We start from the raw sequence: 57,022 nt of genomic DNA on the forward strand, positions 1-57,022 counted from the left end.
ACCGTCGTTGCCCATGCCCGTGAGGATTGCCGCCACCGCATTGCGGCCGGCAGCCTGGGCCACCGATCGGAACAACACGTCGACACTGGGCTTGTGGCGGCTGACCGGGGCGTCGTCGCCAATGCGGCACAGCCAGCGCGCGCCGCTGCGCTCGATGCGCAGGTGGTAGCCGCCGGGCGCGATATAGGCATAGCCGGGCACGACCTGCTGGCCGTCCTCGGCTTCGCACACTGCCATCGGCGAGCAGCGGTTCATCCGCTGCGCGAACGCCCGGCTGAACTCGGCGGGGATGTGCTGGGTGATGACGATGCCAGGAGCATCCGGCGGCATCATCTCCAGCACCACGCGGATGGCTTCTGTGCCGCCGGCTGAAGCGCCGATTGCGATCAGCCGGTCGGTGGTGCGGAAGCCGGCGGCGCCGCGCGGTTTGGGGCGCTGGTCGCCGCGCGCCGGCGCGCTGCGCGCCTGCACCTTGGCGCGGGCGGCAAACTTGACCTTCGCAGCCAGCTCGCCCGCGTACTCCGTCAAACCCTTGACGACTTCGAGTTTCGGTTTCGTCACGAAGTCGACGGCACCGAGGCTCAATGCGTCCAGTGTGACTTCGGCGCCCGCCTCGGTCAGCGAGGACACCATCACCACCGGCATGGGCCGCAGCCGCATCAGGTTTTCGAGGAAGGTCAGCCCGTCCATGCGCGGCATCTCGACGTCGAGCGTGAGCACGTCGGGATTGAGCTGCTTGATCATGTCGCGCGCAACGAAGGGATCCTGCGCGGTACCCACGACTTCGATGTCCGGGTCTTCGCCCAACACCTGGGTCAGTACCTGGCGCACCAGGGCCGAGTCGTCGACGATCAGTACGCGGATAGCCATATCAGTCGAATAGCTCCACGCCACCCGCACTCGGCTGCTGTTTGAGCTGGTTGCGGTAGGCGATTTCTTCAGAGGCGATGGCGGTGTCGTGCGCATGCGGCAGGCGACGCACCAGAACCTTGCCGGTGGCGGGGATGTACCAGACCTTGCGTGGATGGATGCTGCCCAGATCCTGGGCCACCACCGGAATGCGTTCGGCCTTCAGATACGCGATGACGAACTCGGCGTTGCGGGTGCCGACCGGGTTGGTCGTGAAACTCTTCAGCACGTTGCCACCGCCGAAGACCTTGGCTTCCAGACGCTCGCGTCGCGCGCCAGCCTTCAGCAGCTCGTTGATCAGGAGTTCCATGGCATAGCTGCCATAGCGCGCCGAGGTGTCGTCGACATCGCCTCCATCGGGCAGCATGAAATGGTTCATGCCGCCGATGCGCAGCACCGGATCGCGCATGCAGGCGGCCACGCAGCTGCCGAGCACGGTCGAAAGCGCGATATCGCGGTCGGTGACGACGTAGTCCGCCGGCATCAGCTTCAGTGCGTCCATCTGCAGCTGGACGTCGTAGTAGGGCATCGGGCCCTTCAGGCTGCGCGCAGGCGTGCTCATCCTCCGCTCCCGCTGGCAACCGGCACGTACACGGTTCGACCAAGATTCTTGAACAGGTCTGCGGCGTGGAAGAAGCTCTCGCTGTGGCCGGCATACAGGAAGCCATCCGCTTCGAGCAGAGGCTTCATCCGCGCCAGGATCGCGCGCTGCGTGGGCTTGTCGAAATAGATCATCACGTTGCGGCAGAAGATCGCAGCAAACGGGCCGTTGACCGGGTAGCGCGCATCCAGCAGGTTCAGTGGCGAGAAGCTCAGCAGCCGCTGCAGCGCGGGATTGACGCGCACCTTGCCGGCGTTGGCGCCGGTGCCGCGCTGGAAGAAAGCTTTCTTGCGTGCCTCAGGCATGCGCTCCAACCGCTCCAGCGGATACACCCCGCGCTCGGCGGTCAGCAGCACCTGGGTATCGATGTCGGTGGCGACAATCTCGACCGGCGGCGACAGCGTGCCGAAGGCCTCGCAGGCGGTGATTGCAATCGAATAGGGCTCTTCGCCGGTGGAGGCGGCCGAGCACCAGATCCGCACCTTGCCGTTCACACGCTTCATCTTCGGCAGCTGCTCGCGCAAATGCTCGAAATGGTGATCCTCGCGGAAGAAGCTGGTGAGGTTGGTGGTGAGCGCGTTGACGAAGTTCTGCCACTCGTCCTCGCCTTCGCGCTCAAGCCAGTCGAGGTAGTCGACGAAGTTGTCCATGCCGAGCGCGCGCAAGCGGCGCGACAGGCGGCTGTAGACCATGTCGCGCTTGCTGTCGGCCAGCGCGATGCCGGCGCGCGCGTGGATCAGGGCGCAGACGCGGCGGAAGTCGCGATCGGCGAACTCGAATTCGCGCTGGCCCTGGGGGGTTTCGCTGCTCATCGGCCCTCGTCTGATGCTGATTCCGCGGCGAGATGCCGCGGGGCGAACCGGCTGCAGCAAGCCCCGTGCCGCGCTGCCCCGCCGGGATTACGCCAGCGGCGCGGCGTGAATCTCCGCAAAGCAGAACGGGCGCGTCGGCGCCCGTTCTGCTTTGCGGCTTGCCCTTTGGGGGGGCTCAGAACTCCGTCCACTCCATGTCGTCGCTGGCCGATGGCGAGGCAGGTGCGTTGCGCATCGGCACGATCCTGGGCGCGGGGCGTGCTGATTGCGCGCTGCGGGAGGTCGCGGTCGCGGGCTTGCCTGGCTTGGCTGAAGCCGCCTTGGCGACGATCGGGCGCGTCGCCGGCTTGGCGGATTCGGCCGCGTTCTCCGTTGCAGAGTCGCTGCCCCCGGGCTTGCTCATCGGCGGCGCGTAGCGCGTCGCGGGCCGCGATGCGCCCAGTGCCGCCGGCTTGGCCGCTGACTGCGCGCTCAGGCGGAAGCGCGAGACCGCGCCAGACAGCGCCGAGGCCTGGTCTTCCAGGGCGCGCGCCGAGGCCGAGGCCTCTTCCACCAGTGCGGCGTTCTGCTGGGTCACCTCGTCCATCTGGGTGATGGTGGCATTGACCTGCTCGATGCCACTCGACTGCTCGGCCGAGGCGGCGCTGATCTCGCCCATGATGTCGGTGACGCGCTTCACCGAGGTCACGATCTCGGCCATGGTCTTGCCGGCCGAATCGACCAGGGCGCTGCCGGTGGCGATCTTGTCCACGGTGTCGCCGATCAGGGTCTTGATCTCCTTCGCCGCGCCTGCCGAACGCTGGGCCAGCGAGCGCACCTCGGAGGCCACCACCGCGAAGCCGCGGCCCTGCTCGCCGGCGCGCGCGGCTTCGACCGCCGCGTTCAGCGCCAGGATGTTGGTCTGGAAGGCAATGCCGTCGATCACGCTGATGATGTCGACGATCTTGCGCGAGGCAGCATCGATATCGCCCATGGTGGTGACCACCTCGCCGACCACGCTGCCGCCGCGTTCCGCGACTTCGCCGGCGCCGATCGCCAGCTGGTTGGCCGATCTGGCGTTCTCGGCGTTCTGCCGCACGGTCGAGGTCAGCTCTTCCATGCTGCTGGCGGTCTCCTCCAGCGAGGCTGCCTGCTGTTCGGTGCGACCGGACAGATCGCTGTTGCCCGCAGAGATCTCGCGCGCGGCGGTGTTGATGCTGTCGGTGGCTTCCTTGACCTGGCCGATGAGATCGCCCAGCGATTTCACCGTGGTATTGGCCGCCTGCTTCAGCGCGTCGAACTGGCCGCGATACTCGGCCGTGATGCTCTCGGTCAGGTCGCCCTTGGCCAGTGCGTCGAGCACGCGGCCGACGTCGCGCAGGCCCGAGTCGCTGACGGCCATCAGGCTGTTCAGGCCTTCGATCATGCGGCGGAATTCGTGCTGGAACTGGCTGGCATCGCCGCGCGCGCTGAAGTCGCCGGCGTTGGCAGCCGACACCAGGCGCTGGATCTCGGCGCTGATCGCGCCCAGGTTGCTCTTGGTGGTGCGCATGGCGTCGGTGATGCGCCGCTTCTCGCCGGGCAGCTCGGGCATGTCGGCCGACAGATCGCCGATGCCGTAGCGGCCGGTCAGTTCGATGGCCTGGGCATTGACCTGGATGTGGCCATCCACCAGCTCGTTGGTGCCTTCGGCGAGCTTGCGGTACTCGCCCTCGAACACGCCGGCGTCGATGCGGTGGCTGATCAGGCCGGCCGCGTGCTGATCCGCCATTTCCGTCTGCGCGGACGCGAAGCGGCGCACGACGGTACTGACCGATTCCAGCGCATTGGCAATCTGGCGCATCTCGTCGTTCGAGCGAACGTTGACGCGCTCCCGGAAAATGCCGTTGGCCAGGTCATTCGCCGAGGCCGCAATTTCGCGCACCGCGCGCCCGACGCTCTGGGTGAAGCCGAGGAACAGGTAGCCCGCCAGCAGGAGGGCGATCAGGATCGCGCTGATCACCAGCAGCCGTTCTCGCGTCAGGGCGTCGAGGCGCGAGTCGATCCGAGCCTTCAGCAGCGGCTCCACGATCTCGAGCATGGCGTAGACGGAGGCGTCGGCCGCCTGGCCCAGGCTGAGCAGTTGGCCCGTTTCCATTTTGATTTCTTCGGCATCGAGCAGGCCCTCCTTCATGCCCTTGCTCAAGGCCTCAAACGCCGTGGTGACGCCTTCCAGGCTGGTGGCGACCTGGCTGTAGTCGCTGCCGAGATTGCTCACTGCAACGGCGAGCGTGTCCAGCGCCGACTTGATCTCGCGGTCCGAGCTGGTGAGGTCGATGCGGTCTTCCACCCACACCGCGCCGCCGTCGATCACCAGATTGCCCAAGGCGCGGATGCGCAGCGAGCGGTCCAACAGGGCCGGGCCGTGTTCCGCGACGATCTCCCCCATCAGCAGCGTGGCCTCGTCGCTGTCGATGAACAGGTCGCTGGCGACGTAGAGCGCACCGAAGGTCGCGCGCACCTTCTCGATCAAGGCCATGTCGCGCTGGACGATGGTGTTGATGTCGTCGGATTCCTGGGTGGCCTCTGCGGCAGCCTCCTGCATCGCCTTGAGCGCGGCGGTGAGGCGGGGCTCTTCGGGCAGCACCGCCGAGTCGCGCACCAGTGCCTCCACCTCGTCGGCCATCACCTGCCGCAGTCGATTCGCCTCGGCCAACGCCTGCGAGTCGCCCGCCAGACCCTTGCGCGCCGAGGCCGCATGCGCCGAGACATTGCGGATCAGGCTGATCGCCTGAGGGAACAGCGCCTCGCCGCTCTGCACCTGCTGCAGGTGGCTCACCTCTTTGTTGATGCCTCGCACCAGGAGAATCGCCAGCACGATCGCCACGGCGACAAAGACCGCGGCGATCAGCATCAGCTTCGAGTTCAGGCGCAGCCGGTCCATGAAGCGGGCCGAGGGCGCAGTGGCGGCTTGCAGCAGTTCAAGTGGCGTCATGGGCGTAGCTCGGTCAGGCGTAGAGCCCCGGATGGGGCGGGCATGCGTCGGCCCGCCGTGCTGCAAGCGATGTGCCGATGGCAGCGACGGCCGGCCGGCAGCCGCAGACCCGGGGCGCGCCGGCAATCCGTCGGTGATCCGCCGGTATAGGCATTGCACTCACGACGGTGTTCGCAGTTTCTGCGAGCGCGCGCGCTGGCGCGCCCCTCACCCGTGTTGCTTTTGGAGACGCCTATGCGCCCCTCTGGTTTTTCGCCACTGGCACGCACGCTGTTGCTTGCTCTGCCCTTGGCTGCCTCCGCGTTGATCGCCATGCCTGTGCTGGCCGTCGCAGGCCCCGCTACGCCGCTGAAGACCGACCCGCCGAACTACCCACCCGAAGCCGCGCGCCGAGGCACCGAGGGCTTCGTTGAGGTCGAGATCGTGATCGGTGCCGACGGCAAGGTCAGTTCGGTCAACGTGCTGAAGGCACAGCCTGCACGCGTTTTCGAGCGCGAGGCGCTGGCGGCCGTGCGTCGCTGGACCTTCAATCCGGCCACCGAGGGCGGCGCTCCGGTCGAATCCCGAGTGCGGCGCAAGATCGAATTCAAGCTTTGAGGTCGCGAGCCGAGGCTCGCGATCGAACGACTTCTCGGCGCCATCCGGCGCCGAGCAGTCGCGTTTGCAGATCGTGCGACGCGCGAACCGGCAGCGGCCGGAGCTACACGCCCCCAGGCTCAGCGAGAGACCGGGTGAAGGGTCGGAGCAGGGCGGCTCCGGCGCGGCGACCCGCAGGCGCGATCAGAGCGGCAGGCCTTGGTCGGCCTTGACGGTCTTCAGCACGAAGCTGGTATTGACGTCGGCCACGGCGGACGAGGCCAGCAGCGTGTCGAGCAGGAAGCGCGAGAAGTGCGCGAGGTCGGTGACCACCACCTGGATCATGTAATCCGTGTCGCCCGACAGCGCATAGCAGGCGACAACTTCCGGCCAGTGCTTCACGTCCTCGCCGAATCGGCGCACGGCGTCGGCGTCATGGTGGCGCAGCTGCAGGCGCACGAAGGCCGACAGACCCAGGCCAAGGGCGGGAGCCGACAGTACGGCGCGGTAGCCGGCGATGACCCCGGCGGACTCCAGCCGCTGCACGCGGCGCAGGCAGGCCGAGGCCGAGAGGTTGATGCGCTCGGCGAGATCGGTGTTCGCAATGCGGCCTTCGGCCTGCAGGATGGCCAGCAGGCGGAGGTCCGTGCGGTCTAGCTGGGTGTCTTCCATTTCTTGCGCTGCCGGCTCGATCGAAGACCGAAGATTGCGTCAACGTCGCCCCATTCAGCAAGCACGCACGCGAATTGCGCGAGCTCGCCGATAGAGTAAGGCCCCACCAGAGCGTGCCGCGCGAGCACGTCCGCCGTCCGGGAGGCCGTCATGAACACACCGCAGCGCGTCGAGCACGCGATGACTGACAAGGGCTATGTGCCGCTCTACGCCACCGGCGTGGTCGAGCAGCCCTGGGACACCTACAGCGCCACCGACCACGCGGTCTGGGGCCAGCTCTACCGCCGGCAGCGCGAGCTGCTGCCCGGGCTGGCCTGCAGCGCCTTTCTGAAGGCCCAGGATGCGATGGGCATGGGCGAGGCGCAGATTCCGCGCTTCGACGACCTGAACCAGATCCTCGGGCGCACCACCGGCTGGCAGCTCATCGGCGTTGAAGGCCTGCTGCCTGAGCTGGACTTCTTCGATCACCTGGCCAATCGGCGCTTCCCGGTGACCTGGTGGATCCGTCGGCCCGACCAGATCGACTACATCGCCGAACCGGACCTGTTCCACGACCTGTTCGGGCACGTGCCGCTGCTGATGAACCCGGTGTTCGCCGACTACATGCAGGCCTACGGGCGCGGCGGTGTGCGCGCCCACGGCATCGGCCCCGAGGCCCTGGTGAACCTGACCCGCCTGTACTGGTACACGGTCGAGTTCGGTCTGATCCGCGAAGCCGAGGGTCTGCGCATCTACGGCGCTGGCATCGTCAGCTCGGCGGGGGAGTCCAAGTATTCGATCCAGAGCGATGCGCCCAACCGCATCGGTTTCGACATCAAGCGCGTGATGCGCACGCGCTACCGGATCGACACCTATCAGAAGACGTACTTCGTCATTGACGACTTCGAACAGCTGTTCGAGGCCACCCGCCCCGATTTCGCGCCGATCTACGCGGGGCTGAAGCTGTTGGAGAGCTTTCCGGCCGGCAGCGTACAGCCTGACGATCGGGTGATCACCCGAGGTACCGGCGAAGGCTGGCTGAGCGACGGCGACGTCTGAGCATCGCCGCCGGGCCCGCGGTGCGCGGGCCCGGCGACCCCGCTTACTTGAAGTTCTCTGCGACCGCCTTGGGAGCCGCGACCTCGTAGCTCGCGCAGTTGCCCGTGCTGCCATCAGGCTTGGCGCAGCTGGCGTTCAACATGCCCCAGACGAAGTCGCTCTGCAGCGAGATCAGCTGCGGCGTGCCGTAGCTGTAGAACCAGGCCAGATCTGGCGCACCGAACACCGTCTGCCCGTAGCCGATATCGCTGAGCCGTGGCTGCGCGCCTACGCCCTGCAGGCCCGGGTTGCCGGTCGCGTCCGGGCCGGCCTGCGAGTGGCAGGTCATACACGACGCGCTGCTGACGAAGCCGCCCTCGGTGATCGAGGCGCCGAGATTGATCTCCATGCCCTCGGCGGTGACGAAGTCGATCTGCGTGCCCTTCAGGCGATAGCTGTTCCAGGCCGGGTCGTCCTGCGTCGGGTCATTACCGGTGCCCAGCTGGCGGCCTTGGCCGACGCCCATCGCCTTCATCAGCGTGGTGAGCAGTACAGTGGGCTCCTCGCCGGTTTTGGCGGGCGGGTAGGGCTTGCCTAGATCGAAGATGACCTCGGCGCTAGTCCCGCCGGGCGTGGTGGATTCGAAGGCGGCTGCGGTGTGCGGCGCGATGAAGTTCTGCCGCAGCTCCGTGCCAGAGGGCGAGTGCGCCAGCGCGGTGAAGCCGAACGAGTCGTTGCAGCCGTTGTAGTCACAGCGGCCGGGGTTGGCGACGTGCTCGATGGCGTACCAGTGCCAGCCGGGCAGGGCTTTCGAGGCTGCGGTGATCGCCAGCAGGTAGTAGCGGCCAGGCTTGAAGTCTGGATTCCCGCCGACCTGGGCATCGACCATCAGGCTGATGTAGGGCGCGTCCGGATTGTTGGGCACCGGGTTGCCCGGGATGTCGCGGATCAGGCCGTTTTCGCGCATCAGCTTTTCGCTGATGAAGTCGGCCTTGAACATCACCGCGTCCGAGGGATAGCTGACCTGCAGGGCGCGGTTCCGGTAGGGCGCATTGGCAGCGGTCCAGTTGCTCGCGGCGGTGAAGCGCGCGCCCAGGCCCTCCTTGGTGTAGAGGTTCTGTTCGAAGGTGTAGCGCACGAAGCTGCGGTTGCGGAACACGATCTCGGCTTCTTCCTGCCGCAGGATGCGTGCCGGGTCGATCGAGCGCAGAAAGCCGAACTGGTGACTGCGGGTGAGACGCGCCGTGGTGCTCGACAGCTCGGGCGCATCGGTCCAGTCGGGTGGGAAGTACGGGCAGGCGGGGTCGGGCTTGCCCTGATAGGGCGGCGTGCGCGCCATGGCCTGCGGGTCGCAGCAGTCGGGTCCGCTGCTGCCCTCGGCGCAGATCGGCTTCGGGGTCGCTGGCCACAGGGTCTGGTCGGTGGCCCAGGTCCAGAAGCCCTGGTCGATCGCCTGCAGAAAGGACACCCAGCCAAAGGCATCCGGGCAGGTCGCCGCCGGGTTGGCGACATTGCCCCAGTCCACGCGGCCGTCGGCGAAGCTCGGTGCGCACTCGGGTGCGTCCTGCGGCGCCGAGCGGAAGTACATGGCTTCCTGCACCCCGTTCGGGGGGACAGCGGGCGCATCGGCTGCGGCAGCGAGTGCCGGGGCGGTGAAGAGGGTCAGCAGACACAGTCGAACAGCACGCAAGGGCATGGGCAGGCTCCGGTGTGTGGGGCTTTTCCAGCCTGCGCGCGCCAACATGTGATTCGCATCACAAAGCCGGGACGATCGGGGACGGTTTCGCTGCGTGTGCTCCCGCGGGCGACGCGCGAATTCCGCTGCGCTGGGAAAGAATCCCTGCAGATTCAGGCGCCTGAAGCCGATGCGCGAGTTTTCCGGGGGCGCGTCCACCCTGTCGGATCTGACGGGCGCCTGTGCAGGCTTGACGCCTTGCAATCTGCCCATCCTGTCCCGACGGCCCCGCCCACACGCGACGAAGCCCACGCGGATCGCTCCGCGCGGGCTTCGCCGGTGAGCTTCGAGAAGCGCGGATCAGCGCTTCATGAAGTTGAAGAACTCCTCGTTGGTCTTGGTGTTCTTCATCTTGTCGAGCAGGAACTCGATGGCGGCAAGCTCGTCCATCGGGTGCAGCAGCTTGCGCAGGATCCAGATCTTCTGCAGGAAGTCGGGGTCGATCAGCAGCTCCTCGCGGCGGGTGCCGGAGCGGTTGATGTTGACCGCCGGGTAGACGCGCTTCTCGGCAATGCGGCGGTCCATGTGGACCTCCATGTTGCCGGTGCCCTTGAACTCTTCGTAGATCACCTCGTCCATCTTCGAGCCGGTCTCGACCAGCGCTGTGGCGATGATGGTCAGCGAGCCGCCCTCTTCGACGTTGCGGGCGGCGCCGAAGAAGCGCTTGGGCCGCTGCAGGGCGTTGGCGTCGACACCACCGGTCAGCACCTTGCCGGAGCTCGGCACCACAGTGTTGTAGGCACGCGCGAGGCGGGTGATCGAGTCGAGCAGGATGACCACGTCCTTCTTGTGCTCGACCAGGCGCTTGGCGCGCTCGATCACCATTTCGGCGACCTGCACGTGGCGGGCGGCGGGCTCGTCGAACGTCGAGCTCACCACCTCACCGCGCACGGTGCGGCTCATTTCCGTGACTTCTTCCGGACGCTCGTCGATCAGCAGCACGATCAGATGCACGTCGGGGTGGTTGTAGCTGATCGCCGAAGCGATGTTCTGCAGCAGCATGGTCTTGCCGGCTTTCGGCGGCGAGACGATCAGGCCGCGCTGGCCTTTGCCGATCGGGCTCATCAGATCCATGATGCGGCCGGTGATGTCCTCGGTGCTGCCGTTGCCGCGTTCGAGCACGAAACGCTGACGCGGGAACAGCGGCGTGAGGTTCTCGAACAGGGCCTTGTTCTTGGACGCCTCCGGCGGCTCGCCGTTGATCGTGTCGACCTTGGCCAGGGCGAAGTAGCGCTCGCCGTCCTTGGGCGAGCGGATGCGACCGGTCATGTAGTCGCCGGTGCGCAGGTTGAAGCGGCGGATCTGGCTGGGCGAGATGTAGACGTCGTCCGGGCCGGCCAGATAGCTGGCTTCCGCACCGCGCAGGAAGCCGAAGCCGTCGGGCAGGATTTCCAGCACGCCTTCGCCAGCGACACCGTCGCCGAAGCGGGTCAGCACCTTCATGATCGCGAAGGTGACGTCCTGCTTGCGCATACGCGCCACCGTCTCGGTGATGCGCAGGGTCTCGGCCAGGTCCATCAGCTGGTCGGCGCGCATGCGCTTCAGCTCGGTCAGGCTGTAGCTCGGCAGGTTGGCCGGCGGCTGGTAGTGCGAGTACTGCGGCGGGCTGGGTGCGGCGTCTTCGTCGACATCGCCGCCGTTCTGCTGGGACTGCGCGCGCTCGCGGTTGCGGCGCTCGCGGCGACGCTCGCGGAACTCGCGGCGGCTCTCGCGGCGCTCGCGGCGCGCGCGCTCGGCGGGGTCTTCAGAGCCATCGCCGGCCGCGGCGTTGGCGTTCTCGCCGCTACCTTCGGCCGATCCGGCGGGCTGCGCGCTGTCGATGGAGTCGCCGCTGCCGTCGGCCGATGCGGCTGGCGCAGTGCCGGGAGCACGCTGCGCCTGCGCAGCCGGGCCCGGTGCGGGCGCTGTGGCGATGACCGGCTCCACGCTGCGCGCTGGCGCCACAGGCGTGGCCGCAACCTCGGCCACTGGCGCGGCGCTCATCGGTTCCGGCGCGGGCGTGGATGCCAGCGGAAGCTCAGGCTGGGCGACTGGCGCGGGCTTGGGCGCGCGCGGCGCACGCGGAGGCTTCGGCGTGGGGGCGGCAGGCGTTGGGGGCGTCGATTCGGCGCGCGTGAGCGCGTCGTCGCCGTTCGAAATCTCGTTCTCGGACAAGGGATACCTCGCGTACTGCGAGCGATGGATTCTTGCGAATCGTGGGGGAATCGGGGGAGGGGTGCCGCAGAGGGTGGCGGGCGTGATCGCGCCGCGATGCGGGCAAACACTACACGCCGCGCTGCGCCGCGGCAAGCTGCGAGCGTGCTGGGCGCGCTTGTCGTTCAGCCCGACGGGCCGAGCGACATGGCCGAGGCCAGCCGCGGATCGCTACGTTGATGATCCTGGCGGGCGCGGGATTGCGCATGCTCAAGCCGCTATGAAGGGCGCGAGCGCAGTCTTCGCGTCTGCCTTCGTCCACCGAGGGGGAAACACCATGGACGCGTGGCGCGCTCTGCCCACGACGGATGCCGGCCTGCTCAGGCTTGGCGTCATCGCCTTCATGCTCGCCATGGGCGGCTTCATGCTCTGGAAGTTCGGGCGCTTCATGGCCGAAGACGAGGCAAAGGCCGGAAAGCCCCGCTGAAGCCGCGTCCACTCCTATGCAGTGACGCCCGTCGCGGGCGTCACTGGCGGCAGGCGGGTCGAGAACGCGTCGGTGTCGCGTCAGATCGCCTTCTGCACGAACTGACTCAGCTGGCTGCGGTTCACTGCGCCGACCTGGGTGGCGGCGACCTTGCCGTCCTTGAACAGCATCAGTGTCGGAATTCCGCGCACCGCGTACTGGCGCGGGGTGCCCGGGTTGTGGTCGATGTTGAGCTTGACCACCTTCACCCGGCCGGCGAACTCCTGCGCGACCTGGTCGACAATCGGACCGATCGCCTTGCAGGGGCCGCACCACTCGGCCCAGAAATCGACCAGCACGGGTTCGCCGGATTTCAGCACTTCGGCGTCGAAATCGGCGTCGCCGACGTTCTTGATGAGTTCGCTCACGGGGGGGCTCCTGATGCGGCCGGGCGAAGCGCCCGGCAAGGACATGGTGGGCCGGGACGTTGCCGACCGGGGCTGCATTTTGGGCCAGCGGCGCGTGAAGCGGGTGCCGCTGCGACCGCGCAGGCTTGGGCTACACTTGCGGCCGATGCCTGAACTTCACAAGCCGTCCGCCCTGCATCCAGCCCCGCTCGGGGCCCGCCTCCGCGCCTGCCGCGGTGGCCGTGGGCGCCTCTCTCGGCCTTTCCTGATCTCGCAGCGGAACCCGGGCGGACTCGCCTGGCGGGCCGCAGTGTGCGTTCGCTGGACGGGCCACGCAAGCATCCGCGCGCGCCGCGGACTGCCGGAAACCCCATGAGCGACAAGCCCCTTACCGACATCGCCTTTTCCAGTCTCGACCTGCACCCCGTGCTGCTGCAGGGACTGACCCAGGCCGGCTTCACCCGCTGCACGCCGATCCAGGCCCTGACCCTGCCCTTGGCGCTGACCGGGCGCGATGTCGCCGGCCAAGCCCAGACCGGCACGGGCAAGACCATCGCCTTCCTGGTGGCGGTGGTGAACCGCCTGCTGACCCGGCCGGCGATTGCCAGCCGCGGCGAAACCGACCCGCGCGCGCTGATCCTGGCGCCGACGCGCGAGCTGGCGATCCAGATCCAGAAGGACGCCCAGAAGATCGCCGCCGACACCGGTCTGCGCTTCGCCCTCATCTATGGCGGCGTCGACTACGACAAGCAGCGCGACATGCTGCGCGCCGGCTGCGACGTGATCATCGCTACACCGGGCCGTCTGATCGATTACCTGAAGCAGCGGGTGTTCTCGCTGTCGGCCTGCGAGGCGGTGGTGCTGGACGAGGCCGATCGCATGTTCGACTTGGGCTTCATCAAGGACATCCGCTTCCTGCTGCGGCGCATGCCGCCGGCGGGCGAGCGCCAGAGCCTGCTGTTCTCGGCCACGCTCAGCCACCGCGTGCTGGAGCTGGCCTACGAGCACATGAACGACCCGGAGAAGCTCACCGTCGAAACCGAGACGGTGACCGCGGCGCGCGTGCGCCAGGTCGTCTACTTCCCCGCCGCGGAAGAGAAGATCCCCCTGCTGCTCAACCTGCTTGCGCGCAACGACTCCCGCCGCAGCATGGTGTTCGTCAATATGAAGGTCGCCGCCGAAAAGGTCTGGCGCCGGCTGGAACGCCAGGGCCACAAGGTCGCGGTGCTGTCGGGCGACGTGCCGCAGAAGAAGCGGCAAAGCCTGCTGGCCAAGTTCCAGCGCGGCGACCTGCATATCCTGGTTGCCACCGACGTCGCTGCGCGCGGCCTGCATATCGACGGCGTCAGCCACGTCTACAACTACGATCTGCCGAACGACTGCGAGGACTACGTCCATCGCATCGGCCGCACCGCGCGCCTGGGCGCCGAGGGCGACGCTGTCAGCTTCGCCTGCGACATGTACGCGATGAGCCTGCCCGAGATCGAGTCCTATATCGAGCAGAAGATCCCGGTGGCGCAGATCACCCCGGACCTGCTGGCGCCGGTAGCCGCGATCCCGCGCGATGCCGCGGCCGCCGAGGACGAAGACGAGGACGACGGCTCGATACCCACCAACCCGCCGCCCTCCGACAAGAGCAGCGATGCCGCGCGCAAGCGCCGTCGTCGTCCGCGTCGTTCCGGTGGAGGCGGCGGCACCGGCGGGAATAGCGCGGCGGGCGCGCCGCCCGCGCCGTCGACGCCGGCAGGTTGAGCCCATGCAGGCCGCACTGGCTCGCCTTTCCAACGTGTTCTGGGCGCGCCTGTTCACGCTGGCGGCGGCCCTGCTCGCGCTGTGGGCGTTGGCTCGGCTTGCCCTGCTGCTGATTGCCGGGCCGGCGATTCCGCTGCAGCCTTCGGGCTTTCAGCCGCTGGCGGCCGGGGCGGCTCCGGCCGAGGCCAACATCGCCCGCTGGAAGCTGTTCGGCGAGGCGGGTGTGGCCATGGACCTCGCGGCACTCGCGGCCAATGCGCCTGAGACCGCGCTCAAGCTCACCCTGCGCGGCACCCTGAATCTCGAAGGCCAGGATCAGGGCATCGCGATCATCAGCGATGAATCCGGACGCCATGCGCGCTATGCCGTCGGCGACGCGCTGCCGGGCGGGGCGCGGCTCACCGGGATCAGCGCCGGTCGCGTGCTGCTGGAGCGCAACGGGCAGACCGAAGGCCTGAGCCTGCCGCGCGAGGACGGTGCCCGACCTGCGCCGGGTGTGCGGCCGGGCGCTGCGGCGGCGGGCGCTGCGGACGGGGTGGATCGCAGCATGCCCTCGCCCTTCATCAATCCGATGATCGCGCCCGGCGCCCCCGACATGGAGAGCATTCGCGATGCCACCGGCATCGACGCGGCCGAACTGGCCAGCCAGGTGCAGGTGTTTCCGGTGCTGGAGAACGGCCGATTCGCCGGCGTGCGGCTGTCGGCCGGTCGCGACAGCGCGCTGTTCGAGCGCTCGGGCTTGAAGCCCACCGATATCGTTACCGCGGTCAACGGCATCCCGCTTGACGGCCCGCAGCGGCAAAGCGAGCTGATGGAGTCGCTGCGCGACGCCCGCAGCCTGCAGCTGACCATCCGCCGCGACGGCCGCGAGCAGCAGCTCGGCGTGGATCTCAAGTAGCGGCGGTCGCGCGTCCTGCTCGCGCTATCATCGGCCGCCCGTCGCGCGGACGCGCGGCGAATCCTTACTGCACAGCCTTCGGATCGCCCATGCGCCATCGCCTGTTGACTGCCGCCATCTGCATCGCGCTGGCCCTCCCGGTGTCTGCCCAGACGCCCGCTCAGCCCACCGCACCGGCGGTGATGATTCCCCAGGTGGAGCAGGCAGCGGCAGCAGAGGCGGCCCAGCCGGGCTACACCAACGGCAATGGTCGCCACACGCTGAACCTCAAGGCCGCTGACATCAATGTGCTGATCGAGACGGTCAGCGAGATCACGGGCAAGAGCTTCATCGTTGACCAGACGGTCGCCGGCGCGGTGACCGTGGTGTCGCGGCAGCCGATGACCGCCGACGAGATCTACGAGGTTTTCCTGTCGGTGCTGCGTGTGCACGGCTACACGGCGGTGCCTGCCGGCAGCATGGTCAAAATCGTGCCCGACGTCAGCGCCGCCCAGCAGGCGCCGCTGGCCGGCCAGAGCGGCGGCGATGCCCAGCTCACCCGCATCATCGATCTCAAGCACGTCTCGGCCCAGGAAATGATGGCCCTGCTGCGCCCGCTGATGCCGCAGCAGGCGCACATCGCCGCGCACGGCGGCAGCAACAGCCTGCTGGTGGCGGATCGCGCCTCCAACATCGATCGCATCGCCGCGATCATCCGCCGCATCGACGTCGCCGCAGATTCTGAAATCGAAGTGATCCCGCTGCGGCACGCGCGCGCCTCCGAGATCGCCCGCACGCTGGCCGCGCTGGAGCAGGGCGGTGCGCAGGCGGCGGCCGGGCAGGCGAGCCCCTCCAGGGTGCTGGCGGACGAACGCACCAACTCGCTGCTGCTCTCGGGCGACCGCGCCCAGCGTCTGCGCGCGCGCAGCCTCATCGTGCATCTCGACACCCCGCTGGATGGCGGCGAGGCCACCCAGGTGGTCTACCTGCGCAATGCCAAGGCGGAAGACCTGGTGCCGGTGCTGGACGGCGTCGCCGGGACGCTGACCGGCTATGCCGCGCCGGCGGAGGGACAGCCCGGCAGCGCCAAGGTCGCGACCATCCAGGCCCACGCCGAGACCAATGCGCTGGTCATCAGCGCCGCGCCTGCGGTGTTCCGCGAATTGGAGTCGGTGATCCGCCAGCTCGATGTGCGTCGCGCACAGGTGCAGGTCGAGGCGATCATTGCCGAGGTCAGCGACGAGCTGGCCTCCGAGCTGGGCGTGCAGTGGCAGAGCGCTGACGTCGGCGAGGATGCGCGCGGCGTGATTGGTGGCACCAACTTCGGCGGCAGTACGGGTACTGGCGGCATCGCCAGCGGCCTGGAGAACCCACTCAGCGTGATCGGCGGTAATGGGCTGAATATCGGCTACCTGCGTGGCTCGATCACCCTGCCCATCGGTGGCGAGGACGTCACCGTCTTCCAGCTCGGCGCCCTGGTCAAGGCGCTGCGCGGCGACGGCCGCGCCAACGTGCTGTCCAGCCCGAGCATCGTCACCCTCGATCACCAGGAAGCCGAGATCAAGGTCGTGCAGGAGGTGCCCTTCCTGACCGGCCAGTACACCAACACCTCGACCAATGGCGGCGCGAATCAGCCGACCAACCCGTTCCAGACCATCGACCGTCGCGACGTCGGCGTCATCCTCACGGTGACTCCGCACGTCAACGAAGGCGATGCGGTGCGCCTGGAGCTGAAGCAGGAAGTCTCGGCGCTGGCGCCGCAGGCCTCGGGTGCAGTTGACCTGATCACCAACAAGCGCGAGCTCTCGACCACGGTGCTGGTGCCCGACGGCGGCCTGCTGGTGCTGGGTGGGCTTACCTCCGAAGAAGCCACCGAGAACGTGCAGGGCGTGCCGGGCCTGTCGCGCATCCCGCTGCTCGGCAACCTGTTCAAGTCGCGCGGCGCCAAACGCAACAAGCGCACGCTGATGGTGTTCCTGCGCCCGACCATCCTGCGCGATGCGGTCACCGAAGCCGCGGTGAGCTCCGAGAAGTACAACTACATCCGCGCCGAGCAGCTGCAGATCCGCGAGCGCGCCGGCAGCCGCATCGGCGGCGAGCAGCAGCCCCTGCTGCCCGAGCTGCCGCGCGACCTGTTCCAGACACCCCCGCCAGTGCAGAACGAGTCGGAGCGTCCGCAGCCGTGAGCCTGCCCGCGCGCCCGGGTTTCGGTTTCGCCCGCCGCCACGGCGCCACCGTGCGCGCGCTGGACGACACCCAGGCCGAGATCATCTACCGCCCCGGCGTCGCGCCGGAGGTGATCGCCGAGCTGCGCCGTCATGTGGCTCGGCCTATCACCCTGAGCCCGCAGTCGACCGAAGAGTACGAACGCCTCCTGCGTCAGCTCTACGAAGGCGGCGCCGAAGATGCGCGGGCCATGGCTGCCGATTTCGACGAACGCGCCGATCTCAACCAGCTGGTCGATGCCCTGCCCGAACCGCAGGATCTGCTGGAGAGCGAGGACGAGGCGCCGATCATCCGCCTGATCAATGCGCTGCTTACCGAAGCGGTGAAGGAGAACGCCTCCGATATCCACCTGGAGCCCTTCGAGCACAGCCTCTTGGTGCGCTTCCGCGTCGACGGCGTGCTGCGCGAGGTGCTGCGGCCGCAGAAGGCGGTGGCCCAGCCGGTGGTCAGCCGCATCAAGGTGATGGCCAAGCTCGACATCGCCGAGAAGCGCCTGCCACAGGACGGCCGCATCAGCCTGCGCATCGCCGGCCGCCCGGTCGACGTGCGCGTATCGACCATTCCGGCCGGCTTCGGCGAGCGCGTGGTGCTGCGTCTGCTCGACAAGCAGGCGGGGCGGCTGGATCTGGCCGAGCTGGGCATGGACCCGGTGACCCTGGGCCACGTCGATCGCCTGATCCACCGTCCGCACGGCATCCTGCTGGTCACCGGCCCCACGGGCTCGGGCAAGACCACAACCCTGTATGCGGCGCTGTCGCGACTCAATGACAGCACCCGCAACATTCTCACCGTGGAAGACCCGATCGAGTACTACTTGGACGGCGTCGGCCAGACCCAGGTGAACCCCAAGGTCGAGATGACCTTCGCCCGCGGGCTGCGCGCGATTCTGCGTCAGGATCCCGACGTGGTCATGGTCGGCGAGATCCGCGATCTTGAGACCGCCGAGATCGCTGTTCAGGCGTCGCTGACCGGCCATCTGGTGCTGTCGACCCTGCACACCAACTCCGCCGTGGGCGCGGTGACCCGCCTGCGCGACATGGGCGTCGAGCCCTTCCTGCTGTCCTCCTCACTGCTCGGCGTGTTGGCCCAGCGCTTGGTGCGCCGCCTCGATCCCGCGCAGAGCGAGTGGTACACGCCCAGCCCTGGCGAGTGCGCGCCGTTCGGCCGCCAGCCGGTCGACGGGCTGCGCTTCGCGCGCCCGCGCGCCGACCTGCCGGGCCGGGCATCCGGCTATCGCGGGCGCAGCGGCGTCTACGAGGTGGTGCTGGTCGACGAGGCCATGCGTGCCCTGATCCACAGCGGTGCCTCTGAAGTCGAGATGGTCCGCGCCGCGCGTCAGAACACGCCCTCCATCCTTGACGACGGCTGGGCCAAGGTCACCGCCGGGTTGACCTCGGCGGATGAAGTGCTGCGGGTGACTCGCGACGACTGAGCCCAGCGCGTCGGCGGCGCGCTGGCATGCGCGATGCAGGGCGCCGTCGCTGTTGGCTCGGGGCATATCTGGCCTGCGCCGCCAAGCTTCGATTTCGCGTTACGTCGCTAGAGTTGCCCGCGGCCTGCGGCCGCCGCAGGCGCTTTCATCCACCGGCCGTCGAACCTTCCCTGCCACGCCAAGGAGACACTCATGCCCGTAGCCCGTCGCATCCCCGCCCTGTTCGCCGCGCTGCTGCTGCCCGTGGCCGGGTTCGCCCAAGCCAACGAGTACGAGGCCATCGTGCGCGCCCAGCTCGAAGCCATCAAGTCGGTCGGTGCGGGCGAGGGCTACAGCCAGGCTTTCGACGACCACTTCGACCTGCTCGGCAACCAGGCCAGCGATGACTACACCTTCGAGTTGAAGTCCGGACGCGAGTACTTCATCGCTGCCGTCTGCGACCAGGATTGCTCGGACCTCGATCTCAAGCTGTTCGACGAGAACGACAATGTCATCGCCGAAGATGCGCTGGTCGACGATGCGCCGATTGTGCGCGTCACGCCGCGCTGGAGCGGGCAGTTCCGCCTCAACGTCGGAATGTATGACTGCGGCAACGCGCCCTGCTTCTACGGCATCAGCGTGATGGGTCGCTGAGCCCCGCACGCCCCGCAATGACAAAGCCCGCCGAATGGCGGGCTTTGCTTCTGTGGGATCGGCGGCTTCAGCGTTCGAGAATGGCGGTGACGCCCATGCCGCCGGCGGTGCAGACCGAGACCAGACCGCGGCCGCTGCCGCGCTCTTCCAGCAGCTTGGCCAGGGTGGCGATGATGCGTCCGCCGGTCGCCGCGAAGGGATGCCCGAAGGCCAGCGAGCTGCCGACCACGTTGAGCTTGGCCGGATCGATGCTGCCCAGCGGCGCGTCGAGGCCGAGCTTGTCGCGGCAGAAGCTCTCGCTTTCCCATGCGCGCAAGGTGCACAGCACCTGCGCGGCGAAGGCCTCGTGGATCTCGTAGAAGTCGAAGTCCTGCAGCGACAGGCCATGGCGCTTCAGCATCTGCGGCACCGCCCAAGCCGGCGCCATCAGCAGGCCCTCGCCGTGCACAAAGTCGACCGCGGCGACCTGCGCGTCGACCAGCCAGGCCTGCACCTTCAACCCGCGCGACTCGGCCCATTCCTGAGTGCCCAGCAGCACGGCAGAGGCGCCATCCGTGAGCGGCGTCGAGTTGCCTGCGGTCAGCGTGCCGCGGCCGGAAATCTTGTCGAAGGCGGGCTTCAGCGTCGCCAGCTTCTCGACGGTGGTGTCAGGCCGCAGGATGTTGTCGCGGGTCATGCCGCGGAAAGGCACCACCAGCCCCTCGAAGAAGCCGCGCTCGTAGGCAGCGGCGGCCTTGTGGTGCGAGGCCGCGGCCAGCGCGTCCTGATCCGCTCGGGCGATCTTCCATTCCTGCGCCATCAGTTCGCAGTGCTGGCCCATGCTCTTGCCCGTGCGCGGCTCGCCCACGCCGGGGAACTCGGGCTTCAGTTCGCGCGGCGAAAAGCCGCGAAAGGCGCGCAGGCGATCACCGGCGGAGCGCGCCATGTTGGCGTCCAGCAAGCGTCGGCGCAGCGGGCGGCTGACGTTGATCGGCACGTCCGAGGTCGTGTCGGAGCCGCCGCCGATGCCGGAGTCGATCTGTCCCAGCGCGATCTTGTTGGCGATGTGGACGACGGTATCGAGGCTGGTGCCGCAGGCGCGCTGCAGGGTGATGCCCGGCGTCGCCGGCGAAAGGCCCGAGGACAGTGTGGCCTCGCGGCCGAGGTTCCAGTCGCTGCTGTGCTTCAGGACCGCGCCGAGCGCGACCTCGCCCAGCTGCGCGCCGTGCAGGCCAAAGCGTTCGACGAGAGCGCCCAGCGTGCGGATCGACATGCCGAGGTTGCCGACATCGGCATAGGCGGTGTTGTTGCGGCAGAAGGGAATGCGGACGCCGCCGAGGATGCCGACGGGGCGGACTGTGCGGGTGGGGCTCATGCGCTTCATGCCGTGCAAGCCAAAGGTCGGCGGATAATAGCCCAGCGATTCCGAGCGAAAGCTTTAGCGCAGGCCGCGCGCGCCTGCCATTGACGAAGGAAAGCCTCAAGTGGACGAGAACCTGAACTGCTTCGGCGCACTCGCGCTGGAGATCAGCCCGCAGTCGGCGAACGAGGACGCACCTGTCGAGTTCGCGTCTGGCCAAGAGACGCTCGAGCGCGAGGCCGCCGAGCCGCTGCTGGAGCCGATCCTGATCGATCTGCAGCGCCTGCTGCCTGCGGCCTCCCGCCTGGATCTGGGGCTGGCCATGGCGAGCTTTGATCCGGCCGAGCTGCTGCGCCCGGGTTGGCCGGTGTTCACTGCGCTGGCAGATCTTCTGGTGGGGGCTCCCGGCGAGCGCTCGCAAGCGCGGGTCGTCAGCCTGTGGGCCAGCGGTGGTCGTATGCCCGCGCCGGGCCTGCAGCCGGACCCTGCACTTCGCGGGGGGCCGCTGCGGCTGCTGCCCTTCGTGCTGCACGGTGGCGCTTCCCGCATCGCCGAGGTCGGCCAGCAAATGGAGTCCGAGCTGATCGAGAAGGGCATGGCTGCAGCGGCCACCGCGCTGGCCGCGCAGAGCGCCTTCGGCCTGCCGCTGGAGCACGTGCGTTACCTCAGCCTGCACGATCTCTGCGCAATGACCGCCCTGCAGTACGAGCACGCGGGGCTTGCGCCCGTGTGGAAAATGATCGAGTGCGCGCTGTTCGCGCCGCAGGCCGAGGAATGGGTCGCCGAGAGTGATGAGCCGCCAGCGCTGTACGCCAGCGGCGACGTGCGGATCGGCGTCGAGCCCGAAGCCCTGCTGAGCGCGCAGGCCGAGGCGCTAGGGGTGCCAGCGAGTCGCCTGGCCCAGCTGCGCCGCCTGCGCGCGCGGCAGTGGCAGGCGGTGCTGGCGGCGCACGGGATCAGCGCAGAACTCGTCGAACTCAGCAGCGCCGAGGCCGAGGGCGAGCTGCGGGCGCGCCTCAGGAAGCACTGAAGAGCTGGGATTCGGGATTGGGGATTCGGGATTCGAAAGAGCAGGCAGCGAAGGCTTCGCGGAATCCCCAATCCCCAATCCCCAATCCCCAATCCCGAATGCCGAATGCCGAATCCCCAAATAGCAAGCCCCGAGGCGTGCGCCCCGGGGCTTGCGAACTCCGCGGTTCGGAGCGCGCTTACGGCAGAATCACGGTGTCAATCACGTGGATCACGCCGTTGCTGCCGACGATGTCGGTGGCGGTCACGGTGGCGTTGTTGATCTTGACGCCATTGCTGGTGTCGATCGTGAGCTTCTTGCCGTTCACGGTATCGGCTTCAGTCAGGCCGCCCACGTCGGCCGCCAGCACCTTCGCGGGGACTACGTGGTAGGTGAGGATCGCGACCAGCTGCTCTTTGTTCTCAGGCTTCAGCAGGTTCTCGACGGTGCCGGCCGGCAGCTTGGCGAAGGCGGCATTGGTCGGGGCGAAGACGGTGAACGGGCCCGGGCCACTCAGGGTCTCGGCCAAGCCGGCCGCCTGCACCGCTGCGACCAAGGTGGAGAAGTCGGGATTGCCGGCGGCGATCTCGACCACGTTCTGCTCCTTCTTCGTGCCGTGGTGGTCGGCGAAGGCGATGGGGGCGATCAGCAGGGCGGCGGCGATAAACATCAGACGCTTGAACATGGCGTTCTCCGGCGAGTGTTGGGAATTCAGCGGTGTGCTGCACGCCGCGTTGGGCCGTATGCCCGTCGCTTCAGCGTGGCGCGCAGTCTGCGCAGGTCACTGTTCAACGCCTGTCTATTTCCGGTGAGAGCGGTCTTGAGTGATGCGAAGCGCGCTTTCACCGGCGCGCAGACGAGATGAAGGCGCGCTCACGCCTCTCTCGCCGTTCAGCGGAGCGCCGCGCTCTGCCGCCTTGTGCCCACGGCGCCGCCATCGCGAGCCGCTCTTGCGCAAGCCACGAGGCTTCACCCGCGTGTGGAGACTTCAAACATCCGGTAGTGCGCTTCCGCCATGCCGAGGGCGCTGTAGGTGGCCTGTGCGTGGGCGTTATCGCGCTCCACGTACAGGCGCAGGCCGCAGACATCGGCGCGGGCTCGGGCCTCGCGTTCGACGCTGTCGTACAGCGCGCGGAACACGCCGCAGCGGCGCGCTTCGGGCCGCACGTACACGCTCTGGATCCACCACCAGTCGCCGCAGCGCCAGTCGCTCCACTCGCGAGTCAACATGAGTGCGCCGACTACGGTGCCGTCGCGTTCGGCGACCCGGTACTGGCCTTTCGCGGCGTCGGCCAGCAGCAGGGCCACGCCCGCGCGCAGGCGCTCCGGGTCGAGTGTGAGCTGTTCGGTCTCCAGCGCCATGGCTGCGTTGAAGCCGACCAAGGTGTCGAGGTCTTCCGGGCGCGCGGGGCGGATCGTGATCGGCGGCATCGGGCTTTGCAGCGGGAAAGGGCGATCCTTCATTCTGCGCGAGTGCGGACGCCAGAGTCGCCGTGGGCGCAGCGCAGCCCGCCCATTCGGCCGAAAGTCTTGAGGCCCGCCGCGGCTGCTAGACTCCGCGCCATGTTCAAGGATCACTTCTCCGCCCAGGCCGGCCTGTATGCCGCGGCGCGCCCGAGCTATCCCGAGGCGCTGTTCGACTGGCTGGCCGGCCTGCCTGGTGAGCGCGAACTCGCCTGGGATGTCGGCTGCGGCAGCGGTCAAGCGGCGCTGCCACTGGCGCGTCGCTTCGAACGGGTGGTTGCCACCGACCCCAGCGCCGCCCAGGTCGCGCTGGCGGACACGCTGGGCAATATCGACTACCGCGTCGAGCCGGCCGAGCTGCCGTCCCTGCCGCTGGGCAGCGTTGACCTGATCACCGTCGCTCAGGCTCTGCACTGGTTCGATCGCGATGCGTTCTACGACGCGGTCTATGGCGTCCTGAGAAAAGACGGCGTCATCGCCGTCTGGTGCTACGGGCTGTCGCTGGTCATGCCGCCGGTCGACCAGATCTTCATGCGTCTCTACCGCGGTGTGTTGGGCCCGTACTGGCCGCCCGAGCGCAAGCATGTCGAGAACGGCTATGCCGAGCTGGCGTTTCCGTTCGAGCCGATCGAGGCGCCACGTTTCAACATCGAGCTGGACCTGCGTCTTGCGGATTACCTCGACTACCTGCGCAGCTGGTCTGCCAGCCAGGCTTGGCTGCGCAAGCACGGCGAGGATCCGGTGCAGCAGATTGCCGAAGAGATGGCGATCGCCTGGGGCGATCCCGAGCAGGCGCGTCGCGTGCGCTGGCCGATCCATCTGAAGGTCGGACGGCGCTTGCCGCCCGACTGATCGCCCGCGCATCCCATGCCTGCTTTCGAGTACAGCGCGCTCGATGCCGGTGGCCGCCGCACGCGCGGCGTGCTGCAGGCGGATACCGCACGCTCCGCCCGCAGTCAGCTGCGCGAGCGCGGGCTGAACCCGCTCACCGTCGACGAAGCCGCGCCGTCCGCCGGAGCGGGCGCGCGCAGCCTGGGTAGCGCCCCGCGCGCCCTGCTGATGCGTCAGCTGGCGACACTGGTGGCCTCGGGCCTGCCCATCGACGAGTCACTGGCCGCACTGGCCGAAGGCAGCGAGGGCCGGCTGCGCAGCCAGGTGATGGCGCTGCGCGCCCGCGTGCTGGAGGGCAGCACGCTCGCCGCCGCTATGGCCGAGTACCCGGGCTCGTTTCCGGCGCTGTATCGCGCGTCGGTGGCGGCGGGTGAGGCGGCCGGCAAGCTCGACGGCATCCTGCTGCGTCTGGCCGACTACGCCGAGAGCCGCGACGCGCTGGGCCGACGCGTGCTGTTGGCGCTGACCTATCCCCTGCTGCTGTCGACCGTGGCGATCGCCGTGGTTGCCGGCTTGATGGTCTGGGTCGTGCCCCAGGTGATCGGCGTGTTCAGCCAGTTCGGTCAGGCCCTGCCGCTGCCCACCCGGATGCTGGTCGCGCTGTCAGGTTTCGTGCAGGCCTATGGGCTCTGGCTGCTGCTGGCTCTGCCGCTGCTCGCTGCTGCGGCATGGCTGGCTCTGCGCCAGCCCGGCGCACGCGCCGCCCTGGATGCGTTCAGCCTGCGCGTTCCGATCTGGGGCCGTTTGGCGCGCGCGCTGGACACCGCGCGCTTCGCCCGCACCCTGGCCCTGTTGACCGCTGCCGCGGTGCCATTGCTGGAGGCGCTCTCGATCGCCAGCCAGGTGGTCCAGAACCGCAGCCTGCGCGAGGCGCTGGCGCGCGCTTCCTTGCGGGTGCGTGAGGGGCAGGGGCTGTCGCGGGCCCTGGCCGACAGCCGACAGTTCCCGCCGGTCGCGCTGCGCTTGATCGCCAGCGGCGAGCGCAGCGGTCGTCTGCACGCCATGCTCGATGAAGCCGCGCTGCAGCAGGAGCGCGAGCTGGACACCGCGCTCGGCGTGGCCATGGCCGCGCTGGGCCCGGGCGTGATCCTGCTGATCGGCGGCCTGGTGCTGTTCGTGGTGCTGGCGATCCTGCTGCCGATCTTCCAGATCAACACCCTGGTGCGCTGAGATCCGATGCGAGCCCGCACTTCGACCCCCGATTCCGCCTTGCCGCTGCTGCGTTTCGATGCGGTGTCCAAGCGCTATGCCGGCGGCAGCGAGGCGCTGAGTGAGCTGAGCTTCGATTTGGAGCGCGGTGAGATGGTGTTCGTCACCGGTCATTCCGGTGCCGGCAAGAGCACCCTGCTGCGCTTGATCCACTTGGCCGAGCGCGCGAGCCGCGGCAGCGTGCTGCTGGAGGGCCGCAACCTTGCGCAGGTCAGCGCTCGCGAGCAGCCCTTCGTGCGTCGGCGAGTCGGCATGGTGTTCCAGGACCACCGCCTGCTGCTCGATCGCAGTCTGTTCGACAACATCGCCCTGCCGCTGCTGATCGCTGGCCTGCCGCGCGCTGAGATCGCGGCGCGCGTGCGCGCAGCGCTCGATCGGGTCGGTCTGCTGGCCCGCGAGCGCAGCTTGCCGCTGGGGCTCTCGGCCGGCGAGCAGCAGCGCGTTGGTATCGCCCGCGCCATCGTCGCGCAGCCGCCGCTGCTGCTCGCGGATGAGCCGACCGGCAACCTCGACCCGCAGCTGGCCGAAGACATCATGCAGCTGTTCGCCGAGCTGCCGGCACAGGGCACGGCGGTGCTGGTCGCCAGCCACGACCTGCATCTGGTGCGGCGCATGGGCAAGCGCGTTCTGGTGCTGGATCATGGCCGGCTGGTCGATGACTTCCGCCCCGGAGTGCCGGCATGAGCCGCAACCGTCGCCGTCGCCCGCCGGCTGCGCCGCGCGTCGCTGCCGTACCCCGCGGATTCGCGGCTGCGCTGTCGCACTTGCGCGATCTGCATCTCTACAGCCTGGTGTCGAGCCTCGGGCGAATCGCGACCCGTCCGTTTGCCACGGCCCTGACCGTGGGTGTCATTGCCATCGCCTTGGTGCTGCCGCTGGCGTTGGCCTTGATGCTCGACAACCTGAAGGGGCTCACCGGTGCGGTCGAGCAGGCCCGTGAGATCGGTGTCTTCCTCGAACTCGACCTTGATCAGGCCGCCCAGCAGCAGGTCGAGCAGGCCGCCCGCGACCTGCCCGGCGTCGCAGACGTCAGCTTGCGCACGCCGCAACAGGGGTTGGCCGAGTTCGAGCGCTACGCCGGTTTTGGTGAAGCCCTCGCACTGCTCGACGAGAACCCCATACCCGCGGTGCTGGACGTGGCGCCGGCAGTCCATGCGGACCTGCCTGCACTTGTAGGTGCGCTGGAGTCATTGCGTGGCGTTGAACTGGTCCAGCACGACGCGCTCTGGCGGCAACGTCTGGAGGCTTGGCTACAGCTCGGTGAGCGTGCCGTCCTGGCGCTGGGTGTGCTGCTGCTGGCCGGCGCACTGCTGGTGGTCGGCAACACAGTGCGTTTGGATGTGCAGGGCCGCGCCGAGGAAATCGCGGTTGTCCAGCTGCTGGGCGGCACGGCCGGCTTCATCCGGCGTCCATTTCTGTACCTCGGTGCCTGGTACGGCCTGCTGGCCGGTCTTCTGGCGCTGGCGCTCCTGGCCGCGCTGCAGTTTGGGCTGTCGGCCCCGGTGGATGCCTTGGTTCGCACCTATGACAGCGGTTTCCGGCTGCGCGGACTCGGCATCCTTCCCACCCTTGCGGTACCCTGCGCGGCTGCCGCACTGGGCTGGTTGGGGGCCTTCCTCGCTGTCGGCCACCATCTACGCCAAGGACAGTCGGGGAGGACAGTCGATGTGGAGTGAGTGGCATCAACCGTTGCTGTGGGTCGAGGTGCGCGCATGAGCGGCGCCAGCATCACCCGCCACATCACCTCGGAGACTCCGCGGGTCATGGTGGTGGACGGCTCCAAGGTCGTGCGTCGGCTGCTGGAGCAGGTGCTGAAGGCCGAACTGCCGGGCGTCACCTTGCTGTCCTGCGAGACCGGCGCCGAGGCCCAGGTCGCCCTGCAATCCGGCGTGGTCGACCTGGTCACCACCGCCCTGCGCCTGCCCGACATGGATGGTCTGCAGCTCGCCCGCTACGTGCGCGAGCATGCGCCGCAGGCCTTCATCCCGATCATCGTGGTGTCGGGCGATGTCAACGAGCGGCTCATCGAGCGCAGCTTCAGTGACGACGTCACCGACTACTTCGACAAGTCGCTCGGCTTCGCCGCGCTGGGCGCCTTTATCCGCGGTTACGTCCATCCACAGGACGAAACCGGCGGTGATGTGCTCTATGTGGAAGACAGCAAAGTCGTGGCGGTCGCCACCCGCCGCATGCTGGAGAAACATGGCCTCAAGGTGACCCATGTGGTCAGCGTCGAAGACGCGTTGGCGCTGCTCGAACAGTACGTGGCCGAGGGCCGCGTGCCGGGTCCGGACATCGTGCTGACCGACGTCTACCTCAAAGGCGGAATGACCGGTCATGACCTGTTGGAGCAGGTGCGCGGCCGCTTCGCCTACGGCAAGGCCCAGCTGCCCATCCTGGTGATGACCGGCGACGACAATCCGGCCAACCAGTCCGCCCTTCTGCGCGCCGGCGCGAACGACCTGGTCGAGAAGCCGATCGAGGAACGCCTCCTGGTCACCAAGCTGCTCTTCCAGCTGCGGGTCGGCCGGATCATGCGTTCCAAGGTGCAGGGCGCTTGAGCGAGACGCTGGAGCGGGTGCGTCTGCACCTGTCCTGGAAGGCTCGCTTGGCCGACGCGCTGCTCTCGCCGGAGATGGCGGGGCTGCGGCAATTCCTGCTGGCGGAGCGCGAGCGGGGAGTGCGCATCTACCCGCCCGCGGGGCAGATCTTCGCCGCCTTGGACTCGACGCCTTTTGATGCGGTGAAGGTGGTAGTCCTGGGCCAGGATCCTTATCACGGGCCTGGGCAGGCGCACGGGCTGTGTTTTTCCGTCCTGCCCGGCGTGCCGGTGCCGCCTTCCCTAGCCAACATCTTTGCCGAGATCCGACGCGATCTCGGCATCGAGCCGCCCGATCACGGTTGCCTGCTGCCCTGGGCGCAGCGCGGCGTGCTGCTGCTGAACGCGGTGCTCACGGTTGAGGCCGGTCGCGCCGGATCGCATCAGGGCAAGGGCTGGGAGGCCTTCACCGATGCCGTCGTCGATCGCCTGAACCGCGAGCGTGAGGGCCTGGTCTTCCTCCTCTGGGGCAGCTACGCCCAGGCCAAAGGCAAGTTCATCGATCGCACGCGCCATGCTGTGCTGCGGGCGCCGCATCCCTCGCCTCTGTCGGCCTATCGGGGGTTCATGGGCTGCGGCCACTTTTCTGCAGCCAACCGCTACCTGGAAGCGCGCGGGCTGGGGGCCGTGGACTGGCAACTGCCCCAGCGCGAGGCTTTGCAAGCCGCGGGCACTTGAATTGCGTCCGCGGGTCCACATCTGAGTGCAGGCGATGAGCGGGGCCGTATCGGGAACTTCACCCGCGGTTTAGCACTCTCATCCTTAGACTGCTAAAGTCCCGCCCATGGAGAAGGACATGACACAGGCACTTGTTGCGCACAACCTTCCGGTACCTGCCGCGATCGGCACGCTGGACGCCTACATCGGCACGGTCAATCGCATTCCGGTGCTCAGCGTGGACGAGGAACAGGCCTTGGCCCGTCGCTATCAGGCCGAGCAGAACCTCGAATCCGCCCGCAAGCTTGTGCTCTCCCATCTTCGTTTTGTCGTCCACGTCGCCCGCGGCTACAACGGCTATGGATTGCAGCTCGCTGACCTGATCCAGGAAGGCAATATCGGCCTGATGAAGGCGGTCAAGCGCTTCGACCCCGATCAGGGCGTGCGTCTGGTGAGCTTTGCGGTGCACTGGATCCGCGCAGAGATGCACGAGTTCATCCTGCGCAACTGGCGCATCGTCAAGGTCGCCACCACCAAGGCGCAGCGCAAGCTGTTCTTCAATTTGCGCAAGAGCAAGCGTCGCTTGGGCTGGATGAATCACGAGGAGGTCAAGGCGATTGCCCGTGATCTGAACGTGCCGGAGTCCGAAGTGCTGGAAATGGAGGCCCGACTGCAGGGCCAGGACGTTGGCTTCGATGCGCCGACGGACGCCGATGACGACGCCCGCCCCGCACCGGTCGCCTACCTCGAACAGCACGGCGCCGATCCGTCGGTGCGCTACGCCGCCGAAGACGAGGACGAGAACCGTCTGGAGATCCTGCGCGAAGGTCTGGCCAGCTTGGACGCCCGCTCCCGCGACATCGTCAAGCGTCGCTGGCTCGGCGACGGCAAGATCACTCTGCAGGATCTTGCCGACGAGTACGGCGTGTCGGCTGAGCGCATCCGTCAGATCGAGGCGGCAGCGATGAAGAAGATGAAGGCGCTGTTCGCGGCGTAAGCTGCGCGTCCTACGCCATGCCAGCGGGCCCTGCGTGAGCAGGGCCCGCGTCGTTTCTGGAGGTCGCTGATGGAAATCTTCAAGGTCTTTACCCTCGAGGCGGCCCACCGCCTGCCCAAAGTACCCGCCGGTCACAAGTGCGCGCGCCTGCATGGGCACAGCTTCCGCGTGGAGATCCACGTGGAGGGCGAACCCGACCCCGAAACCGGCTGGCTGATGGACTTCGCCGACATCAAGACGGCCTTCCAGCCCATCTACGACCGACTAGACCATCACTATCTCAACGAGGTGCCTGGCCTCGATAACCCCACCAGCGAGCGACTGGCCATCTGGATCTGGGAGCAGCTGAAGCCCTCATTGCCTGAACTGTCGATGGTGGTGGTGCACGAAACCTGCACCTCGGGCTGTCGCTATCGCGGGCTCTGAAGAGACCGCGTCGCTCGAATCCAATCCCCGCATCAGCTTCCGACGCGAGGCGTCTGCGTCGAGATGAGTGGTTCAAGCCGTACGGCACCGTCTTGAAGATCGAGTCGGCGGCAATGTGTCAAGTAAAAGACTGAACATGAGGTAAACGGCGAAGCGTTTTGGAGTCTCTTGATGTTGCGCTGCAGCATGCGGGCGGTTAGCCTCTCCCAACCCCCACCGCTCAGCCCAGGAGAGCGCCATGTTCGACCAGATCAACGCCCAGTTCAGCCAGTACACCAAGCAGCTGACCGAGTCGGCGCTGCGCGCCAACGCGATCGCCGTAGAACATTTCGAAGCCTTGGCTGCCCTTCAGGTGAAGGCCGTCGAAGCCCGCCTGAACGCTGCGACGGCGTTCGCCAGCGAAGCCGCTGAGGCGCGCGACCTCGAAGCCGCCAAGGCTCTGCTGCCGAAGACCATGAGCTTCGTCAAGGACGCCTCCGAGCACTTGATCGCCGTCAGCCAGGAAATGGTGGGTCAGACGCTCAAGACCTCGGAAGCGCTGGCGGGTCTCGCCAAGTCCAACTTCGACGCTGCCAGTGAAGTTGTCGCGCGTCCGGCTGCGGTCAAGCCCGCCCCCAAGAAGGCGGCCTGAGTCCAGCTTCAGGAACGTGCCGCGGCGCGTGCCGCGGCAGGTTCCAGCCTCTGTATCGTTGGCGCGCCACGCGCGCCACGGTCAACGTCGAGGGCAACCTCCCTCCCTGTCTTCGACGTATTTCGAAACCGGCGGTCTTCGTGGCCGCCGGTTCTTTTTTGTCCGGCTTCAGTTCGAGCTGCCCTCGGAAGATTCGCTGCCGACGGGCTTTTTTCGCCGCAGGCGTTCGACGAGTCGCCCTGCGGAGCTGCGCCCGAACTTGGGAGCGCGCGGCGTTGAACGGAACTTGAGGCCGACGCGACTGACCTGATCCTCAGACAGATCGCGGACTACCAGAACGGCGCCGCCGACTTCGAGGCTATCGCCGATCTGCGGCTGATCATCAAAGCGATCGGAAAACAGTTCGGCCGCGGATTTGCCCGCCACGCGCGGGCTGAGTTTCAGCCCGTAGAAATCGGCCAGCGGACCCAAAGGCACATTGCCTGGCAGGGTGAACTCGCCGAACAGTTCGCGCTCTGCCTCGCGCGCGTCCGCCCCCTCGGCAAACAGCCAGTCCAGTCGAATCACCCGTCCCGGGGGTGCCAGGTAGTAGGCGTAATCCTCAACCTGCAGCGTGCTGGCTTCCTCGGGGGACAGAACACGACCGTGACGCACTACCAGCACCGGCCTGGCCCAGGCGGGCAAGCGACCGCGACCACTGACCAGGGCGCAGTCGGGGGCGACCCGATAGCCGACCATTTCATGCTCTAGCTGGCCTGGAAGGTCCAGCTCGACGCGGCGGGAGGGTGGATCCCGGCGCGGCACCGCCACGCCCAGACGAAAGGCTGCCCACGAAAGGCTCCAGCCCTGCACCAGCAGCGAGGTGAGCACCACCACGAAGCCGATGTTGAAGTACATCTGCGCGTCCGGAAGCCCCACCAGCATTGGTACCGAGGCCAGGAAAATGCCCACGGCGCCACGCAGTCCGACCCAGGACACGAAAGCCAGCTCGCGCTTGCCGTAGCCGAAGGGCCACAGGCAGAGGACCACCGCGATCGGGCGCGCGACCAGCATCAGGAAGGCAGCGATCGCGAGGGCTGGCAAGGCCAGATCGAGCAGATGCGAAGGCGTCACCAGCAGACCCAGCACCAGGAACATCAGCATCTGTGCCAGCCAGGTCGCAGCGTCCTGCACGCTGAGCACGTTGGCGAAGGCGCGCACCGGCCGGTTGCCGACCACCAGACCGGCCACGTACACCGCAAGAAAGCCGCTGCCTCCGAGAATATTGGTCAGCGGCACCAGTGCGATGGCACCACTGACCGCCAGCAAGGGGTGAAGCCCAGAGGGCAACTCCAACCGGTTCAGAGCGTGCGCCAGCACACGACCGCCCGCGTAGCCGGCGATGCCTCCAATGCCGATCTGCTGAAAGAAGCTGAGCGCGAGTTCGCCCGGCGTGACTGCGACGGGCGACATGGCCAGGCCGACCAGGAGCAGGGTGAGGAAGATCGCCATCGGATCGTTGCTGCCTGATTCGACTTCGAGCGTCGCGCCGACCCGTCGCTGTAGATGCAAGCCGTTCGAGCGCAGCAGAAAGAACACGGCGGCGGCGTCGGTGCTGGCGATGATCGAGCCCAGCAGAAGGGACGGAATCCATCCCAGATCGAGGATGTAGTGCACGGCCACACCGGTCATGCCGGCGGTCATGACGACGCCCACGGTCGCCAGCACACCGGCCGGCGCAAGCGCGCCTCTCACCTGACTGAGGCGCGTGCGCATGCCACCGTCGAACAAAATCACCGCCAGCGCGATCGAGCCCAGCGCATAGGTGATCTGGTAGTTGCTGAAGGCGATGCCGCCCGGGCCGTCTTCGCCGGCAAGCATGCCGATCACGAGGAACACCAGCAGCAGGGGGGCGCCGAAGCGGGTCGCCACCAGACTTGAGAGGATGCCCGCGAGCAGCAGCACGCCGCCGATCAGCATCCAGAAGTCGTTTGCCTGCAGGCTCTCCATGCGTTCTCCCGTGTCCAGCTTGAAGACTTGGCGACCTTGTGACCCCAAGTCAAGAAACTCCGGTCTCGGCGATTGCACACCGCATACCCGCGCATTACTTTCTCAACCTGCTTACGGCATTCGTGCACGCGCCGGTACAGGTGCGGCCATCCGCGAGCCCTCAGGGGGAGGCGACTGGATTGGGAGTTCAGATGAATCGGCTAGGCAGCAGCATCCTGGGCGCAGCGCTGACGGTGGCCATGCCACCGGCGTTGGCGTCTCAGCTCGTGGTGGAAGTCACCGGTCTTGAGGACGCTGAGGGCCCGGTGGTTGTGGAGGTGTTCGGCAGCCGCGTGGGTTTTCCTCGACAGCCGAGCTATACCTCGTCGGTTCCGGTGGTCGCCGGAAGCGCGCGCGCCGAGTTCACCGAGCTGGGGCCCAGCGACTACGTGATCCACGCCTGGCACGATCGCAACGAGAACGGCAAGGCGGATCGGGGCTTTGGCGCTGAGCCCTTCGGTTTCTCCAACTTGCCGGTGGGCGAGCGCGGCGACTGGGAGGAAACGCGAATCACGTTGGGGGTGGACCCACTCAACCTGCGCTTCGACTTCGGCCCGCTGCGCGACGACGATTGACGCAAGCACCGCCTTGGGCGGCGGATTGCCTAGCTGCGCTTGTCCATCCGCCGGTAGCCGATCGCCTCTGCCAGATGTGCCGCGCTGATCGTCTCTGCGCCGGCGAGGTCCGCCACCGTTCTTGCCACGCGAAGGATGCGCTGGCTGGCGCGTGCAGATAGCTGCAGGCGTTCGACGGCGGACTCCAGCAGCGTCTGTTCGCGACCGGAGAGTCGGCAGTGCGCCAGCAGTTCGGCCTGTCCTAGCTGAGAGTTGAGCATTCCACAGCGCGCCAACTGCAGCGCGCGCGCCGCCGCCACCCGAGCGCGCACCGCTGAGCTGGTCTCGCCTGGAGCCGCATCAGGCCGCAGCTCGGCCGCCTGCACGCGTGGCACCTCGATCTGCAGGTCGATGCGATCAAGCAGCGGCCCCGAGATCCGCCCGCGATAGCGCCCCACCTGCTCGGCGCTGCAGTGGCAGCGCCCCGACGGATCTCCCGCCCATCCGCAGGGGCAGGGGTTCATGGCCGCGACCAGCTGGAAGCGCGCCGGAAACTCGGCGTGGCGCGCCGCGCGCGAGATCGTGATGTGGCCCGATTCGAGCGGCTCACGCAGCACTTCGAGCACGCGGCGATCCCACTCGGGCAGCTCATCGAGAAAGAGCACACCGCGATGGGCCAAGCTGATTTCGCCTGGGCGCGGGTGAGAGCCGCTGTGATATCTGAATAAAGATGAAACTGGCAGGCTTTACAAGTCAGTGACTTAGGAGGATGTTCTCCGTCAGAAGGTGAGACTGGATGCTACCTAAAACTGGTACTGGATCTGGAGTTCGCACTTATGACGGAACTGGCTTCCCACCGCCCCCAGAGGCGCATCGGAACGAGCCGCCGCTCCCTGACTGGCAGAGTCGCCGTTGGGGGTTCCCAGGCCGTCGACTTCGAGTCCTCGCTGGAGCGGGACTGGCTCGAACAACTCGACTTCGACCCGCGGGTGATCGAACTACAGGTCCAGCCCTTCAGCCTCGAACATGAAGTAGAGGGGAGGCAGAGGCGGTACACGCCCGACGTCCTCGCCGTCTGGCAACACGGCTCCGCCCGCGAAACCGTCGTCTACGAGGTCAAGTTCAGAGACGACCTGCGAGACAACTGGGTCGACTACCGCCCCCGCTTCGTCGCGGCCACGCGGTACTGCCGCGAGCGGGGCTGGCGATTCAAGATCATGACCGAGCGCCGCATCCGCACGCCGATGCTGAGCACGGTGAAGTTCCTCCGACCCTACCGCCGGATCGAAGACCACGCAGTTTTTCGCGAGCGGCTGGTGGCAGGCTTGCGTGACATGGGTCCGACGACGGTCGCGCAGCTCCTTGAGGCCACATTCGACTCAAAGCAGGAACGGCTGCAGGCCCTACCTAGCCTGTGGAAGCTGGTCGCAAACTTCCATGTCGAGGTGGATTTCGGCAAGCCGCTCTCCATGCGCACCCAAGTGCGGAGCGCGACATGAGCGCCCCTCGCAGGGCAGTGATCTTGCTCCGACCCGGCGATGTCGTGGGATCGGAGGGCAGGACGTATCGGATCAAGGAACAGGTGTCGAGCGACTCTGTACTCGCCACAGACGTCGAAACCAATGCGCCAAAGGTCCTCAAGGCCGAGACACTCACCGCTGCTCCGACGCCCGAAGACGCTGCGCCGGCGTCCGATGCGCCGGCGCTTGAGGACTACACGGACGAGGAGTGGGCGGAAGCCCGCAGGCGACTCTCCATCATCACCCCCTTGCTCATGCTCGGTAGACGAAGCCGAGCAGCGGTCGGCGCTGCGGCGAAGAAGCACGATGTTGGCATCACCACGCTCTACCGATGGATCAACGCTTACGAATCCAGCGAGCAACTGACCGCGCTTATTCCCGGGAAGCGGGGCCGACCTGCGGGCCTAAGACTGCTGGCAGTTGAGCAAGAAGTAATCATCGAAGCGGCCATCAGGGACCGCTACCTCAACAAGCGTCGTCCGACCGAGCAGGAAGTGGTCGACTACGTGCAGCAGATGTGTCGAAAGGCCGGGACCAGGGCGCCAAACCACAACACCATTCGCGCGCGCATCCACGCCATTCCCAAGAATCTCGCGCTCCGTCGCCGAGGACGCGCTGATCTCGCACGCGGGCGGTACGAGCCGCTGCGAGGCCACTTTCCTGGGGCTAGCTATCCACTCGCAGTCGTCCAGATTGATCACACTCCGGGTGACGTCATCCTCGTGGACGAGCGGACTCGAAAGCCGCTCGGTAGACCTTGGCTCACGCTCGCGATCGACGTGTATACGCGCATGGTCGTGGGTCTCCACGTCTCGTTCGACAACCCGTCGTTCAAGTCCGTGGGCGCATGCATCGCCCAGGCGATCTGCACAAAGAGCGCCTACCTCAAGAGCCTTGGGGTCGAAGGAGAGTGGCCCGTTTGGGGCCTCATGAGCAGCATCCATGTCGATAACGGCAAGGACTTCCGTAGCAAGGGCCTGATCCGCGCATGCGAGAACTACTGCATCGATCTGCAGTGGCGTCCGGTTGGGAAGCCCGAGTACGGCGGCCACATCGAGCGGCTCATGGGGACCGTCGCCAAGGAGCTCGCAAAGATTCCTGGCAAAACCTTCGCGAACACGCGAGACCGCAAGGGCTACGACCCTGAGAGCGAGGCGGTCATGACCCTGAGGGAGTTTGAGCAGTACTTCGTCGACTACCTCGTCAACGTGTACCACAAACGCCTCCACACGCAGTTGAACGTGCCGCCTCTCACGCAATGGCAAAGAGGCATCGAAGGCTTCGGCGAGACTCCCGGCCGTGGCATGCCCCCACTTCCTGCCGATCCAGAGCGGCTTCGGATCGACTTTCTTCCGTACATCGAGCGCACCGTTCAGCGCTATGGCGTACAGAAGGACCACATCAAGTACTACGACCCTGTCCTCGACCCGTACATCAATGCCAAAGACGACAGTGGCCTGCCGAGATCGCATTGCTTCCGGTACGACCCGCGCGACATCAGCGTGCTGTACTTCATGGACCCGGGTACGAAGGCCTACGTCCGGATTCCTTACGCTGACCTGAGTCATCCGCCCATCAGTGAGTGGGAGCGTCGCGCCGCCGTCAGCGATCTTCAGAAGCAGGGTCGCGCTGAGATCGAAGAAGACGTGCTGTTTGCGACGATCGAGCGTTTGCGTGCGCGCATCGACGAAGCCGCACAGACCTCGAAGTCGGCACGCCGGGCACTCACCAAACGTCCCATGAGCCAGCCTGCTCCAGCGAGACCGTCATCCGCACATGACGGCGGCGACGACCTGAGTAGGTCCCCCGTTTCAGCAACCAAACAGCCAAGCGTTACCCGAGTGCCCGCCGACACGGATGAACTTGCGGATCTGTTCAATGAGCCCATCCAGCCCTTTGACGTGAGGTTGAATCGATGAACTACTCGCATCTGACGCCCGATACAGCCGAGCTGATGCAGGCCTCTCCAGAGGAGCGGATCGAGTTCTGCAAGCAGGACCGATGGGTTGCATATCCTAAGGCGCGCGAGTTCGTTGGGATGCTGGACGACCTCTACAACCACCCGCGTACCATTCGTATGCCAAACTACTTGCTCGTAGCGAGAAGCGGCAACGGCAAGAGTTCAATACTGGAGCACTTCGCCCGGCGCTACCCCTCCGATGTCGACGCTGGCGGCATGCCCGTGCTTCCGGTGCTGCACGTCGAGGTTCCACCTGATCCCACGGAATCGTCGTTCTACTCTGCGATCCTCTGGAGGATGATGCGAGGGCATCGCGAGAGGGATTCGGTCACCGCGAAGCGCCAGCAGACGGTCGCGATGCTTCGGCAGTTCCAAGTCCGTATGTTGCTGCTGGACGAGTTCAACAACATCGCCGAAGCCGGCAGATCCACCCGAGACTTGTTGGCAACCGTTCGCTTCCTTGCGAACGACGTGAAGCTGGGAATCTGCGCGGCCGGAACGGCCACGGCCATCAACGCTCTGAACCAGGACCCTCAGCTCAAATCACGCTTTCAGGGGTATGCGCTACCTGCATGGAAGCTTGACCGCGCCTACCTACAGTTCTTGGCGGCCTACGAGCAGGTGCTGCCGCTCGCCTTGCCTTCAGGGTTGGCCACGAGGGAGATGGCGACAAAGCTTTACGCGCTCTGCGGTGAGGCGATTGGCGAGTCAGTGAAGCTGCTGAAGCTCGCCGCTGCGCAGTCCGTCCGATCTGGCGAGGAGCGCATCACCGTGGAGACCTTGGAGAGCGTCCACTGGGTGGCACCCACGAAGTGGAGTGATGTCGCGGCCCTCATCTGAGCCCTGGCGCTGGGAGTTCGTTCTTTCTCGCAGGGAGGACGAACTCCTGAGTGCATGGTTGGCTCGCTCCGCAGCTGCCCACGGTCTGTCCTTCCATCGCTTTGGGGTCGACTATCTGGGGCAGCGGGCGTTGACCTACCGAGATGTCGATGTCTTTCCGTCCGCACGACTACTGAAGGTCATCGAGGCCGGATCGCATCTGAGTTCAGAGGCCGTGCTCTCCATGACGCTGGTGCCGTGGCTTGCCCAGCTGTCGTCTGGTGTTGGACGACCAGGGCATTTCGATGCGGTGCTGCCGCGTGCGCACGTGGCTCGATCCAAGTTCCGACATGGGCAGCAAGCCTGTTTTGCTTGCCTGCGAGATGGCGTGAGCTATCAGCGTCGCTGGCGGCTTCCGTTTGTCGTCGCATGCGAGCGGCATGAGGTTTGGCTTCGCGACGGGTGTCCATACTGCGATGCGCCGCTGGACCCGAAGATCGATGTTGCCGCACAACCGATGTGCCCTACGTGCTATCGGTCCTCGTTCGGGCCCCTTCCCGCGCAAGCAGGGCCCGACGAGGCGCTAATGGACTTGCAGCGCCGACTCCTCGTGGCAATCACCACTGGGCAAGGTCTCGTCATCGATGGCCAGGAGGTTCCCTTGGCGGATGCCCTGAGGGGTTTCAACTTTCTGCTGCGGATCGACCAGCGCCTAGGAAGATCGGAAGCACTCCCGAGCGCGCGGTCTCCACTCAGATTGGAAGGACGCCGGCTTCGGCTGCAGCGGGTCGTGGACGTGCTGGACAGCTGGCCCGATGCGATCGCTGCAGACGGGAAGAGGTGCGGCCTGTCCAGCAACCCCTTTAGCGGAGAGAGCTGCCCACTGTGGGTTCTACGCGGCCTATCTGGACTCCGCCAAGCGAAGCCCCGTGTACGTGGGGCCCGCGGTGACGAAGATCCTGTCCTGGAGATGCTTCGCCGCCGCCGGCCGAAGAACTGGAGGACGCGCTACGCGCACCGCCTGATGCGGCTCGCCGGGATGACTCGTGGGCACTGACCATCGAGGACGACGCTTCTGCGATGGGTGCGGACAGCTCGTCGCCAAGATCGAGCGCATTCAGGGGCGCGATGAGTACTGCGGCACCTGCTACAAACGAGAGTTTGTTGTCCGTCGCTGTAGCTGCGGCGGCTCAGTTCGAGCGCACGTCTCCAACCACGGTCCCTACGCGTGCAGGAAGTGCGAAGCAGCGAAACGGACCTGCGTTCGGTGCGCTGGGCCGGTGCCAAGAGCCGGGCTCCGAGTCGATGGCGGAGTGGTTTGCCCAAGCTGCAGACCCTACTTCCGCGAACCGCAGCCCTGTGAAAGCTGCGGTCTACTGAGTCGTCGTCTTTCGCGGCGCAGCGATGATCCGTTGGGTCTGCTCGTTTGCGATCGCTGCCGCAACAAAGCCTCGCATGCGACCTGCTGTCACTGTGGGCGATCGCGTGCGGTCGCTGGCAGGCTCTCGGACGATCGGCCCTACTGCGCACCGTGCGGACCTCAAGGGGGTGTCACTCACCCCTGTCCGGATTGCGCCGGGCCGGTCGCTGGAGCGGGGTCGGGGCGTTGCCGGCCCTGTCTCAACCGAGCCGCATTGGGACGCGAAGTCTCGCTGCATCTGGGAGGTTTGGAGCGTTCGGAGTGCCGCGGCTGGCTCCCTGACTTTGCCGCCTGGCTGCACGCCCGCTCGCCGGACTCGCCCATTCTCGTACGCAGTTTTGCTCGGCACATGGCGTTCGTAGCGCGCATCGACTCGCTTCTCAGCGGCGATCAGCGCGTGACCGAGGACTGGCTCTTGGGCCGCTTGTCCGTCAGCGATATGCGGCGGCACTTGCAGTTCATGCGCTACCTGGACGAGACCCACGGGATCACGCTGAGTGAAGCCGCCAAGCAAGAGGCGGCGGAAGACGAGCGGATCCGTGAGTGCTTGATGCGAGCGCGGCGGCAGGCGTTCAAGGATGTGGCGGAGGCCTACGCGAGCCATCTGACGGGTTGTGAACTCCCTGTTCGGACGAGACGCCAGTACCTGAGCGCTGCGATTGCATTCTGCGAACAGGCCAAGGTGGTCGATCAGGCCTGGTCTGTCGAGTCGACGTTGAAGTACCTGGCCAAGCGGCCTGGCCAGCGGGCGAACCTTGGCGTATTCGTGACTTTCTGCCGCCAAGTGATGGGCTGGGACGTGCCCCACCTTCCCGAGCCGCCGGCGCCGAAGGCAGATTCGCCCTCGGCCAAGAGGCTCCGGCAACTGATGCAGAACATTGATTCCGCCGGTGAGCTTGCGTCCTCAGCTCAGCGTGAGCGTGTCATTGAGTTGGCGTTCGCTCTGCCCCGAGGCTGCCTGTCGATGGCGTCAGTGGAACAATCGGATCGGGGCGTAGTGCACCTGGTAGTCAACGGGGCCCGGTACCGCGTCCCCGGATCTCTGAGAAAGACCGTCGAAGCCTGGGCCTCGGCGCGAAAGACGGGAATCAGTGCGGGGTAAGCAGTCCCTTCGGCCAGCCTTGAAGCCCATGATTCATCCAGGCTTGGCGGGCCGCTGGTGAAACGTCTGCGCCCGCCCCGTCCGCCTCGGAAGCGTGAAAGACGACCTCCACGACCACGTTGCAGTCCTCGAACGCCACATACGTGCGACGACGTTCTCCCCACGCCACTTCGACGAACGAGCAGTGTCGAGGCCTCGTGCCCGTGGGCCCCTCTTCGATGCTTTGCCAGTGTCGTGGCGCATCTGGGAACACCTCCGAAAGCGGTACGCTCCACCCAGCCGCCTCCCTCGCCAAGGGTCGAACATCCACCCCCGGGATGTTCTGAAGCACATCGAGGATCGGTCGCAGGTACTCAGGCGGTTCCTGCTGAGCGTCCGCCTCGAACTCAACCGGGCGGATGTTCTCCGTGGAGCCTGGTTCACCGACAGCAATCTGCGTCGCGTCGGCGGAGGCGTGCGCTGATCCCCCGCCTGTCGCCTTGCCTTCTTCTGTGCTCGATTGTCGCGATATGCGCTTTCTCCGAAGGTCCGGAAAGCGCACCACGTCATCGAACTCAAGGGACGTTCCCGTGAGACGGCCGGCGTCATTCTCGACGAGCCGCTTTGTCGGATCGCCACTGGCGGCAGATTCCGCGGGGTGCGGTGTGGTTTGGGTACGCGTGGCTGGCTTTGACTTTGCGGTTCCCGGCGCCTCATCGTAGGCGAGGGAGCTGAACGGAAACGGATGCGAGCAACTCAAGAGTTCGTGCACCACGAAGGTCTGCTGGGTCTGATCGCCGTGAGGTAGCCAGCGTCCCCGCGCTCGCAGGGTTGTGCGTCCCACAAAAGGGAACTCCGTACGGATGTAGCACTGAGGTCCGCCCGCGGCCATCGAGCCACCAATCCAGCGAGCGCTCTTCCAGCCCTCCTGCGTGCCCAGGATCCTCGCGACGTCTCCCGCGCTTCGCGCCGGAATTCCTGCAGCCAAGCGGAGGTAGGTGTGCTGATGTTTACGAAGACGCGACTGGTCTGGATCGTACAGGTGCTCTCGCTCCAGATGAGGCCTGAAGAGCTTGCCCAGCAGAGCGCTGGACGACCCGAAGTAGAACCGCGCCAGTTCCAGGGATGGGACGATGAGCCGCCTGCCATCGGGCAATCTCACGCGCACACAGTAGCTCTTGGTGTGAGTCTGGTGCTCACTGTGCTGTTGCAGGGGCAGGAGATAGTGGCCGTCTTCGCTGCTTCCTGCCTTGACGAGCTCGGTCGTTGAAGGGCCGATTACGATGTCGCTGAAGGTCTCGCGCGTGCCGCTGCCCACGGCTGTCAGGCGGCCCGTCTTGAAGACGTCGCCCACCCTGAGGATGGTGAGCATGCCAACCGACACATAGCGCTCAATCGGCGTCTCGGCGTGCCCCCTTAGCTCCGACACCATGGAGACCTTGGACAACGACACGCACACCGAGGCTTGTCGGTTACGGTCGATCGGGTTTGGGAAGTCCACTGGACCGAACCAGAGAATCTTCCACGGGTGGCGATCGAGGGGAAATGCGTTGATGGAAATGTTCAGAGCAAGTCTTGAAGGCACGCCGAAGCACCATGAAGCGCGGATCGATGTGGCCGCGATTGCGCTCATTCGTGCACGGGCACGTCAGGGCCGTCAAGGCTGCATGGAACCTGGTGTGGGTGCTGCCGCAACAGGCACGAGTACGAACCGTTCCGAGCTGCGTGTCAGGCTCGCCGATCGGCTGCCGCCTTACGCAATCGGTACGGCAGAGGCGCCATGTCACTGTGGCGTGCTGTAGAGCAGCGGTGGACAGGTTCGACGTGTTTCCGATAGAAGTTGCTGGCAGGCGACAACCCCAGTGCTGCCAGGTTTGCCCCAGGGAGCTTCGCCGCGAAGAGGAACACCATCACACGGGAGGTGCTCATGAACTCGTCTTCGCCAGAGACTGACCGCGGAACTTCGCCCCCGGGCGCACGCGGGCTACACATGGCATCGCATCTCAGCGAACCCGGCCATGTGGTCGTTGATTTCGCACGGCTGCCGCGGCTCGGGGCAGGTGATCGAAGCTATGTGTGGTCCGCGGTCGATGTGGAGACCGGATGGGCCTATGTGGAACTGCAGCCTGATCTCTCTGCAAACAGCGCTCGCGCATTCTTGGCCGCCGTGAGGGAGCACGCGAGCTTTCGAGTGCGCACCGTGGAGGCGGAGATTCCTGCGGTTGACGAAGCAGTAACTGCAGGAGTTACGCAACTCGACGAAGTTTGCGCGCAGCTTGGCGTTGACTATCAGGAGCGTCGGCGGACCCCTCACGCTTCAACCGCTGCGGAGGCGCTGCTTTCCAAGATTGCTCGCGAGGGTGAGCGATGCGCCTTGACCTCGGTCGCTGAGTTCTCGCAGTTCCTGAAGGTGTTCGTGGAACGTCACAACGAGACGTTGAACCCGAACAGAGGCACGCGCGAGACGCCCAAGCAGGCACTGAGCCGTTGGCGTTCGGAACGGCCCGACTTGTTCAAGTGGGATTCGGCGAGGCCCTAGCCGACATCAGCGTGCTACTGCGGCGGGGCCCTTCGCAGAAGGGCCTTCGCCATCGGAATGCCGGCGTGGTCAAATGCGCGCCTTCAAGTCGATCCCGCTGAGCCCCGATGTCCGACTCCGCCTCCCCGTTTTCGCGCCGCTGGGCATCGCTGCTGGCCGATCTGACCGTGCGTGAGCTTGATGAGCTTCAAGCTGCGGTCTCCGAGCGGCGGGCGGAGGCTGTGTATGCAGATCGGAAGCGAGTCCGCGCGTTGGTGATTGAAGCCGCGCACGCGGAGGGCTTTGCGCTCACAGAGCTTTTCGAGCTCGGCAGCGGAAGCCGCCAACGCTAGGGCGAGGGCAGTTGCCAAGCTGCTCGAAGGTCGCCCCGCTCCGCATAGAGGCCGGCTCGCGCGCGGGTAGTCGAACCGGCGCGGCCTCAGGGCTTCGCCCCTGACGACTGCTCACGGCGGTCGCCGAGCCTACCGGCGAGAAGGCCCAGTCGACGCTAGGTGCAGAGCTTGTGGTGCGAACTTTTCCGCCTCGCTCCTACGGACTCGCCTCGAAGCCGTCGGAGAAGACTTCGGTACCGCACCGGTTGGAGAACACGCAGTCGGCGATCTCCGGCCGATCGATGAAGGGGTTGCGATTGCCTTGCGCCGCGCATGCGCCGGCGTTTCGGCTGTGATCGCGAGCATCGGGTGGATCCAACTGGTGCCACTCGAGCAGGACCGACAGCATGCCCATGTGGGCGGTCGAAGCATTCAAACCGCCTGACGTGACGATCAGTGCGCGATCGTCCGTCAGAATAAGATCGGGCTCAGCCGCTCCGGTGACCGGGTGGGTCCCGCCCTCATACCTCACGTCGAGGTACAGGAGCCCACGAGCGATGTCGCCGCGTCGTTCCTTCCAGACCTCCCATCGGTCGGAGGCACGCCAGTTCGAGTTGCCTGGGTACACGCCGGTGCCGCCGCCAGTACCGTTGGTGGCCACCGTTGGCCGCTCGGTGCAGCTCGCTGTGCACCAGTCGTAGGGCAGGTTCCCGCGGCTTGCGTTGTAGCTGCCATCCGCCAGGTGCAGGTGGTGGACGTCGGTATACGGGTAGTTGTCGACGACGTTGTTGGGGAAACCGTAGCTGCTGGGCCAACTGTGCTCGCGCTGATAGTTGCGCTCACTCTTCAACAGCGACGCATTGCGGTAGACATCGACAATCCGATCCGGATTCATCGGGTCCTCGTCCGTGATCTCCAGCACCGACCAGACGTCAAGTTGTGTGGTGCTCGTGTATGGGATGCGTGTGTGGCCGCGGATACGGGCATGCAAGCTGGCGCGGGTGGCACCGGGGCTGCCAACCTCAAGGCCGTCGTAGTAGGCCGTCACGTCGGCGCAGGCGGTCAAGGAAGCCAGAAGCGTCAAGGCCAGCATGGGAGTTGGGCGCTCGAGGGACTCGGTAGGCTCTGATCGTACCTGGGTATCTTGTTTGCACCGACGCGGCGGGCGCAGGCTTTTGCGCTTCGTGCTCTAGCGGTGATGCGTCCGCTCGGTCGCGTTGCGCGTGTCAAGCTTTAGCGCGCGGCGGCTCGCGACAGCTCAGTGCGACTCGATCGAAGCGATTGAAGGATTGGTACCTGAGCCGGAGGTCTAGCCAAGCGGCAGCGTGATTCGGGCGCTCTGAGACGGTAGTCGACCCATGATTTTGTTCCTCGACTTTGATGGAACCCTGCACCCGCTCTGGACGTTCGAGCGCGGCGAGAACAGCGTCATCGCCGTACCTTACTCGGGACCTTGGCTCGTTGAGGCGCCGACGTTGGAGCGCATTCTTCAGCCCTACCTACACCGGGTAGAGATCGTGCTCTCGACTGCATGGGCACGGATGCGCGGCCTGGAAGCAGCTCGTGGAATGTTGCCGGCAGCCATCGCGGCGCGGGTGACCGACTCGATCTGGTTGCCTGAGCTCGCGATCGACTACCAAGCGTCCCGATGCTCGCGCTTCAGCTGCATCCAGATGTGGCTGGAGCGACGTCGCGCTGGGTATGCCGGACCGTGGTTGGCCTTGGATGACGACGATGAGCTGTGGCCTGCGGAGCAGCGGCATCGCCTGGTACATGCTGTCGGGACGTTGGCAGAGCTACTAGTCCAAAGCGAACTCGCTGTGATGCTGAGCCGCCACTTGGACTAGTTCACTATCGAGTATGCAAGCGGAGCTCATTTAAGCCGCATCGATTCTGAGAACTGTCGGTGGACAATCGAAAGAACGCCTGGCGATACGCCGCCAGGCGTTCATGGTCTGAGCCTTCGTCTTAGAGGGTCGCAGACTCAGAAGTCAACGGCGTGGCCTAGTACCACTGCACGTTGACATTTGTGAAGAAAGCTGTCCACGGTGCGATTTCGCCAGCGGTGGAGGCGAAGATGATGCCCTCACCACCCAGCATGGTTGAGCTACCAGGCGCTAGCCCGAGCGAAAACAGGGGATAACCCTGCATGTACGCCGCGCCCCCTGCGACCAGTTGGTATGACTGGTTCCAGATCCGATAGTCTACTAGACCAAACGAATCCGCAGACATCTGCACTTGATAGACCACGCCATCACTTCCGCTCCACAAATTGCTTGGCACCGGGCAATTTCCAGCTGTGCCGGGCGTTCCAAAACTCCCGTTAGCGTCGGGCGCCTTGGCGCACGAGCAACCCGCTAGGGTCGGCGGAACATGGAACAGCTCGACCTGGAAGCCTAGCCCTGATACACCGCAACTTCCGGGCTCTCGCGTGCCACTCAAGTCGCCCAATATGACTCCAACTCCCCAGTGATAAGCTCCGCTTGGGAATATGGGCTGCGTCCAATCATAAACCGCACGCAACATGAGCCCAACGTGGTGTTTGGAATTGGCCATTCCGTAGGTCACAACCTGGAACGACATCACTTGAGTCTGCGCGCTGGGGTTCCACCATGGACGCGGCACCTGCCAAAGCGTCTCACCGAACGTGGTGCCGCGCGCGCTCCCTCCGGGGCTAAGTGGCAAGGTGCTCCGTTTGCCAAGAATTACTCCGGACGGAACCGTGGGCGTCGCAGTGGTGTAGCCATAACCAACAACGCCTGCCGGACAGCCCGAACATCCGCCGCTAAGCTGCCAGCCTTGCCCGACAAGCCAGTTGACAGTTCCCGCGGAAGCGGTCATCTGGTAATCAGTTCCGCCGATGCCTTGGTCTGTCAGCATATAGAGCGGCGTTGATCCTGGCACTTGAAATGGATATAGATAGCCTTCAACTCTTGGGGTGCTTGTTCCCGGGTAGTATTCAAGATTAAACGTCGAGGGGACTCCTGCGCTTGTGTCGATCGCGTAGTAATGCGCTTGGAGCGAAGAGCTGTAGTAGCGGCGCAGAGGGGAAGTCGCAGGCGCTGGTTCTCTTTCCACGTAGATGACAGTGCCTTGATCCTGAAATCCATAGCCCAGTGCGGTGTTGTACTGATTACTATCTGTGGTGTAGAAGTGGTCAGTGAACTGGGGAGCGTTTAAGCCCCACAGCGGGATCAGGGGCACGCCAAGGGGCGCAGGAGCGGACTTAGCCGCAAACATGCCCATCGGATCGATCGTGGCGCGGCCAAGGTGCGGATCGGGCTTCGCTTCGATGTGGGGTGCTTTCGCAAAGGTTGGAGCCGCGAGTATTGCGGCAAGTATGAGGACGAAACTTCTTGCGTTCATTTATGACCTTCCGGTTGCTTTCGAGATGCGAGCGCTTGCGTTCCGCAAGTCGTTCCGCACAGCCACGGAGTGTCACACTCCCAAGTCGCTGGTCTGTTTCGAGAGGTGAAACTCAATGAGCGCTGCTGAACGTAGCCTCGCCGAAGCACCGTACGTCGGGCATCTTCACGCGACAACCTGCAAAATCTTACAGGCTGGGCCTTGGTGCCATGGTCCAATCCTGCAATGCTTTGAGCGAGTTCCTGCCAGCGCTAACGTGGAGGTGGTCGTTCATCTTTGTATTCGAGACCCCCAAGCAGGCCATAGCGAACTGGTATCCTTACACTTGGGCCCAGAGGTTCTGTGGACAGATGTCAGGTTTTTTTCAGGGCGGGTTGTCGTGTCGCCTCCGCTAGGGCAAGCGCGCGAAAGAGCGGGGGGCATTCGTTGTGAGCAATAGTGTCAACACCAGGGCGCTGAATATCTTGTCGTCGCCCGCGTTCTGGAGCTACGGCTGCGTCACGCTTTTCGTGCTCATCTGTGCCTTCATTAGCGCGCATTCGTCTGGAGGGGGTGACGCTTACAGAGACCTCTATTTTGTTCAGCAGATAGCTCAGGGTGATTCCTTCCCCGTTCAAGGCCCGTTGATTGGCGGAATCCTGCACCTGAGTGCGCTTTGGTTTTATGTGCTTGTTCCCTTTTACTGGTTGGGGGGCGCGTTTGGAGCGCTGTTTGGGATGGGACTGTTTGTTGGGCTTAAGTTCCCGCTGGCTCTATCTGTGGCGAGACGAGCAGGGTTTGATTGGAACGCTTCACTGGTGGCTGCCTTGGCTATGGGGCTTCCAGGGTGGACTATCTTGGCGCTGATAGCTCCAACTCATGCTGGCGCAAGTGAAGCCATAGTGCTGGCCTGCATCGCTGTGGCTCTTTCTGTTCGAGACGCGCCGCACCAGCTTCGACGGTGGGCATTGCTAGGCCTGCTTTTTGTTTTTGCGGTACACGCACATCCGGTTGCGTTCGTGCTTGCCGTCCTAATGGTGTCGGCTGTAGTTTTCTTTAGAGCGTCAGTAGCCGAATTGCTACGAGGCCTATTTACGTCGTCTCTCGTTTTTTTTGCGGGTATGGCGCCTGTGTGGTGGGGGATCTTTAGTGCCGAGAAGCCCGAAGGTGTGCAGGGTCTGGGCTTTTGGTCTTCGAACGTGCTGAGTATCGAGCGCATTGCAGACATCGCGCTGCTTCTGCGGTCTGTTTTTTGGGGTGGCGGTGAGTTTACATTGGGCTACTGGCTCGCTGAAGGCTCCGCATACGCATGGATTATGGGTGCATACTCCCTCGTTCTGGTTCTTTCTGCATTTGGGCTTCTGGCAAGCCTCGTTGTCGGATTGCATCGCTCGCTATCGCTTCTATTCTTGCTCCTTCTTTTTACTCATTCTGCCAGCGTTCTTGTCATACGCGATGTAACCCCATACTGGATGCTGTACGCGCACGGTGTGTTGGTGGCTTGCTTTGTCGCTTTGGGCAGCCTCTACTGGATCGAAAGGCGATGGCTGACGTATCTCCCCGCATTCTTGTGTGGCGCAGCAGCTGCGGCCACGCTCCTTGCTGCGCTCGGTTTTGTGAGGAATCCCCCGTCGACTTTAGCGTTTCCCACTTTTCAGTCCCCCGGGCCTGGGTTTATGGATGTCACGCAATTACCGATCGGGCGAACTCAGATCTCCCATCAGCAGGTCAACCTACGCCAGATTGAAGAGGCCGGGCGCTTGGTCTGTGCCGGGGCCCGTTTGTACGGTCATCTGGCAGTCTTGACGGACCTGAGCTTCGGGATTGGGCCACGTCGACTCTGCTCCGATCCATCGCGGTTGGAGATCGGGGGAAGTCCTGGCAGCGACGAGCACACCATTGCTGGTTTAAACCTCGCGGCGGCCGCTGCACTCGGATGGGAGGATCAGTACAGTGAGGACACTGGATTCTTGATAGCGAAGGCTCGCGCGACCGAGTTTGCGTCGAGTTCGTTCAAGCTAGTAGAGGGAGGTCGCTTTCCTTGGAGAGACTTCTCTGCTGTGGAGTCGCATGAGGCAAAGATCTCCGTGGAGCTGGCGGAGAATGAGGCACTCCTTTTGACGGATCGATCGGTTGGTTCGGTTCCTATTGAGGTGGTCGTAGAGATTCAAGGCCTCTCTACAATCGTACCGATTCACGCTGATCGCTTTGTTCGCATCTGGCGGTGTCAGCGGAGCCGTTCGTCGTGCACACTTAAGGTGTCAGTTGTTGGCGCTCCTGACACAACAGATCTCGTAGTGATCTCCTCCGAGCTGGCGGTTTCGGAGGGGTAGGTATCGTGACCTGCGCGGAGATTGTCGGACCCTTTGAACGTTGAGAGGATGGCTCCTGAGATCAGCGAGAAGCGCATGCGCAAGTCCCGATTCACCGACTAGCAGATAGTCAGGGTCCTCAATGAGGTTGACAAGTCGCCGGTTGCGGAGGTTGCCAAGAAGTACGGAATCGGTGTGCAGACGCTGTACGTCTGGTGCAAGCGCTACAGCAAGCTGGAGACCGCCGAGGTCAAGGAGCTGCGGAGGTTGCAGCAGCAAATCGCGCTCCTGTAGGTAAGCGCCCGCCCACCTCACCTTCCATCCTGACCTGATCTTCCCAACCGTCGCCGGTTTTCTCGATGGAGTACCGGTCGATGTCGTGTTCGGAGGCGTGGCGTGGTGGGCGCTTACATATCGACAGCCTGCTGGCGATCGAAGGCTAAGCGGCTGTCAGCGGCGGAGGCTCAACACATGGCGAGGTCGAGCGGTAGGTGTCGTCGCCGGACGCTTAGGGCTGATCGAGGGCACGGGCATTTATGGGCGCGTCTGGGCTTGGCTGATCTTCCCGCAAGCTGTCCACAAGGGCGTCACCCGGCTGTTGGCCCGAGCGGGCTTGCATGGCTGGTCGAGGCGGACGAAACACTATTTCGGTGGCAAGCCCTGGACCCGGGCCGTCGGCGTCCAGAACCTGTTGGAGCGGGACTTCAATGCACAGGTGCCCTGGATCAAATGGGTCAGCGACATCACCGTGATTGACACACAGGCTTGCAATCTGCGCCTATGCGTGGTGATCGACCTCTAAAAGAAGCTGGTCACGCGCTGATCAATGCATCACGAGTAGTATCGCAACATTGTTGTCTGTGTGGTGCGGATGGCAGTGTGGCAGCGACGAGGAGCATTTGGGGTCATCCTGCACTCTGACCGGGGTAGGCAATTCATCAGCGGGGACGCCCAGAGGATTCTGGGTCAGAACGCCTCAATGTTCAGCATTATTGCGTCCGGCTGCTGTGCCGACGTCGCCGCCTGTGAGGGCTCCTTGGGGCAGCTCGAGCGGGTGCGCGTGGACCCTCAGGACTACTGAACCCGTGCGAGGCTCGGGTCGACCTGTTCGACTGCATCGAGCGGTTCCACAACCCCCCGATGCGACGTAGAGTTGCTCGCCGTGACTACAGGTTTGCAGACTTGTTCAAATCGCCTGCGGATAAGAGGTAGGACCCCTAACATTGACAGTCTGGGGAACGGCGTTGCCGAGCCGAGTCTTGGGAGACAGAAAATGGAAAGTGAGCCGACGCAGGACGCAGGAGCGTTATCGAGCATCGCGGTAGTGAAGCCCGAAGAATTCACCATGACCATCCAGGGCGGCATGCTCGAAGCCCTCGGGATCAACATGTATACGACGCTGGGCAAGTGCCTCGTCGAGTTTGTCGCGAACGCCTATGACGCCGAGTCGCCGAGGGTGGACATCGCGATTCCTGTGGGGGAGATTGAGAAGGCACGCGACCAAGTTCGCAGGGCAGCGAGAGCCTCTGCCCTCGCGGAAGCCCAAGCGGCGGGGGGGCGCGCGCCCTCATCCCGCGGGCGGATCTTGCTCCTCGCGCTGCCGGAAGACATAAAGGTCACGATCCGCGATGCGGGCAACGGCATGACGCCCCAGCAGGTTCAGAACGTGTTCCTTCCGATTAATCGCAAACGTCGCATCGGCAACGATGGGCAAGAGACGAACCTTAAGACTGAGAACGGCCTGCGGTACGCGATGGGCCGGAAGGGTCTGGGAAAGCTCGCCGGTTTCGGCGCCGCCGGCGTTGTCCGCGTCGAAACCAAACGGCGCGGTCAGGACTTCGCCACGAGCTTTTGTATGCGGTACGACAAGCTTGTGGCTGAGCCGAACCTCAGCGAGGTCGTGTTGCCGGCGACGTATATCCCGGGGAAAGAAGTCCAAGAGAGCTACACGCTCATCGAGCTGTCGGCTCTCAAGTGCGACGCCGTGCGAAATAACGTCGATTCCATCAAGAGCACGCTCTCGGAAGCCTTCTTCGGCATCCTGCCGGCCGACTTTGAGATCAAGGTCAATGAGGAAGTGGTTGTGGCCGAAACGCCGAAATACGAGTTCACCTTCCCCAGTGGACCGAGAGTCGATGCCGAAGGCTTCGCCACGGTGCGGCTCGACATCGATGACATGCCTGAACCGCTCGAGTACCGCTATTCGGTGAGGTTTCGCGAGAAGGGCGCTCATCTTCCCGCGGCCAAGCGAGGCGCCCGTATCTACTGCAACAACCGGCTCGCTGCTGGGCCGACGCTCCTCGACCTGCCCACTGGCATGCACAACTTCCATGCGCAGTCGTATATGGAATGCATCGTGATCGCCGACGAGCTCGATCGGTTCGGCGTCGACATCATAAATACCAATCGAACGCACCTACGCCAGGACAGCCAGCTCGTAGAAAAGCTGCTTTCGACCGTTACCGAGTCGATGATGGAGGGGATCAAGGCGCACTCGAAATTCAGGAACGCCAGGGCCGAGCAGGACATCCAGGACAATCCCGAGGCGCGCATGCTGGATCGCGTCGCGCAGCAGCTTCCTCCACGGTCGAGAGGTCCGATCAAAAAGCTGTTGACCACGCTCGCAGCGCGCCATGGCGTAGACAGCACGGAGTTTAAAGAGGTCGCGCCGCTGGTCATCAATGCTGCGAATGCGAGCGAGGTGCTGATCAAGCTCATCGAGGTAGGCGCTAACCCGGAGTCGATCGAGAAAGTCGCCGGGCATCTGCGCGACCTTGCGGAGATCGAGCGACTTGATGCTCTCAAGCTTTACAGGGGGCGCCGCAACGGAATCAACGCGCTCAAGAAGCTCGAGCTCGAGGGCGAGGAAAACTGGAAGAAGAAAGCTTCGGAAACCCAGCTGCACGCGCTCTTCAAGAGCGATCCATGGCTGATCCGGCCGGAGTTCACCCGACCAATTGTCAGCGATGAGGATCTCAGCAAGCTGGCCTCGAAACTCGCTCGACAGATCGGCGTGGACTCCTTCACTCCGATGCAGAAGAGCGGCAAGGACGACCTCACGCGTCCCGACCTCGTCTTCGTCATGGCGGACAGCGCGATGCCATCGGAGGTCGTAATCGTTGAACTAAAGTCACCCACCCTCCCGCTCGAGCTGGAACACCTCACCCAGCTCGAGCGCTACATGCGAAAGGTCGAGCAGTTCATCGAAATCGAGCTGAGCGGGCGTTTCTGTGCCGTGCGCGGAATCCTGATTGGCGCGCTGCCAGATTCGACGACGACTGCCGAAGGAAGCCTTGATCTTCTGCACAAGATGAAGAAGGCCGGGATCCGTGAGCCGTGGGAGGTGGTGGGCATTCGAAGTCTGATTGAGCGTGCACTTCAGATCCATCAGGCCGCGATCGACACGTTGGAAGAGGAGCTGAAGGAGGACGACGAAGAGGAAGAGGCTCAGGATTCCCAATCCGCCGGTGACACATCCAACGCGCCTTACGCTGAAGGTGGTGTCGAAGCCACGTGATTTACGCTAGAACAGAGCCAGCACTTGGCGGGCGACAGCGCGCCCCAGGCCGAGTGGTACGCCGTTTCCAATCTGGCGCGTAATCGCCGTACGGTGTCCCTGCAGCACCCAGTCGTCCGGGATCTGCTGCAGGCGAGCGCCCTCGCGCAACGAGATCATGCGGTCCTCGTAGGGATGGATGTAGCGCCCCTTCGAAGGGTTCTGGAAGTCGCAGCGTAGGGTATTGGCCGGCGCGGAGGGGTCGATGCGCCCCCAGACGTCCGTGGCCTGGCACCCGATCCTATACCAGGATGGAGGGCAAAGGCGGGGGGCAACGCGCATCAGGTCGCGTCGATCGCCGCCTCGCGGCAGGTGGCGCATGCGCGCCGAGGCTAGTGGTGAATGTTCTGGCCAGATTTGCATCGGGTCGTCGCGCGCGATGGCCTCGAAGACCATCGCCGCCGTGGTCCGGGACGTAGGGGGCGGTGGCTCAGGCAGCCCGATTCGGGACGCAATCGTGAAGGAACGCCGACGGTGCTGCGGGACGCCGAAGTCGGCGGCGTCCAACGTCCACGTCGCGGTCTCGTAACCGAGACGGCGCAGGTTGCGCGTCATCGTTCGCCACTGCGCGGCGAGTAGAAACGGCGGAACGTTTTCGACCACCACCACCTGCGCATCGGTGCTGCGGGCCCAACGGGGGATCTGCAGGCAAAGCTTGTTTCGGATGTCTTTCGGGTCCCGTCGTCCAAGCGTGCTGAAGCCTTGGCAGGGGGGGCCGGCAATCAAGACATCAACGCGCTGCGTAGGCGTCATCGCCTCGATCGCGCCTACTAGCACGTGAGGACCAACATTGCACGCATACGAGGCGGCCGCGTGGATGTCCAATTCGATCGCAAAGTCGAGCTCGGCACCGTGTTCGCGAAAGGCTTGCCCGAATAGACCGGCGCCGCTGAACAAGTCTCCCACCTGCACTCGGGAGCGCAAGCGACGTGGGGAGGCCGCATGTCGAGCGGGGAGAATGCTGGGGTGCACTGACTTGCCTTGTGCGCAGATGTGCAGATATTATGCACAAATGGCGGCGCGAATCAACTCTTCACTACAGGCACGCATGCTCGGCGAGCGACTGCGCACGGCAAGGCGTGCTCGTAAGCTTTCACTGAAGAGGCTCGGCGAATTGACCGGTGTCCACCACTCCCAGATCTCCCGCTTCGAGCAGGGCGAGGCGGTCACATTCAGCGTGAATTTGCAAAAAATATGCAAAGAGCTGCGTGTTGGCCTCGCCCTGAGCGCAACTGATCGCTCAGCGCCCCTGAGTCAACGCATCGATGCGCTAGTCTGCGCAGCGCCTTCGATGGTCGAGGCGCTGGAGGCCTTCTTGACAGCGATGGAGCGGGTCGTGGCCAGTTCTTCGAATTCCGGGCGTTGACCCACACAACATCCCCTTCATCTCGTCGCTGATTGCCCCCCCCGTGCTCGGCGCCCGCGCGGCTCGTGATTGCGGAGAATGGTGGTCGAGCGCGATGGACTAGGACCGAACAGCGCCGACTTCGATTGCTTGGCCATCGCCCGGGGATCGTCGTCATGGTCGCTCAGCAGGTCGAGCACTTGGATGGAGTTGAATGCCGAGCTTCGGCGCGCTCTGCCGCATCGAAGGCGAAGCCAAGGACCAGGGCCTGCAGGGCGAGGCGCTGCGCGCCTGTCGCCAGCAGCACGCTGCTCCGTGGCTGACCAAGCTGCAGGACTGCCTGCAGGCGCAGGGGGGCAAGGCGCTGAAGAACAGAGGCCTCGCCGAGGCGGTGAACCACGGGCTCAGTCGCTGGCCTGCGTTGCTGGGCTACATCGAGGATGGCGGTCGACCGATCGAAAACAAGCCGATCGAAAACGCTATCCGCCCGATCACACTCGGCCGTAAGAACTGGCTGCTCATCGGCAGCACGAACGCCGGCCCGCGCGCCGCCGCGATCATGAGCCAGGTCGCCACCGCCAAGGCCAACTGCGTTTGCCCGTAGGCTTGGCTGAGCCACGTGCTGGCCCGCTTTCCGACTACGCGCAATCGGGACATGGACCGACTGCTGCCCATTGCGGGCTGGGCGGCAGTCACGGCCTGAGGCGAACCACCGCGCGAGGTCGAGCGGTAGGTGTCATCGCCGGATGCTTATAGATCACGTCCAAATCATGCTGCGGATCCCACCGAAGTACTGGGTGTCGCAGGTGGTGCGGTAGAGCAATGGTAAGAGCGCGATTCACTTGGCGCAGGCGTACGGGGAGCGGAAGCGCAACTTCGTCGGTCAGAGCTGTTGGGCTCGGGGATAATTCGTCTCAACGGTAGGTCGCGACGAGGAGGTGATCCGGAACTACATCCGCGACCTGGAAGCCGAGGACCGACGTCTGGAGCAACTGCAATAGCTGCGATGAGGCCGAGAGCCACCTTCAGGTAGCTCAACAATATTGGGTCGCGTTAGCACCCCGATGCGAACCGCTTTGAGCGGCTCACACCACTAAAGCCCCCGGCTTTGCCGGGCGATGCTTACTCTGCCCCGGAGCCTGCACCTGCGGGAGAACGGTTCACGTGGCGAGACACGTCGTAGTCATTGCCGAAGCTGTCTAGTGATCCGCATCTTCGCGCACGCAAACACTTGGCGCCTCCTGCCGTGCACATCAACGGGCTCGGGAGCTGACAAGGCTGTCGGGGCTGAGGCGCAGGTCCCCAGTTATGCGCAGGGCCAGAAGGAGCCGGCCGAGTCGAGGGCCACCCGGGTGCAATTCTGCTGATTGCGCAACTCGGCTCGGGTGAGACTTGCTCCGTGCTACTCCGGGGAACCTCCTCTTGGAGCAAGCACGGAGCGCGTCCTAGGAGATCACCGCTGGCAATCGGCTAAGTTTGATCGCGAATATCAGTTGTTGGGCCATTGCGCTTCACGGAGTCGATCCCGGCTTCTCGGCCTTGCGGAGTCGAGTAATTTTCGCTTCTTCCAATGACTTGTCCGTTTGAGGCTTTCAGCACAAAAGTATAGGGCTGTGCCGCGAGTGACTGCTTTCGCTCATACCGGTCGTCGAATGGGCTGTTAACCTGGCACGAACGAATACCAGCCTCAGCTCCTTGCTTCGTCGAGTAGTTCTCACTGGTCAGAATTACTTCGTTGTTGCCGGCGCGAAGAACGAAGGAGTATGGCTGAGCCGCCGAAGATCTCCGCAGGATGTAGTGTCCAGACATTGCATTTCCTTGTTCGAAAGTAGGGGATCAAATCGTCCGCTCAGATCACCAGAGGGACGGCGTGGATATTCCGCCGGACTCTTGTCATCTCAAGGGCTGGAATTGAGAACAAATGCAAATGGTGCTCCGCGGGAATTCCTAGCGCAGGAGTGGACTTACGCCGCCCCTGGACTCTGTCAAGACATTCACCAGCATGCACTGCGCAATGAACCCCTGCGTCGGCTAGGTTCGAGAGATGTCGAGGAGCGACGCCTGCTCCGGTCCAAAATGGCCAGTCGGTCTCCTGCTCCTGATCGCCGTTTCGCATGCGATCCATTATTCAGCGCCGATCATTGACGACAGCTTCGCAGCGAGCTCGCTCTGAACTTGAGGATTTGAAAGCGTGCCCAAAGCGTGCACGAGCCGATGCCGCTGATCAGCAGGCCAACGGTCGTCATCGTCGTCCAGCGCGAGCCAAGGTCCTTCGTAGTCAGGTCGGCGTTGCTCAAGCCACCACTTGATGCAGTCGAAGCGGTTGCACAGTGCGGAGCGGTAGTCGCACTCCATTCCTGGCAGCCAGGTCGAGTCCGAAACGCGCTCAGCCAGAGAGTCAGGAAGCATCCGTCGGGCGGTCTCCAGGCCCTTTGTATAGGCCCACATACTGGAGATCACGATTTCGATCCGCGGAAGGTAGGGCTCAAGGATTTGCTGGAGCTTGGGGGCTTCGACCAGCCACGGCCCCTCGTAGGTGTTGGCGGTGACGCGACCGGCGCCTACCTCGAAGATCCACGAGGGGTGAAGCGTGCCGTCGTAGTCGAGGAAGAGGATCATGGGTCGATAGGTCGGAGCAGGGCCTCCGCGGCCGACAGAGTGTGTCCTCGCACTTTAGCCGGAAGCTGTGCGTCCAGTTGGGGATCGAGTATTCGGTCTTCCGTGTGGGGAGCGGTCCCGTCAGCGGGTGACCGCACCTCGAGGAGTTCGAAAGCCCCGCGTCCTTGCGGCGCCTTCGTGGTGCCGGCGACGGGCCCTCCGGGTAGGGTTGCCAACCGAACTCTGGTGATCAGGTCAGGCCGCGGCTTCGGCGGCCAATCGCAAGGCGAACATTCGAGCCGTGTGGCCGACGCTCCCGGTTCCAGACGCTGCGCGACGGGATCGGTGAGCAGCTCTTCAAGCCAGGGCCTGAAGGTCGGAATCAGGTACGGAGCTTCGTTGATTCACCGCTTTGTAGCCGTGATTCTCCGTATCGGTCGAGCTTCAGGGGCCGAATCGGCGGATACTCGAGGTGCCCTTTCAGCGGATTTCACAGCATCGCAGCCGGGTGCATCTGCAGCCAATCACGAGGGGGAATGGGGATGGCTGGACCGAAGTACTACCCGATCTTGAAGTGGAAGCGCGGCGAGCAGGGCGCGATGCGCCACCTGGACGTCGCCGATCAGTCGCTGATGCTGCCTATCCTGGAGGTGATGGGCGCTCCCGGTGCAGACCATCGGCACGTGCTGGGGCGTCAACTGGGCGACGTCCGGGCGAAGGACTACCCCTTTGGGATCGACGGCCGCACCCTCTGGACGCCGGGGGCGGGCTTCAAACCCCTCATCAAGCTGTGTGGCCAGCTTCAGAAGGACGGTTATCAGGCACACCCGGTGATCGGCGTTCAGGACCTGCTGGCCAACCTGGCGGACCTGAGCCTGCTCAAGGGCCTGCCGTTGGTGGTGCTTCGCTTGCGCCTGCAGATCATCCTGCTTGACTCCGTGCTGGCGGCGGTCAAAGCGGTTCGCAAGGCGATCGGGAAGTCAGCGCAGCTGCACGTGGTGTTCGATTTTGGGCCGATCGGTGAAGCGCCGGAAGGTGGGCTGCGTGTCTTCGTAGAGCCCTTTGTCCAAAGTACCTTGACGGCCGGGGACGCAAACTTCGTGGCGATGGCGGGCGGGTCGTTCCCGCTGTCCCTGGGCGGATTTGCTTTGGGCGTGAACAACCGTATCCGGCGCAAGGAGTGGCACGTCTGGCAGGACTTGCGTCAGCAG

At 65.2% G+C, this 57,022-nt stretch carries 52 protein-coding genes (2 of these 52 running past the window's edge); 33 read left to right on the top strand and 19 right to left on the bottom strand.

From position 1 onward, the window contains the following. The 4 genes from H4O13_18610 to H4O13_18625 form a co-directional block, all read right to left on the bottom strand. Positions 1-870: the 5' portion of a chemotaxis response regulator protein-glutamate methylesterase gene (locus H4O13_18610; GenBank protein ID MBE5317409.1), read on the bottom strand. Its footprint begins 201 nt before the window's first position; only the first 870 of its 1,071 coding nucleotides appear in the window; the start codon lies at positions 868-870; its stop codon lies off the left edge, out of view. Between the two features lies 1 nt (position 871). Beyond that, positions 872-1,471: a chemoreceptor glutamine deamidase CheD gene (cheD, locus tag H4O13_18615; protein ID MBE5317410.1), complete on the bottom strand. Its 600-nt coding sequence runs from the start codon at positions 1,469-1,471 to the stop codon at positions 872-874. After that, positions 1,468-2,322, bottom strand: a complete 855-nt coding sequence (locus H4O13_18620; GenBank protein MBE5317411.1) for a chemotaxis protein CheR — start codon at positions 2,320-2,322, stop codon at positions 1,468-1,470. The genes cheD and H4O13_18620 overlap by 4 nt, the downstream gene beginning before the upstream one ends. Before the next feature lie 175 nt (positions 2,323-2,497). Next, complete coding sequence (locus H4O13_18625; GenBank protein ID MBE5317412.1) at positions 2,498-5,275, bottom strand: HAMP domain-containing protein; 2,778 nt, start codon at positions 5,273-5,275, stop codon at positions 2,498-2,500. A gap of 234 nt (positions 5,276-5,509) precedes the next feature. Here H4O13_18625 and H4O13_18630 point away from each other — a divergent pair, with 234 nt between their 5' ends. Further along, complete coding sequence (locus H4O13_18630) at positions 5,510-5,872, top strand: energy transducer TonB (protein MBE5317413.1); 363 nt, start codon at positions 5,510-5,512, stop codon at positions 5,870-5,872. A gap of 183 nt (positions 5,873-6,055) precedes the next feature. On the opposite strand, the gene H4O13_18635 is transcribed toward H4O13_18630, so the two are convergent. Next, a complete protein-coding gene (locus H4O13_18635; protein ID MBE5317414.1) occupies positions 6,056-6,523 on the bottom strand; it encodes an Lrp/AsnC family transcriptional regulator in 468 nt (155 codons plus the stop codon). Positions 6,524-6,673: 150 nt separating this feature from the next. Here H4O13_18635 and H4O13_18640 point away from each other — a divergent pair, with 150 nt between their 5' ends. After that, entirely contained in the window at positions 6,674-7,561 is an 888-nt protein-coding gene (locus tag H4O13_18640; GenBank protein ID MBE5317415.1) for a phenylalanine 4-monooxygenase, read from the top strand. Between the two features lie 43 nt (positions 7,562-7,604). Here H4O13_18640 and H4O13_18645 read toward each other — a convergent pair whose 3' ends face one another. Then, the gene (locus H4O13_18645; protein MBE5317416.1) at positions 7,605-9,236 is read right to left on the bottom strand and encodes a hypothetical protein; all 1,632 of its coding nucleotides are present in this window, start codon (positions 9,234-9,236) and stop codon (positions 7,605-7,607) included. Between the two features lie 339 nt (positions 9,237-9,575). Further along, entirely contained in the window at positions 9,576-11,429 is a 1,854-nt protein-coding gene (gene rho / locus H4O13_18650; GenBank protein MBE5317417.1) for a transcription termination factor Rho, read from the bottom strand. 316 nt (positions 11,430-11,745) lie between these two features. Here rho and H4O13_18655 point away from each other — a divergent pair, with 316 nt between their 5' ends. After that, positions 11,746-11,895, top strand: coding sequence for a DUF3149 domain-containing protein (locus H4O13_18655; protein MBE5317418.1), 150 nt, complete (start codon positions 11,746-11,748; stop codon positions 11,893-11,895). An 80-nt stretch (positions 11,896-11,975) separates the two neighbouring features. Here H4O13_18655 and trxA read toward each other — a convergent pair whose 3' ends face one another. After that, positions 11,976-12,302 carry a thioredoxin TrxA gene (trxA, locus tag H4O13_18660; protein MBE5317419.1) on the bottom strand — a complete coding sequence of 109 codons (327 nt, stop codon included), beginning with the start codon at positions 12,300-12,302 and terminating at the stop codon, positions 11,976-11,978. 351 nt (positions 12,303-12,653) lie between these two features. Between trxA and rhlB the strand changes: the two genes are divergently transcribed. From rhlB to H4O13_18685, 5 genes are all read left to right on the top strand, one after another. Further along, entirely contained in the window at positions 12,654-14,033 is a 1,380-nt protein-coding gene (gene rhlB / locus H4O13_18665) for an ATP-dependent RNA helicase RhlB (GenBank protein MBE5317420.1), read from the top strand. A gap of 4 nt (positions 14,034-14,037) precedes the next feature. Continuing rightward, positions 14,038-14,931 (top strand): type II secretion system protein GspC, encoded by an 894-nt coding sequence (gene gspC / locus H4O13_18670; GenBank protein MBE5317421.1) that lies wholly within the window; start codon positions 14,038-14,040, stop codon positions 14,929-14,931. Between the two features lie 89 nt (positions 14,932-15,020). Then, positions 15,021-17,096: a type II secretion system secretin GspD gene (gene gspD / locus H4O13_18675; GenBank protein ID MBE5317422.1), complete on the top strand. Its 2,076-nt coding sequence runs from the start codon at positions 15,021-15,023 to the stop codon at positions 17,094-17,096. 2 nt (positions 17,097-17,098) lie between these two features. Next, positions 17,099-18,568, top strand: coding sequence for a type II secretion system ATPase GspE (gspE, locus tag H4O13_18680; protein ID MBE5317423.1), 1,470 nt, complete (start codon positions 17,099-17,101; stop codon positions 18,566-18,568). 192 nt (positions 18,569-18,760) lie between these two features. Further along, positions 18,761-19,201, top strand: a complete 441-nt coding sequence (locus H4O13_18685) for a hypothetical protein (GenBank protein ID MBE5317424.1) — start codon at positions 18,761-18,763, stop codon at positions 19,199-19,201. Positions 19,202-19,268: 67 nt separating this feature from the next. Here the strand turns inward: H4O13_18685 and H4O13_18690 are convergent, their stop codons facing one another. Continuing rightward, positions 19,269-20,555, bottom strand: a complete 1,287-nt coding sequence (locus H4O13_18690) for an acetyl-CoA C-acetyltransferase (protein MBE5317425.1) — start codon at positions 20,553-20,555, stop codon at positions 19,269-19,271. A 109-nt stretch (positions 20,556-20,664) separates the two neighbouring features. Here H4O13_18690 and H4O13_18695 point away from each other — a divergent pair, with 109 nt between their 5' ends. Beyond that, positions 20,665-21,570: a hypothetical protein gene (locus H4O13_18695; protein MBE5317426.1), complete on the top strand. Its 906-nt coding sequence runs from the start codon at positions 20,665-20,667 to the stop codon at positions 21,568-21,570. A 178-nt stretch (positions 21,571-21,748) separates the two neighbouring features. Here the strand turns inward: H4O13_18695 and H4O13_18700 are convergent, their stop codons facing one another. Next, positions 21,749-22,234 (bottom strand): fasciclin domain-containing protein, encoded by a 486-nt coding sequence (locus H4O13_18700; protein MBE5317427.1) that lies wholly within the window; start codon positions 22,232-22,234, stop codon positions 21,749-21,751. Between the two features lie 284 nt (positions 22,235-22,518). After that, positions 22,519-23,013: a GNAT family N-acetyltransferase gene (locus tag H4O13_18705; GenBank protein ID MBE5317428.1), complete on the bottom strand. Its 495-nt coding sequence runs from the start codon at positions 23,011-23,013 to the stop codon at positions 22,519-22,521. Between the two features lie 99 nt (positions 23,014-23,112). Here H4O13_18705 and H4O13_18710 point away from each other — a divergent pair, with 99 nt between their 5' ends. The 9 genes from H4O13_18710 (at position 23,113) to H4O13_18750 (ending at position 30,423) form a co-directional block, all read left to right on the top strand. Beyond that, positions 23,113-23,865, top strand: coding sequence for a class I SAM-dependent methyltransferase (locus H4O13_18710; GenBank protein ID MBE5317429.1), 753 nt, complete (start codon positions 23,113-23,115; stop codon positions 23,863-23,865). A gap of 15 nt (positions 23,866-23,880) precedes the next feature. After that, positions 23,881-25,074 (top strand): type II secretion system inner membrane protein GspF, encoded by a 1,194-nt coding sequence (gene gspF / locus H4O13_18715; GenBank protein MBE5317430.1) that lies wholly within the window; start codon positions 23,881-23,883, stop codon positions 25,072-25,074. A 39-nt stretch (positions 25,075-25,113) separates the two neighbouring features. Further along, the gene (ftsE, locus tag H4O13_18720) at positions 25,114-25,797 is read left to right on the top strand and encodes a cell division ATP-binding protein FtsE (GenBank protein MBE5317431.1); all 684 of its coding nucleotides are present in this window, start codon (positions 25,114-25,116) and stop codon (positions 25,795-25,797) included. After that, positions 25,794-26,789, top strand: coding sequence for an ABC transporter permease (locus H4O13_18725; GenBank protein ID MBE5317432.1), 996 nt, complete (start codon positions 25,794-25,796; stop codon positions 26,787-26,789). Before ftsE ends, H4O13_18725 begins: the two co-directional genes overlap by 4 nt. 36 nt (positions 26,790-26,825) lie before the next feature. Further along, on the top strand, positions 26,826-27,674 hold the full coding sequence (locus H4O13_18730; protein ID MBE5317433.1) for a response regulator: 849 nt from the start codon (positions 26,826-26,828) through the stop codon (positions 27,672-27,674). Beyond that, positions 27,671-28,390 (top strand): uracil-DNA glycosylase, encoded by a 720-nt coding sequence (gene ung / locus H4O13_18735; GenBank protein ID MBE5317434.1) that lies wholly within the window; start codon positions 27,671-27,673, stop codon positions 28,388-28,390. The genes H4O13_18730 and ung overlap by 4 nt, the downstream gene beginning before the upstream one ends. A gap of 106 nt (positions 28,391-28,496) precedes the next feature. After that, entirely contained in the window at positions 28,497-29,366 is an 870-nt protein-coding gene (rpoH, locus tag H4O13_18740) for an RNA polymerase sigma factor RpoH (protein MBE5317435.1), read from the top strand. A gap of 69 nt (positions 29,367-29,435) precedes the next feature. Then, positions 29,436-29,792, top strand: coding sequence for a 6-carboxytetrahydropterin synthase QueD (queD, locus tag H4O13_18745; GenBank protein ID MBE5317436.1), 357 nt, complete (start codon positions 29,436-29,438; stop codon positions 29,790-29,792). A gap of 238 nt (positions 29,793-30,030) precedes the next feature. Beyond that, positions 30,031-30,423, top strand: coding sequence for a phasin family protein (locus tag H4O13_18750; protein ID MBE5317437.1), 393 nt, complete (start codon positions 30,031-30,033; stop codon positions 30,421-30,423). A 168-nt stretch (positions 30,424-30,591) separates the two neighbouring features. Here the strand turns inward: H4O13_18750 and H4O13_18755 are convergent, their stop codons facing one another. Continuing rightward, complete coding sequence (locus H4O13_18755; protein ID MBE5317438.1) at positions 30,592-32,412, bottom strand: potassium/proton antiporter; 1,821 nt, start codon at positions 32,410-32,412, stop codon at positions 30,592-30,594. Positions 32,413-32,603: 191 nt separating this feature from the next. On the opposite strand from H4O13_18755, the gene H4O13_18760 reads away from it, so the two are divergent. Beyond that, positions 32,604-33,026: a DUF2141 domain-containing protein gene (locus H4O13_18760; protein ID MBE5317439.1), complete on the top strand. Its 423-nt coding sequence runs from the start codon at positions 32,604-32,606 to the stop codon at positions 33,024-33,026. Between the two features lie 29 nt (positions 33,027-33,055). On the opposite strand, the gene H4O13_18765 is transcribed toward H4O13_18760, so the two are convergent. After that, positions 33,056-33,748, bottom strand: coding sequence for an ATP-binding protein (locus H4O13_18765; GenBank protein MBE5317440.1), 693 nt, complete (start codon positions 33,746-33,748; stop codon positions 33,056-33,058). Between the two features lie 150 nt (positions 33,749-33,898). Between H4O13_18765 and H4O13_18770 the strand changes: the two genes are divergently transcribed. From H4O13_18770 to H4O13_18790, 5 genes are all read left to right on the top strand, one after another. Beyond that, positions 33,899-34,504 carry a TnsA endonuclease N-terminal domain-containing protein gene (locus tag H4O13_18770; GenBank protein MBE5317441.1) on the top strand — a complete coding sequence of 202 codons (606 nt, stop codon included), beginning with the start codon at positions 33,899-33,901 and terminating at the stop codon, positions 34,502-34,504. After that, complete coding sequence (locus H4O13_18775) at positions 34,501-36,444, top strand: DDE-type integrase/transposase/recombinase (protein MBE5317442.1); 1,944 nt, start codon at positions 34,501-34,503, stop codon at positions 36,442-36,444. The genes H4O13_18770 and H4O13_18775 overlap by 4 nt, the downstream gene beginning before the upstream one ends. After that, the gene (locus tag H4O13_18780; GenBank protein MBE5317443.1) at positions 36,441-37,325 is read left to right on the top strand and encodes a TniB family NTP-binding protein; all 885 of its coding nucleotides are present in this window, start codon (positions 36,441-36,443) and stop codon (positions 37,323-37,325) included. The genes H4O13_18775 and H4O13_18780 overlap by 4 nt, the downstream gene beginning before the upstream one ends. Next, on the top strand, positions 37,306-38,361 hold the full coding sequence (locus H4O13_18785) for a TniQ family protein (GenBank protein ID MBE5317444.1): 1,056 nt from the start codon (positions 37,306-37,308) through the stop codon (positions 38,359-38,361). Before H4O13_18780 ends, H4O13_18785 begins: the two co-directional genes overlap by 20 nt. 577 nt (positions 38,362-38,938) lie before the next feature. Further along, a complete protein-coding gene (locus tag H4O13_18790) occupies positions 38,939-39,826 on the top strand; it encodes a hypothetical protein (protein MBE5317445.1) in 888 nt (295 codons plus the stop codon). Here the strand turns inward: H4O13_18790 and H4O13_18795 are convergent. Then, positions 39,813-41,438, bottom strand: a complete 1,626-nt coding sequence (locus H4O13_18795) for a hypothetical protein (protein ID MBE5317446.1) — start codon at positions 41,436-41,438, stop codon at positions 39,813-39,815. The two genes, H4O13_18790 and H4O13_18795, sit on opposite strands and share 14 nt — an antisense overlap. A gap of 357 nt (positions 41,439-41,795) precedes the next feature. On the opposite strand from H4O13_18795, the gene H4O13_18800 reads away from it, so the two are divergent. Then, positions 41,796-42,344 carry a hypothetical protein gene (locus H4O13_18800; GenBank protein ID MBE5317447.1) on the top strand — a complete coding sequence of 183 codons (549 nt, stop codon included), beginning with the start codon at positions 41,796-41,798 and terminating at the stop codon, positions 42,342-42,344. Positions 42,345-42,451: 107 nt separating this feature from the next. Beyond that, positions 42,452-42,676, top strand: a complete 225-nt coding sequence (locus tag H4O13_18805; GenBank protein MBE5317448.1) for a hypothetical protein — start codon at positions 42,452-42,454, stop codon at positions 42,674-42,676. 196 nt (positions 42,677-42,872) lie between these two features. On the opposite strand, the gene H4O13_18810 is transcribed toward H4O13_18805, so the two are convergent. Beyond that, positions 42,873-43,748 carry an endonuclease gene (locus H4O13_18810; protein ID MBE5317449.1) on the bottom strand — a complete coding sequence of 292 codons (876 nt, stop codon included), beginning with the start codon at positions 43,746-43,748 and terminating at the stop codon, positions 42,873-42,875. Between the two features lie 265 nt (positions 43,749-44,013). On the opposite strand from H4O13_18810, the gene H4O13_18815 reads away from it, so the two are divergent. After that, complete coding sequence (locus tag H4O13_18815) at positions 44,014-44,502, top strand: hypothetical protein (protein MBE5317450.1); 489 nt, start codon at positions 44,014-44,016, stop codon at positions 44,500-44,502. Positions 44,503-44,659: 157 nt separating this feature from the next. Here the strand turns inward: H4O13_18815 and H4O13_18820 are convergent, their stop codons facing one another. Continuing rightward, a complete protein-coding gene (locus H4O13_18820) occupies positions 44,660-46,021 on the bottom strand; it encodes a hypothetical protein (protein MBE5317451.1) in 1,362 nt (453 codons plus the stop codon). 428 nt (positions 46,022-46,449) lie between these two features. Here H4O13_18820 and H4O13_18825 point away from each other — a divergent pair, with 428 nt between their 5' ends. The 3 genes from H4O13_18825 (at position 46,450) to H4O13_18835 (ending at position 51,829) form a co-directional block, all read left to right on the top strand. Next, a complete protein-coding gene (locus H4O13_18825; protein MBE5317452.1) occupies positions 46,450-48,333 on the top strand; it encodes a hypothetical protein in 1,884 nt (627 codons plus the stop codon). 105 nt (positions 48,334-48,438) lie between these two features. Further along, positions 48,439-48,606 (top strand): helix-turn-helix domain-containing protein, encoded by a 168-nt coding sequence (locus H4O13_18830; protein ID MBE5317453.1) that lies wholly within the window; start codon positions 48,439-48,441, stop codon positions 48,604-48,606. A 979-nt stretch (positions 48,607-49,585) separates the two neighbouring features. Next, positions 49,586-51,829, top strand: a complete 2,244-nt coding sequence (locus tag H4O13_18835; protein ID MBE5317454.1) for an ATP-binding protein — start codon at positions 49,586-49,588, stop codon at positions 51,827-51,829. 6 nt (positions 51,830-51,835) lie between these two features. On the opposite strand, the gene H4O13_18840 is transcribed toward H4O13_18835, so the two are convergent. Then, positions 51,836-52,765, bottom strand: coding sequence for a DNA cytosine methyltransferase (locus H4O13_18840; protein ID MBE5317455.1), 930 nt, complete (start codon positions 52,763-52,765; stop codon positions 51,836-51,838). Between the two features lie 115 nt (positions 52,766-52,880). On the opposite strand from H4O13_18840, the gene H4O13_18845 reads away from it, so the two are divergent. Both H4O13_18845 and H4O13_18850 read left to right on the top strand, forming a co-directional pair. Then, on the top strand, positions 52,881-53,234 hold the full coding sequence (locus H4O13_18845) for a helix-turn-helix transcriptional regulator (GenBank protein MBE5317456.1): 354 nt from the start codon (positions 52,881-52,883) through the stop codon (positions 53,232-53,234). A gap of 193 nt (positions 53,235-53,427) precedes the next feature. Beyond that, positions 53,428-53,817 carry a transposase gene (locus H4O13_18850; GenBank protein MBE5317457.1) on the top strand — a complete coding sequence of 130 codons (390 nt, stop codon included), beginning with the start codon at positions 53,428-53,430 and terminating at the stop codon, positions 53,815-53,817. Between the two features lie 866 nt (positions 53,818-54,683). On the opposite strand, the gene H4O13_18855 is transcribed toward H4O13_18850, so the two are convergent. Together H4O13_18855 and H4O13_18860 are read right to left on the bottom strand one after the other, a co-directional pair. After that, positions 54,684-55,022 (bottom strand): YegP family protein, encoded by a 339-nt coding sequence (locus tag H4O13_18855; GenBank protein ID MBE5317458.1) that lies wholly within the window; start codon positions 55,020-55,022, stop codon positions 54,684-54,686. A gap of 315 nt (positions 55,023-55,337) precedes the next feature. Next, entirely contained in the window at positions 55,338-55,832 is a 495-nt protein-coding gene (locus H4O13_18860; protein MBE5317459.1) for a hypothetical protein, read from the bottom strand. A 521-nt stretch (positions 55,833-56,353) separates the two neighbouring features. Here H4O13_18860 and H4O13_18865 point away from each other — a divergent pair. After that, on the top strand, positions 56,354-57,022 hold the 5' portion of the coding sequence (locus H4O13_18865; protein MBE5317460.1) for a hypothetical protein. Its footprint extends 357 nt past the window's final position; 669 of the gene's 1,026 nt are visible here — the first part of the coding sequence; its start codon is at positions 56,354-56,356; the stop codon falls past the right edge of the window.

It is taken from the genome of Lysobacterales bacterium (assembly GCA_014946745.1).
GTDB lineage: Bacteria > Pseudomonadota > Gammaproteobacteria > Xanthomonadales > Xanthomonadaceae > Aquimonas.

Excerpts from the sequence above, each read along its gene's own strand:
- cheD (MBE5317410.1), bottom strand. The coding sequence starts at position 1,471 with ATGAGCACGCCTGCGCGCAGCCTGAAGGGCCCGATGCCCTACTACGAC.
- H4O13_18620 (MBE5317411.1), bottom strand. The coding sequence starts at position 2,322 with ATGAGCAGCGAAACCCCCCAGGGCCAGCGCGAATTCGAGTTCGCCGAT.
- H4O13_18625 (MBE5317412.1), bottom strand. The coding sequence starts at position 5,275 with ATGACGCCACTTGAACTGCTGCAAGCCGCCACTGCGCCCTCGGCCCGC.
- H4O13_18630 (MBE5317413.1), top strand. The coding sequence starts at position 5,510 with ATGCGCCCCTCTGGTTTTTCGCCACTGGCACGCACGCTGTTGCTTGCT.
- H4O13_18635 (MBE5317414.1), bottom strand. The coding sequence starts at position 6,523 with ATGGAAGACACCCAGCTAGACCGCACGGACCTCCGCCTGCTGGCCATC.
- H4O13_18640 (MBE5317415.1), top strand. The coding sequence starts at position 6,674 with ATGAACACACCGCAGCGCGTCGAGCACGCGATGACTGACAAGGGCTAT.
- H4O13_18645 (MBE5317416.1), bottom strand. The coding sequence starts at position 9,236 with ATGCCCTTGCGTGCTGTTCGACTGTGTCTGCTGACCCTCTTCACCGCC.
- H4O13_18655 (MBE5317418.1), top strand. The coding sequence starts at position 11,746 with ATGGACGCGTGGCGCGCTCTGCCCACGACGGATGCCGGCCTGCTCAGG.
- rhlB (MBE5317420.1), top strand. The coding sequence starts at position 12,654 with ATGAGCGACAAGCCCCTTACCGACATCGCCTTTTCCAGTCTCGACCTG.
- gspC (MBE5317421.1), top strand. The coding sequence starts at position 14,038 with ATGCAGGCCGCACTGGCTCGCCTTTCCAACGTGTTCTGGGCGCGCCTG.
- gspD (MBE5317422.1), top strand. The coding sequence starts at position 15,021 with ATGCGCCATCGCCTGTTGACTGCCGCCATCTGCATCGCGCTGGCCCTC.
- H4O13_18685 (MBE5317424.1), top strand. The coding sequence starts at position 18,761 with ATGCCCGTAGCCCGTCGCATCCCCGCCCTGTTCGCCGCGCTGCTGCTG.
- H4O13_18690 (MBE5317425.1), bottom strand. The coding sequence starts at position 20,555 with ATGAGCCCCACCCGCACAGTCCGCCCCGTCGGCATCCTCGGCGGCGTC.
- H4O13_18700 (MBE5317427.1), bottom strand. The coding sequence starts at position 22,234 with ATGTTCAAGCGTCTGATGTTTATCGCCGCCGCCCTGCTGATCGCCCCC.
- H4O13_18705 (MBE5317428.1), bottom strand. The coding sequence starts at position 23,013 with ATGAAGGATCGCCCTTTCCCGCTGCAAAGCCCGATGCCGCCGATCACG.
- H4O13_18710 (MBE5317429.1), top strand. The coding sequence starts at position 23,113 with ATGTTCAAGGATCACTTCTCCGCCCAGGCCGGCCTGTATGCCGCGGCG.
- gspF (MBE5317430.1), top strand. The coding sequence starts at position 23,881 with ATGCCTGCTTTCGAGTACAGCGCGCTCGATGCCGGTGGCCGCCGCACG.
- H4O13_18725 (MBE5317432.1), top strand. The coding sequence starts at position 25,794 with ATGAGCCGCAACCGTCGCCGTCGCCCGCCGGCTGCGCCGCGCGTCGCT.
- H4O13_18730 (MBE5317433.1), top strand. The coding sequence starts at position 26,826 with ATGAGCGGCGCCAGCATCACCCGCCACATCACCTCGGAGACTCCGCGG.
- rpoH (MBE5317435.1), top strand. The coding sequence starts at position 28,497 with ATGGAGAAGGACATGACACAGGCACTTGTTGCGCACAACCTTCCGGTA.
- queD (MBE5317436.1), top strand. The coding sequence starts at position 29,436 with ATGGAAATCTTCAAGGTCTTTACCCTCGAGGCGGCCCACCGCCTGCCC.
- H4O13_18750 (MBE5317437.1), top strand. The coding sequence starts at position 30,031 with ATGTTCGACCAGATCAACGCCCAGTTCAGCCAGTACACCAAGCAGCTG.
- H4O13_18755 (MBE5317438.1), bottom strand. The coding sequence starts at position 32,412 with ATGGAGAGCCTGCAGGCAAACGACTTCTGGATGCTGATCGGCGGCGTG.
- H4O13_18760 (MBE5317439.1), top strand. The coding sequence starts at position 32,604 with ATGAATCGGCTAGGCAGCAGCATCCTGGGCGCAGCGCTGACGGTGGCC.
- H4O13_18775 (MBE5317442.1), top strand. The coding sequence starts at position 34,501 with ATGAGCGCCCCTCGCAGGGCAGTGATCTTGCTCCGACCCGGCGATGTC.
- H4O13_18780 (MBE5317443.1), top strand. The coding sequence starts at position 36,441 with ATGAACTACTCGCATCTGACGCCCGATACAGCCGAGCTGATGCAGGCC.
- H4O13_18785 (MBE5317444.1), top strand. The coding sequence starts at position 37,306 with ATGTCGCGGCCCTCATCTGAGCCCTGGCGCTGGGAGTTCGTTCTTTCT.
- H4O13_18795 (MBE5317446.1), bottom strand. The coding sequence starts at position 41,438 with ATGAGCGCAATCGCGGCCACATCGATCCGCGCTTCATGGTGCTTCGGC.
- H4O13_18800 (MBE5317447.1), top strand. The coding sequence starts at position 41,796 with ATGGCATCGCATCTCAGCGAACCCGGCCATGTGGTCGTTGATTTCGCA.
- H4O13_18805 (MBE5317448.1), top strand. The coding sequence starts at position 42,452 with ATGTCCGACTCCGCCTCCCCGTTTTCGCGCCGCTGGGCATCGCTGCTG.
- H4O13_18810 (MBE5317449.1), bottom strand. The coding sequence starts at position 43,748 with ATGCTGGCCTTGACGCTTCTGGCTTCCTTGACCGCCTGCGCCGACGTG.
- H4O13_18815 (MBE5317450.1), top strand. The coding sequence starts at position 44,014 with ATGATTTTGTTCCTCGACTTTGATGGAACCCTGCACCCGCTCTGGACG.
- H4O13_18820 (MBE5317451.1), bottom strand. The coding sequence starts at position 46,021 with ATGAACGCAAGAAGTTTCGTCCTCATACTTGCCGCAATACTCGCGGCT.
- H4O13_18835 (MBE5317454.1), top strand. The coding sequence starts at position 49,586 with ATGGAAAGTGAGCCGACGCAGGACGCAGGAGCGTTATCGAGCATCGCG.
- H4O13_18845 (MBE5317456.1), top strand. The coding sequence starts at position 52,881 with ATGGCGGCGCGAATCAACTCTTCACTACAGGCACGCATGCTCGGCGAG.
- H4O13_18850 (MBE5317457.1), top strand. The coding sequence starts at position 53,428 with ATGCCGAGCTTCGGCGCGCTCTGCCGCATCGAAGGCGAAGCCAAGGAC.
- H4O13_18855 (MBE5317458.1), bottom strand. The coding sequence starts at position 55,022 with ATGTCTGGACACTACATCCTGCGGAGATCTTCGGCGGCTCAGCCATAC.
- H4O13_18860 (MBE5317459.1), bottom strand. The coding sequence starts at position 55,832 with ATGATCCTCTTCCTCGACTACGACGGCACGCTTCACCCCTCGTGGATC.